Below are 57,671 nucleotides of genomic sequence, written 5' to 3'. Positions count from 1 at the left end.
CAACCAAAACGAGATTTCAAACGATCTTCAACACCGTCGATCTCTTTTGGATATTTATCAGAGGTTAAGATGATCTGATGATTACCTTCCAATAACGCATTGAAGGTATGAAAGAACTCTTCTTGGGATCTGTCTTTGTTTGCGAAAAATTGAATATCATCGATAAACAAGGCGTCAACACTACGATAGTAACGTTTAAACTCTTCTATCGCATTGTTTTGCAATGCTTTTACCATGTCCTGCACAAATCTCTCTGAGTGCATATACACGACTTTAGCATTGGGATTATTCTTGATAATGCCATTACCCACAGCATGCAACAGGTGAGTTTTACCCAAACCTGTACCGCCATATAAAAACAGTGGATTATAAGCACCACCTGGGTTTTCAGCCACTTGCATCGCAGCCGCTTTACCCAATTGGTTTGACTTACCTTCAACGAAGTTTTCAAATTGATAAGTCGGATTAATGTTACTTCTGTGATTCGCCGTCGAAGCAGGCTCAGGAGAGTTAACATTAAAAGAGGTCGGACGCTTTTGAGGGCTGACAGTCTGTTTAGGCTTTACGATGCCCGCAGTAGCCTGAACAGGTTTAGGTGCAGAAGGTCTGCTACCGATATCAAAGCGCAACTTAGGTGCGTCGCTGCCCATCTGTTCAGTAAAGAACTGGTTAATGATATTAATGTACTTATCTCTAACCCAATCGAGTACAAAGCGATTTGGCGCATAGAGAACTAGTGTGTCTCCATCCATTTCTGCTTGCAGGGGTCTGATCCACATACTGAACTGTTGAGCCGAAAGCTCATCTTGTAGTCGCCCGATGCATTGCTGCCAAAGTGAAACCGCCACGTACTTATCCCCAAAAGATCACTCAAAGAGAGGTATTCTATAGTGAGATCACTATGATCGCTATCCTTAAAATAGTTTTATCCCCAGATAGATCATCTTTTCTATTGATGAGCGATCTAAAGGATCGATCGCGATCCCACTATATTTTAAAAACCTGCAAATCCAGCTTTATTAAGCGATCCAGATCGATCTATAATTAGCATTCTTAGATCAGCGAAATGATCACTAGATCCACAAGATGTAGTGTCCATGCACAGAGTTATCCACATTCCGTGGTGGCTTTGAATAACTGGCTAATAAATTAATTGTCGATATTTTTAACACTTGATGCTTTTGCTTGTTGACGGGCAAACTTAAAGTGATTACAATTCGGCCTCTTTTTTGCCCTTACCTCAAATTATAATTTTGGGTGTAAGGATTGTTAACTTTCAAAGACGGATTGCCAAAATGAGTAAACGTACTTTTCAACCAAGCACCCTAAAGCGCAAGCGTTCTCACGGCTTCCGCGCACGTATGGCTACAGTAGGCGGCCGTAAGGTACTGGCTCGTCGCCGTGCCAAAGGTCGTGCTCGCCTTTCTGCTTAATTTTAAGTAGAAAATCAGGTGACTATTAGCTACACATTTACGCGGGAGTTACGTTTGTTAACTCCCGCGCAATTTAAATCTGTATTCTCTAAACCTATCAAAGCTTCTTCCGCAGAAATAACTTTACTTGCTATTCCAAACTCCGAACAACATCCACGTATTGGACTCACTGTTGCTAAGCGTTTTGTAAAGAAAGCCCATCAGCGAAACAGAATCAAACGTATCATCAGAGATAACTTTCGTCTGAATCAGCACGAACTTCCTCCAATCGATATTGTGGTACTGGTCAGAAATGGCGTCGTGGAGATGGAAAATGCAGAGCTCCATAAATTGGTAGAAAAGCTATGGCGAAAACTCAATCGCCGTTACAATGGCTAACAACCACGTTAATTCGTGGCTACCAAATCTTCATCAGCCCCTTTTTAGGGGCTAATAAGTGCCGTTTTCATCCAACTTGTTCCACATATGCAATTGAAGCAATTCGTTTGCATGGATCTGCAAAAGGTTGTTGGCTTGCAGCACGACGCATACTAAAATGTCACCCTTTGCATCCGGGCGGAATCGATCCCGTCCCCCAAAAAAAACACAGGTGTAATAAATAGGCTATGGAATCTCAACGCAATATATTGCTTATCGGTCTGCTTTTTGTCAGCTTTTTGCTTTGGCAACAGTGGCAGACAGATCAAGCCCCACAACCAGTAGCGACTCAGTCTTCATCGGTTGTCGCCGCTTCGTCAGCTTCAGATTCTCACAGCTCTGACGTTCCTGATGCAGACTCAGCACTTCCTGCTGCCGTCGTTGCATCGAAAGAACTCATCACAGTAAGCACTGATCAGTTAATCGTTAAGATTAACCCTATCGGTGGTGATATCGTTTATTCAGCTTTGGTTGAACATAAACTTGAACTTGATAATAACGAACCATTCGTTCTACTAGAGCAAACTAAAGATATTAACTATATTGCTCAAAGTGGTCTTATCGGTCGCAACGGTATCGACAGCAGCGTGAAAGGTCGTGCTCATTTCGACAGCACTTCACGTGAATACACTTTAGCAGCCGGTCAAGACACATTAGAAGTGCCTCTGACTTATGTTGCTGCAGATGGTGTTCAGTACACAAAACTGTTTATCTTCCATCGTGGCAAGTTCGACATCAATGTTGATTATGTCATCGACAACACCTCTGACAAGAAGTTACAAGTTCAGATGTACGGTCAGATTAAACACAGCATCAAAGCAAGTGAAAGCAGCATGATGATGCCGACTTATCGTGGCGCCGCTTTCTCTACTTCAGATATTCGCTACGAGAAGTACAGCTTCGATGACATGGCTGATAAGAATCTGGACGATAAAACATTAGGTGGTTGGGCAGCAATGCTACAACACTATTTTGTTTCTGCTTGGGTACCACCAGCAGACGATCAAAACACCATTTTCTCTAGCATCAGCGCAGGCGGCCAAGCAAACATCGGTTTCCGTGGCGCTATCTACGATATTGCGCCAGGTACAACACAAGAGATCACTTCTCAGTTTTACGTTGGCCCTAAAGATCAAGCCGCACTATCAGCTATCTCTCCAACGCTTAACCTAGTAGTAGACTATGGTTTCCTTTGGTGGTTAGCAGTGCCCATCTACAAGTTATTGATGTTCTTCCAATCAATCGTAGGTAACTGGGGTGCAGCGATTATTCTAATCACCCTAACAGTGCGTGGTTTGTTATATCCGCTAACTAAAGCTCAGTACACTTCTATGGCTAAGATGCGTAATCTACAGCCTAAGCTTGCTGAGATGAAAGAACGCTTTGGTGATGACCGTCAGAAGATGGGTCAGGCCATGATGGAACTGTACAAGAAAGAGAAAGTGAACCCAATGGGTGGCTGTCTTCCAATCTTGCTACAGATGCCAATCTTCATCGCCCTATACTGGGTACTGCTAGAAAGTGTTGAGTTACGTCATGCACCATTCATGCTTTGGATCACCGATCTGTCGGTACAAGATCCTTACTATGTAATGCCAATCTTGATGGGTATCTCAATGTTTGTTATGCAGAAGATGCAGCCAATGGCACCAACAATGGATCCAATGCAGCAGAAGATGATGCAGTGGATGCCAGTGGTATTTACCGTATTCTTCTTGTGGTTCCCAGCTGGCCTAGTACTTTACTGGTTAGTCGGTAACTTAGTTGCGATTACGCAGCAGAAGATTATCTACGCTGGTTTGGAAAAGAAAGGCTTAAAATAGCCCTTCACTCCAACTAAGAAAAAGCGGTTAATACTTAGTATTAGCCGCTTTTTTGTTTTATATAAGACTCAGTCTTTTTGAATTAGCTTTCCATTATACAAAGTAGGAATCACAGTAATGACAACAGATACTATCGTGGCACAAGCAACCGCTCCAGGGCGTGGCGGTGTAGGTATCATTCGTATCTCTGGTGACAAGGCCAGCGATGTCGCGATGGCGGTGCTTGGTCACCTTCCAAAGACACGTTATGCCGATTACTGTGATTTTAAAGACGCCAATGATGGAGTGATTGATCAAGGTATCGCACTCTATTTCCAAGGCCCTAACTCCTTTACAGGGGAAGATGTCCTAGAACTTCAGGGACACGGCGGCCAGATAGTTCTCGATATGCTTATTAAGCGAGTGATGGAAGTCGAAGGTCTGCGTATTGCTAAACCTGGTGAGTTCAGCGAACAAGCCTTTATGAACGACAAGATGGACCTCACCCAAGCAGAAGCGATTGCCGATCTTATTGATGCCACCAGCGAACAAGCGGCGAAAAGCGCCTTAAATTCGCTACAAGGTGAGTTCTCGGTACAGATACATGAACTCGTAGAGCAAGTCACTAATCTGCGTCTCTACGTAGAAGCCGCTATCGACTTTCCTGACGAAGAGGTCGACTTTTTATCCGATGGTAAAATTGCAGGCTCACTTAATCGCATTATCACCAAGCTCGACAGTGTCAACGCCAGCGCGAAACAAGGTGCCATCATTCGTGAAGGGATGAAAGTGGTGATTGCTGGTCGTCCTAATGCAGGTAAATCCAGTTTACTTAACGCATTAGCCGGTAAAGAATCAGCGATTGTGACAGAAATAGCCGGTACCACCCGTGATGTACTGCGTGAACATATCCACTTAGATGGGATGCCACTGCACATTATTGACACCGCAGGTCTACGTGACACTACAGATACCGTCGAGATGATCGGTATTGAACGTGCCTGGGCCGAGATAGAAACCGCCGACCAAGTACTCTTTATGGTTGATGGCACCACGACCAATGCCGTTGACCCCCGTGAAATTTGGCCAGACTTTATCGACCGCCTACCTAAAAGCCTAGGCGTGACAGTGGTGCGTAATAAAGCTGATATCACAGGTGAAGCATTAGCGCTCACTGAAGATCATGGTCATAGTGTATTTCGTATCTCAGCCAAAACAGGCTTAGGCGTCGAGGCGCTGCAACAGCACCTAAAATCGCTCATGGGTTACCAGAGTAATATGGAAGGTGGCTTTATCGCACGACGTCGCCATTTAGAGGCCTTAGAGCTTGCTAGCAGCCATCTTCTGATCGGTAAAGAGCAACTTGAAGTCTATTTAGCGGGTGAACTGCTCGCAGAAGAGCTCAGAATGGCCCAGATGGCATTATCGGAAATTACAGGTAAATTCACATCAGACGATCTATTGGGCAAGATCTTCAGCAGCTTCTGTATCGGAAAATAACAAATCCTGACTATTCCGGCTGTTTCAGCCGGAATGAGTTTAATCCTAACAATATCTTTATCAGCTCTAACCTAGCTTCCTTGCAACAAATTTCCCCACCTAAAAACAGATTTTAATTAATGATCAATAGATTACTCACCAGTGGTCTCAATCGAAAGCCATACAGATCGGAAACATCAATCCTCTCACCCTGTTATTTTGTAAATCGGAGATCAAAAAAAGATCTCTATGACACCGATAAGACACAAAATCCACAGATCCGGATCAAAATAATCAACAGAGATATCAACAAGCAAGACAAAGACAACTTAAGATCTTAACGCCTGTTTAGATCCTTTTATAAAGTGATGTTTTATAATGATTTTTATTGAGATCAGTTTTTGGTTTTTTCAGATAAAAATCAAAATAAATTTTAAGCTGTAGATAAGTTATACGCAAAAAAATAATTAAATTAGTTATCTGCACGGTAAAAGATCGTTTTATCCACAAGAGATCATTACAGACTTAACAGAAACCTCTACTTTTCCGTGTAAACAACATCAAATTACCAATGAATCAACACAGAAATAAAAGTTAAATTATATTTTTTTCCTGCTTTTTAAAATGGCAGTCTCTATTGGGGTTTATAAAAATTAAAAAACGGCTCATTTTACGTCTACAACACGACTCGCTTTACGATATTGAATTTTCCAGTCCAGCCAACGAGGCAACTCCCAGCGTTTCGGTCCGATTTTTCTCAATCCATCGGCATACACCAAGGTCACTAACTTGCGCTTCGGCTGATACTCCACAGTCAGATTTAATTGCGCCAACGCCAACTTAGTCGGATACATGGCGTCAAACTCCTCACGCTGCCAATCGGGGATCCCCTCAAATAACAGATCCTCAGCCTCAATAAGCGCAAGATCATCAAAACTTTCAACCCCAAGTTCCGATAACTTGTCACTCAAATACGAAATGAACTCTAAAGCAGGCCTATCGCACTCTGACAGACCCAAGGCTACCCAGATATTCCAGGCTGAAATATCATTATTAATCCGGACAGCAATCCCCATAAATGTCCGCCCAACAGAGATGCTGCGAACAATAGCTTCAATTGCTTGTTCACCCTCAACCTCTTTTAGATGAGTGCCTATCACCCTACCGGCATAAACGGTCTCCACCAGTACCCGATGATTTTTCCCCTGCTCACGCTTCTCAGTTAACCGCTCTTCACCTAAGCCCGCTTCCAGCAATGTATTCAGCGAAATAGGCGCCATACAACTCGCCAAATTCAATGTCTGTTTACTGCCCTTACCTGCTATCGAATGCTGATCGAACACCACAGCAACAACAGCACTCTCCTTGCCCTGACTATCTTTAAGTTCACAACAAAAACGGCTATCACGCCCAATCTGCACTTCACTGTAGCCATTGCCCAAAGCAGTGATACGTTTCTCACGACGGATAAATGCCAACTCAGGCAGCGCCTTTATCACCTCAAGTAACCAGGCCTGTCGTAAATGAGTCCCACCTAACAAATTAAGAGCTTTATTCAACGGAGGTAAATCAAGGGATGAACGTATCTGACTGGATAAAAGACGTGCCTCTTTTCGCGCCTCATGATTAATCTGTATACACTCAGGGGGTTTTTCACGAATTAATTTAATCAGGAGAAAAGCGTCACAGTCTAGCGGCTCCCATTCATTGAGAGCTTTAAGATCAGACTCAGAGCTAGGCATCACAAATAGACGCTGAGAAACACTTAACCCCGCCGCGAGATCCACCATCAATCCCCGACACTCATCATTGGGCATCGCGCTGATCAAGTGAGAAAATTGGGTATCGATTGGTAGAGGCAGTAACTTATAACCGTGGGGAGTTATTTTACCTTGGCCATCAATCGCCCCCATGGCGCTCAACTTAGTGTCAGCTATCTCTAAGGCTTTAGCGGGAATGATATCGACAAAGTTTAACGCTTTTAAACAGAAACCATTAGCAGCCGCGGCTAACATAGGTTCCACCAACTCTTCACGCTGTAATTCAGGTGGCGTAACCATCTCTAGTGGCGCCCCCATCCCCCATAAACGCACACATATTCCAGCCTGAGTACGACCAGCACGCCCCATACGTTGATCACTGCTGGCTTTAGAGATACGTGCTAGTGACAATACCGTGCGACCATTCCTTTGATGAGTTCGTCGCTCTAATCCCGAATCCACCACAGCCGTCACACCAGGGATTGTCAGTGAAGTCTCTGCAATATTGGTGGCAAAAATCACCCTTTGCCTCTTTGACAGACCAAGTATCGCTTTTTGTTCAGAGGCAGAAATACCGCCATGCAGCACCAGTAACTCAATTATCTCACCAGAAGCCGCTATTTGAGTCACCACCCCTTCGCATGCCTGTAAACAGGATTGAATTTCACGTTTTCCCGGGAGGAAAACCAAAACATCACCTTTCGTCTCAGCCAACAGCCCAAACACCGTCTTTTTTACTCTCTGTTCCACGCCACGAACATCGGGAAGATGATGACTTTCCGCCGCCTCATACCTAAGTTCCACGTGGAACCTTCTTCCTTGTGCTTGTAATCGTCGGGCACCAACACCAGAATCTTTGCCTAGATAAGCGGTTAATCTTTCCCCATCAATGGTCGCAGAGGTCAATATTAATCTGAAGTTATCCTGCTGTGCCGCTTTAGCCTTGAGCATGGCCAATAACAAATCAGTATCCCATCGGCGTTCGTGGAACTCATCGATGATCACAGTATCAAAACAGGCTAATCCCGCTTTCTCATCGGCTTGTGCATCTTGCCCTTTCCCCATAGAGAGCCAGCGCAGAGCAATACCAGGAGTCACAAACGCGATCTGGGTTTCATCGGTGACCGTCGAATCAAAACGTATAGCATAACCGACGTCAAGGTCTGTTTGGGCACCAACGAACCCCGCCAAAGCCAAACACGCCACTCGTCGGGGTTCAACAACCAGCACTCGCTTACCCTTGCCACTTTCACCCGCCTCAGCACACCAAAGCGGCAAGCGGGTAGATTTACCCGATCCAGTATCAGACTCAACCACTAAGTGATTGTCTTTTATCGCTAATACAAACTCATCATAGAGCGCATCAATGGGCAATGAAGTCATAACAGAAGCTGAACTGAGGTTTTTAGGTGACATAATACCAATTAGAATAAGGTGTGATCGCTCAGGCAAGTCTAACGGGCAAAGAGAACAGAAGAAACAAAGAGCTTAGTTGTAACTATAATTAATTAAAGTTGAATCTAAGTATAACTAGAGTAAACCTAGACTAATTTATAATCGAAAAACTTACGCTTTTCCGGGCCAGCGACATTGGCATTGATCTTATTAGGGTGTTTATACTCATCCCAACTCGCAACATTTCTGCCCTTATTCAAGTGAGGAAAGTTTAGATGACAAAGGCCCTGATTTGAGTGACCAGAATCAGCCTCACTATCTACCTCTAAGAATCTAATTAACTTAGATAAACTTCCTGTTTCACTGATATCAATACTCATGAAATGATGTTGTGATATGCCCTCTGGACAGAAAAAATCAAACACTGCTTTTTTATGAGTCTGATAACAACTAATCAGGTGATCCGTACCCATAGGATCACTCACCTCACCCACCCCAAAGCAGTGGTTAAAGCTGCGTTTTAAGATAGGATGAAACCGCCCGGTTTTCATGTCCAAATGGGGCAACATTCGACTCAACAACATCTGCATCGACAACACCCATGACTCAATATCGCGATCAAGGTAGACAAATTTAGCCTCTGGATACAAGTTGGCTAACTGTTTGTAATCACTGAAACAAGGTGCATCAGACACCACATCTGCCAACTCAAACGCCTGTTTAGTGAATGCTTGATGTGCCACCTTAAAACCCAGCTCAAGCAGTGCCACGCTAACGCTTGTTGTACCAGATCGGGGGAGGCCTATGATGAAGGCCTTAGTCATCTTTTTGTGGTTAGATGTTGGGTCGACCGGTGGATTATCTAATGGGTTGGTATCTATTTTCTGAGTGGGCATAGGATTGGCGTTTAAATGTTGTTGTTTAGCAGTATATCGCTCCCTTGTGAGTTCACAAGGTTGAAAGAACTTTTCTGGTTAGGTTTTGGTTTGATTTCGATGTTTTGATTATTGGGAACCATAGCTTGTAATTGTCTTTTTATGCGTAGTCTTTAGAAAAACAAAAAGCATTCTCACCACGGAGACGCTTCGCTACACGGCGAATATGGCGTAGCCATAAGCTAGTGAGCGAGAGGCAGGAGCCGAACTGGCTCTTAAACAAGGATGTTGTTGGTGCACGGAGGTAAAGATTGGGGATAAAGCCACTGGTATCTCTTCGATCTAGAGTCTGTTTTTGATGACCGGTTTAGGATTTACTATTGCGAGTTGTGGAGATGAGGCAATTAATGGTGCTATTCGCCTCACTTGGTGAGGCGAATAGATTGATGACTAGTGAAGTTCAATATCAAATACTGAGACAGGAGGAACTGGCTCTTCATTTTCATGATCGCCTAAGATATAGATTTGGCCATCTCTGATTGCTAAGTCACTAGGATCAGAGACGTCAGCATTATCTAGGTCGAACACGGCGATGATTTCACCGGTTAAATTGATCTTGATGACCTTGGTGTATTTTTCCGATAGAACATAGACGTAGCCTGCGTCATATTGCACACCTTGAGCATCGTATTCAAAAATACTGCCGTCGACTTCATCAGGAAAAGTAATGACATGCTTCTCTTTTAGAGTGAAGTCGCTGTTCAAGATGATTAATACATCTTTATCATCTTCACCACCTTGGTCAGGCACTAAAAAGTACTCACCAGAGGCTTCATTTTTTCCTAAACCAGAATAACGATAACTCTCACCCTCATCATTGCTGACAGTAATTTGATGTTCTTGGGTTAATTGATAACTGCCATTATCTTGATTAAATTGCCCCACTAAGCCGTTGTCGGTCAGTGCAAAAAACTCATCAACACCACCCACAATCGCTTCTGTGCAACCTTGGTTACAGTTGATGCTATCAAATTCGATTTTAACCCGTGCTTGTGTGTTGAATTCACTATCAAGGGTAAACATTTCAGCCTGATCAGTGATAATCATCCAACTATCGTCATGCATTGACCAAATGCCTGATGGTTGTACTATTTCAGCTGATAACGGGTACTGCTTGGCTAAGGCTAACTCACCCGTATCTTCAATGGGTCCAGCACCAATTAACTCACTTTTATCCATCACTAAGAAGATATTCTCTTTCGCATCAGTGGTTGAAACCGCAATACGACCATCAGGCATTAACCCTATGTCGTTAAACTCACTTGCTCCAAAACCTTCTAGATACCAAGAGTTGGTGTGAGTTAACGTATTTCCATCAACGAGATAATGCATCACCATGGCCTGACCATCGGCTTCAGCTAACAGTAAAAAATTATCTTCGCTGATAGCAATACCATTGACCGCAATGTCGTTGGTAAGCGAGTAACTTGTTGATTGCCCCGTCACTGAATTGAAATGAGTTAACTGATGCGCTGCTAGGTTATAGAGCCAAATATGTTCATTGCCCTCTTCATCAATAGCCAGTTCGGTAAATACCGCATCATCACCTAACGTCCATGCGGTAGATTGATCGGCAGCTCGGTCATATTGATTAAGAGTATTGTCACTTGCTACAAACCAAAGCTTGTCTTGCTGACGCTCAAGATCTGTCGCATTCATAGCATCATTAGAATCTTGTACTCTTGAATGGTAAAAAAGCTCTGCTGAATCACCATCAATAAAACCATACTCGGTACTGGCTTGGTGGATATCAACCTTAGGCCAGTTCACATCAATACTGGTTATGGCCTCTACCGGCTTTTCGCCCTCTGGATAGGAAACATAAATGGCCAAAGGAAAGTCTTCCACCATTGAAGCCCCAGTTTCAGGCATCACAAGTTCAAGCAAAGGCTGAGTTGGAACCGGCGAAATAGGATCAGTAGAATCATCGTCACTGTTACAAGCTGATAAAAGTGGGATAAGTGATAGGGCTATGAGTGATTTTTTGAACAACATCTTGACTCCATTGTGGTTAATAGCGCCACCCTAGCAATGTTAATGTCGATTAATTGTCGAAACGGCATCTACACCTGTTTATCAGTCTCTTCGATCTAGAGTCTATTTTTGATGACCGATTCAGGATTTACTATTGCGTGTTTTGGGGATGAGGCAATTAACAGCGCTATTCGCCTCACTAAGTGAGGCGAATAAGCTTTTTGCCTATAGGCGTCGGATAAATGAATCTATGTAGGCCGGAGTTCGGGCATTTAAGATGGGATCAGCTGAAGGAGTGATGCCTTTGGGCAATAACACGGGGTTAAAAATGCCCTTATCACACTGCATTGTTGCGGTTTCATTATCTCGGCTCCCGTCAATTAGCACTTGCCCGACCAATAAACGTTGGCGAGTATCAGGCCACAACACGGTTGGGTCGTTAACCTCATCACCAGGGAGTGCCAGTTGAATATAGAGATCCCACGCGGCAGGTTGTTGTTTAATGCGAGTTAATAACTCGGCTTTTAAAAAGTCAGTGGGTAATTTCTCAAGCTGGGTTTGGCTGAGATTAATCACCCCATCAACAGGCTCAAAACTCCAACGCCCAGGCATTATGTCGCCATTATTAGCTGTGAACAGGAAGCTATTAACCCCAAAGTAGCGACTATTGGCAAAACTAACACTCGGTGGCAAGGTTTTGATGTAATCGAAAAAAGCCCTAGCATTGGGTTGATTATCCATAAGCCATTGCTTGCCTTCAGCCCCTTGTTTCACCTTAGTTTGAAAGGTAAAAAATTCCTCCAAATTACTGGCAAAAAAGACAGGGGAGTTAGTCGTAACAAAATTAAGGCTCTCTTTATCACCATCAATCTTAAGAGACATAAAGCGGCCAGCACCTCTGTCCGATGAGTGTGGATTAGTACCACCAAGGGAGAAACGCGCTGTAACAGGAATTTCCGCTTGCTCAAAAAAGGGAATAGCCAAAGATTGCTGCAATTTAGGATTAGGGATAAATGATCCTGAGGTACAAAACCCTTTAGCATGATTACGTAATTTTACTTTTTTACCCGCCTCACGACTGGCAGTATCAGGAGTGCCATTAACGGCATCAACCAGTTCAGAAATTGATATGTCGGCGGCAAAAACCGGAGAAGTCAGCACAGATAACCCCGTTAATAAACAGGTTTTAATAAGCAAAGAGAGTCTATTTGTACGCATGATAATTCCTTACAGATAAGCCTAGATAAATGGAGGGCTATCGCTTTAGTGCGCCACGGCTCGTTTCAACCACCATGATTGCCACTGCAAGAAACACCCAGTCTTTAAGTAAGAAGAAGCTAGTGATAAGTACACCATCTGAGACTTTCCACGTATCTGGTGTTGTCAGTATAAAACTGAGCGTCACCACAAAAATACCCACTGCAGCTAACCCTGATATCAAACCGACTTTCGCGTTTTTAAACCCCAGCAGTAAACCTAGGCCAACAATAATTTCAACCGAGCCAATAAGGTTAGAAACAGTTTGCACAGAGAACAGCTGATAGACCCAACTTAACAAAGGATGGTTTACAATTAAGGGCTCAATCAATTTCGCCTCAGTAGGGGTGAACTTATAAACGCCTAACCACAGCAACAGCAAGGAGACACCGAGTACGCCAAACACATAACCAAAATTTGTTGTTTTCATCTTATTTAATACCAAAGACACTACTTCGATTAAGTAGCAATGAATAAGACAGCTGTTATCAAAAAAATCTTTCAACTTGTCGAACAACAAGTTGATCAAATATTTTCTTAGTTAGCTTTTGGTTTCATTTGGCTTATTTGGTACCTGGTGGGTTTAAGGTAATCAAACCTTGTTAGCTTCACCGATGAAGCGATTTTATCGCTTTAACTATATAATTCTCTTCATTTTTGGTACTTGGTTGGTAATTTAAAGTCATAACCTTATTGGTGTTAATCGCCTCCAACGAGGCGTGTGAGCTTCAACGATGAAGCTAATCATCGTTTTACCATCTCATTCCCATCTGGGTTTTGGTACTTGGTCGATAGTTGGGAACCATGGATTCATTGATATTTATTGCTTGCAGCAGGCTCATGTGTAGGTAAGCTCTCGGGACGCTGTGAAGCCATCCATGGCCGCTTCGCGAAAACATCCGTGTTTTCGAGACCCTCTTGCCTACCTACACCTTGTTTATAAAAGCAATAAACCTCTTCGATTTGGCTTCTCTCCGCGTTCTCTGTGTTCTCCGTGGTAGATAGCTTTTATCTTTATATTAGAAAGGAGCAGCGTTGCCTGCGAGAACGTTCACAGGCTCACTTCTAGGGTGCTACGCTGCAAGTTTCGAGTGGAAAAATAAGATAAGAGTCAACATAGAGGTAAAGATTGGAGGGAAAACCAAAACTGCCTCTTCGATTTCGCTGCTCTCCAAGTCCTCCGGCCCTCTGTGGTAAATAGCTTTTATCTTGATCCACAAATAGGAGCATTCTCACCACGGTGAATGTAGCAAAGCTACGTGCAAATGAACGAGAGCTAGGGATAGCGAACTGGCAGTTAAACAAGGACGTTGTTGACCTTCGCTACAGCGAATATGGTGAAGCCATTATCTTATGAGCGAAAGCCAAGGATTGGCGAACTAGCCATTAAACAAGGATGTTGTTGAGTTCACAGAGGAAAAGATTAGAGGAGCTTAACTGGTTTCCTGAATAGAGATAGTCGAGAGTGCTGAGAGATATTGGGTTAAGGCTTTGGAGCTTTCTGATTCAAACAAAGTAAAACTATGTTCATCATGATAGATCTCTGGTTCATGCAATGAACCTAGATTAGTGGCAGTAACGATTGAGTAGCGGCTGGAAGTAGTGTTCTCACGATCATTTTCATTGGGATAGTCAGCCCAGAACTTTGATCACTTGTCGGTTAACAAGTCTGATAAATAACATTTTGTGTCTTGATTCCGTTTAGTATTTCTATATTTGGAGGTTTGTTGTAATTCACTGCCTTATAGGTGTTTATAACCTGCGGTTCGCTGAATATGCAGGTACTTCTGCGAGACGCTGTGAAGCCATCCCTGGCCGCTTTACGGTTTCATCCCTGAAACCGAAACTCGCAGCCGCATCTACACTTATGGGGAAAGCAAAAGGGTGTCTCTTCGATATTACTTGTTACTTGCAAAAAATGACTTACCTGGCATAGTTCCACTCAATCTAAACGTATTTGAGTTTTATAATGCAAACAGGTATTTATGAGCAACTTATAACGAAAGTTATCAATAATAAGTTGGATAAAGATAAGTTCTTTATTTCAGAAAGAAATATGGATACAACCGAGCAAACGCTTTGGCTAACTCGTGCATTAGTTCATGTTTTTCATCTAGCTATATCTGAATCAAAAAGTACCAAAGACTCTCCATTAGCCCAAATAGAATTAGCAAATGAGCTAATTTATTGGCTTCAGGAAAGAGTCGACAACCTTGATTTATCCGATTTCGCAGTAGCACAGCCAGCAAAGCTACTTACCGCAATTTTTGATAAACATGATCCGATTGCAGCTAAATTATCCGCACATATAGACAAAATAACTCCTCTTACAGGTCTCACACAAAGCGAGTTATTCTGCGGTAGCAATCAAGGGATCTCACTAGAAAGTGAAATTAAGCGTGAAATTCTATCTTCTAATAGAATCTGTTGGATCGTTTCATTCATCAAATGGACTGGTCTTAGAATTTTTATGGATGAGCTTCGAACTTTTACTAGTAATAACAAACATAAACTTCAAATTATTACGACATCTTATATGGGAGCTACGGATCTAAAAGCCGTTCAATGGCTAGCCCAGCTACCTAACACCGAAGTAAAATTAAGCTATAACCATAATCAAGAACGTCTTCATGCTAAATCTTACCTATTCATGCGAGATTCAGGGTTTCATACCGGTTATATAGGTTCATCAAACCTATCTCGTTCGGCTCTAACCAATGGCTTAGAGTGGAACTTGAAGATAACTAATCAAGAAATCCCACATATCATTGAGAAAACATTCAGTACATTCGGGACATACTGGCAGCAACCTGAATTTGAAATGTTTGATGGTTCAGAAAAAGCGAGTAGTAAACTAAAGCATTCGCTTAGTGCTGGTCGTGGTGATAAAGAACACTCGAATACGTTATTTTTCGATTTAACTCCTCATCAACATCAAATTGAAATTTTAGATAGATTAGATGCAGAGCGGAATATACATGATAGAAATAGAAACCTGATAGTAGCCGCTACAGGTACTGGTAAAACCCTGATATCAGCTTTTGACTTTAAACGTTTCTATCTAAAAAACCCTACAGCAAAAATTCTGTTTATTGCACACAGAGAAGAGATATTAGTACAAGCAATAGAAAGCTTTAGAGCGGTACTGAAACAATCAAATTTTGGTGAGTTATGGGTAGGACAACATAAACCAGATTCATATAATCAACTTTTTGCATCAATTCAAAGTTTTAATAATCAACTAGACAATATAAACCTCAGTTCAGATTACTATGATTTCATTGTTATCGATGAAGTCCATCATGTATCAGCAGATAGTTACCGAAAATTCATCAATCACTTTTCACCAAGGATATTATTGGGGCTTACCGCCACACCTGAGCGTCATGATGGTAAAAATATATTAGATGATTTTGGGGGAGTAATAGCAGCTGAGCTCAGATTACCTGAGGCTATAAATCTAAGACATTTATGTCCTTTTCAATATTTCGGTATTGATGATAATACCGATCTAAGACAGGTAAAATGGGAAAACGGTCGTTATAACCCAAGCGAATTAACTAAACTCTATACCCAAAATGATCAACGACTACAAAAAATACTGAAAAATATTGAAGAACTTATAGCAAAGCCATTAGAAATGCGGGCTTTAGCCTTTTGTGTCAACCAAGAACATGCTCGATATATGGCCGAAAAGTTTTCTCTTAAAAATATTCCAAGTGCTGTACTTACAAGTAAAAATGCTTCTGAAAGATATTCGGTAAGACAAGCTTTACAGCAAGGAGATATAAATATCCTCTGTGTTGTTGATATATTTAACGAAGGCGTCGATATCCCAGAAATAGATACCCTTCTATTTTTACGTCCAACAGAGAGCCTAACAATATTCTTGCAGCAGTTAGGACGTGGCTTACGCCATAACGATGGTAAAGAATGTGTCACTGTGTTGGATTTTGTCGGTAATGCTAGATCTGAATATGATTTCTCTCAAAAATTCAGAGCATTAATAGGAAAAACTCATACTTCCATAAGCAAAGAAATTGAACATGGCTTTCCCCATCTTCCGCTTGGTTGTCATATTGAACTACAGAAAAAAACCAAAGAGATCATCTTAAACAATATTAAAAAAGCAATATTGAATCAGCAGAAACTAAAATCTTATATTCAAAACTTTCAGTACCATACAACTCAAAAACTGACGTTGAGTAATTTTTTAACGTTCAATTCTAATATTCAGCTACTTGATATTTATAAGAATAAACTTAACAAAGGAGGAGGTTGGACTCGTCTGTTAAGCGATCTAAAACTAATTGGAAAAGTAAACCAAACCCCAATAGCTGAAAATTACCACAAAGCTATTAGCAACAGTTTAATGAAATGTGATGCCCGAACTTATCTAAAGTTTATTCGCTCACTAGCCATAAATAACTTCATGTGGGTTGATAATGGCGATCCAATAGAGCAAAAAATGGCATTAATGTGCCACTATGACTTTTGGAACTGTGCAGGCAGCAAACTAAATTTTAACTCTTTATCAGAAAGCTTAGCTGCACTTGCTCATCCAGAATATCAAAGCGAGTTAATACAAGTTATCAACTACTTACTTGATACTAACGACACTCAGGTTCAGAAGATTGAAACAGACTTCCCTTGCCCATTACAGCTCAATGCTCGTTATACTCGAGAGCAAATTATTACAGGATTAGGTGGCTCAACCTTCGAGAAACAAGCTGTTAGCCGTGAAGGAGTATTCAACTTAAAAGATATCAACGTAGAGCTCTTATTTGTCACATTACAAAAGTCAGATCAGCATTTTTCACCGACTACGCGCTATCATGATTATGCAATGAGCCCTACGCACTTCCATTGGCAAACTCAAAACTCATCAAAGCCAGAGAGTGGTAAAGGATTAACCTATATTCAGCATAAAGAGATAGGTAAAAGACTCATGTTATGGGTACGAGAATCCAATAAAGACGAAAATGGAAATACGATGGGATTTGTGAACTTAGGTTGGGTTAGTTTAGTCGAAACTAGTGGATCTCAACCTATGAATATAACCTGGGAATTACATGAACCTATGCCCAGTTATTTATGGAAAGATGCAGCAAAATTAGCAAATAGCTAACAAGAAAGAGAGGACAGCCATAACTTTTGTCTTTTAATCTATCTCCTACTAGGCTTTAAGTTCTCTTGCTTTAGTTTTCTATGGGGTAACTTCTATGACTTCAGCTCGCCGGGTCTTAATCGATGCAGAAACAACACCCTTCTATCATGTGATAAATCGTTGCGTCAGAAGAGCTTATCTCTGCGGCGAAGATAAACTGACGGGTAAGAGTTTTGAACATAGACGAGGTTGGATTGTCGATAAAGTCAAAGCGCTTTCTGCCATATTCTGTATTGATATTTGTGCTTATGCAGTGATGAATAATCACTACCATTTAGTCCTTAAAATTGACTTAAATAAAGCCCAGTCTTTAAGTCATCGAGATGTGATTAGCCGCTGGCAACAGTTGTTTCACGGTAATGAAGTCGCCACTAAATACATGAAAGGTGAAGGACTCATTGAAGGGGAACTGATACTGCTTGATGGGCTTATTGCTAAATGGCAGGAACGCTTATCAAGCATTTCTTGGTTTATGCGATGCCTAAATGAAGAAATTGCACGTAAGGCCAATCTCGAAGATGAATGCAAAGGTGCTTTTTGGGAGGGACGCTTCAAGTCACAAGCCCTACTTGATGAACAAGCGCTACTAGCCTGTATGATGTATGTGGATTTAAACCCTATTAGAGCTGGTATTGCCGACTCACTACAAACCTCTGACTTTACTTCGGTTCAAGAGCGTATTGACGAGCTAAATGTAGAACGGAATATTCAAGAAAAAACGCTAAAAAAGGCAGATAATAAAGCAGAATCCATCACACCTACTCCATTATCCCCCCTTGCTGAATTTGATGGTTCAACTCATCAAACAACCCAATCAGGTATCCCATTCCATTTATCTGACTACCTACAACTTATTGACTGGACCGGCAGAGCAATTAGACATGACAAAAAAGGATTTATTGATTCAAACCGTCCTAAGTTGCTTTGCGAACTCGGGATTTCATCCGATTCATGGTTAATCTCAGCCAAAGAATTCCGCCGTCAATACAGTGGTGTTAGCGGTCGTTGGGATGCTATGTGTGAATTTAAAAGAAAACACCAAAACGGAAAATGGTGTAAAGGTAAAGCCTCTAGTAAAGCACTTCACCCATATCCTTAGACCAATAAATAATAGATATCAGAACTAATTATATTATTTACATAAGGCAACACTTCTTGTATTTCTTACCACTGCCACATGGGCAAGGATCATTGCGGCCAGCTTTAACCTCGGCAATGTAGGGCTCTTTAATTTCATAGCTATCTAAATATGAACCAAAGTCCATATCATCGAATTCCTCCGGAGTATTCATAAGGTCATTGAAAATATCCATTAACTCTTCATCACTTAAATCTGACTCAGAATAAAAACCAGCCCAATGACTAAGAGCATCTAAAATATCGTAATCGCCACTTATCAGGCCAGCATCCCATTCCGAATAGCCAATGCTGTTGTTATCCCAATCGATAATGCATTGGTTTTCAACAGGGCCTTCATCTATCACCTTGGTATTAACAAGCTCAATAAATTGTTCATGATACTGATTAAATTGATTAGATATGAGTTGATTAATCAATTCAAATAGGGCTATTGAATGATTATAAGCGACAAGATTGTCGATAAAAGCTGGAATGCTTAGATTGAGTGTTTCCCTGTCTATTTGACCTGTGTGTAATTGAGAGAACAGTGCGCTTAGCGCTGCCATCTTAACTATTTCACCCGCTACATCTGAGTTAATCAAAAAGCAAAGCTGCTCTGGTTTGCCCTGAGCCAAAATATAATAAGCGGTGGCAAGATCAGAAGCGATAAAGTCGCCAAGTAGGATCTCTAACGGACTACTGCAATCTTCTTTGTTGGTGAGCTTTACCAGAGAATCAAAAGAACTCAACTCTTTGCGATCGACAATAAGACAAATGCCGAAGAACAGCAGATTGGACTCAGGATCGGTCAATGCTTCTTTTTCAATAAATGTCAGCATCAACCCTTCAATAACAGGCTGTAACTCAGACCAATGCAGTCTAGCGGCTTTTAAAGCTTCAACTGGCAGTTCCGTTAAGTCACCACGACTCAAAGTGGTAATAATCTCATCTAATTTCATATTTTACTCAAACCTAAAGAACTTTTAGACATCATAAATGAGTCAAACAACAAGCTAAAGCCCCTAATTAACCAATAAGTCACTAAACAGATTGGTTTCAACCAACTCCCACTCATCGCAGTTGTTAAACATGGCATACTCATCAACTGCATACCTGAATGCGGCGATAAACTCCTCAAGATCAGAGCTCTTTGACCTAGTGCCAAAAACCCCCTCTTCGATGGTCAATTTCTGCAGTAAAAGTATGCCTGCTTTACGATCTGCCTTAACATCTACCCGACCAATAAAGCGATCTTTCCAGAGTATTGGTAATGAGTAATAACCAAATTGGCGTTTTATAGCGGGAACGTAAACCTCTATTTGATAATTAAAGTCGAATAGCTGCTTTAATCGCTGTCGCTGGATCACCAGATTATCGAAGGGGTTTAAAAGCCAGACACGATCCTCTATAGAAGTTATCGGCTTTAGGTTAGGAAGATAGAAGTACGCTTGATCCGATTCTGTAAAATGGGCTATCTCACCCGCTAAGCACATCTCGTTGAGGGTCTTAACTAAAATAGATTTAATATTCTTACGCAGATAAATGATCTGTTTAACAGTGCCAAAACCGTGGGCTGTTAGGTAACGGTAAATAAGGTGGCGGGCAAACTCGGTATCATCTGGGATCTCACAATTCACATTAGCTGGCAGTACTCGTTCGGTTAAGTCGTAGACCTTTTGAAACTTGTCACGGTGCGCCACCATTAACTCACCTTGCATAAACAACTGCTCTAGTGCCTTTTTAGCCGGCTTCCAATCCCACCATCCTGTATTAGCTGCTGTCGATGTATTGGCAAAATGGCTGGCCTTCAACGGCCCTTCGGCGATAATTTTAGCTTTTACCTCTCGCATGACTTTATGTTCAGGTTCGAACCAATGTTTTCCTCCCTGCTTTAATGCATTTTTCTGCCACAGACTAAATCGATAATCTGCGATAGGTAAATAGGCAGCAGCGTGAGACCAATATTCAAATATCTCCTGGTTCGCCATTGCCGTGTCTAGCAAAGATGTTTGGTAATCAGCAATACGATTATAAAGCACATGATGATGAGCCCGCTCGACCACATTAATCGAGTCAATCTGCACATAGCTCAATTGCGCAACAGCTTCGCTGACTGAACTTGCCGTTTTCAAAAGGCCCTGCTGCTGTAAAGTAAGCAGCAACCACTCTTGGGAAGAGTATGGACTTGTCATAAATATTACTAACCAAGATTTGGATTGTTAAGTAACAAGCTATAGATAAAAAGCGCAATTAACAAACGAGGGTTTGTGAGGGTTTTCTTTGAAGTGACTAATCTGAACTTGGATTAAATAGTGGGACTCCCTTATTTAATCTTTTATGTCGTCCTGTTAGTGTTGAGTTGATTTGTCATCGCCAGATTTAACTTTTATCGCTCTCCTCTTGCTCCAGCTGGGCGATCTCTTCTGATGGCGCATTGATATAGGCAGACACATCTTGATAGGTTAGCCAAATGGCATAGCAGATAACGGCATAAAAAAGATTACGTAACATGTTAACGACTCACATTTTTGATACTGACACTCATAAATATAATCGAAAAAATGATCACAAAACACTGTCAATAATCAGTCTGTTTTATAAGCTACTTTTATTTTTTGACACATATAAATAGCGTCAAATTATCTTCAAAGCGTCATTTTATTGAACGTTATTAAAGCTAAATATTTATCTCTATTCCAAGCCTATTTCAACGCTTTCCTAGTCATAATCATTGTTTTATATTGGTTAATTGGTGGTTCATAAAATATAATGGTTAACATAAAAACATTATAAAACAGTTAACTAACTTACATCCCCATTTATAAGGAGAACATAACACTCCAATTGATATCTCTTCAGTTACTGATTGTCTGTTTTACGTAATACGTCAGAGAGCCATTTGACCCCAAAAGCAGCTAACTGAGGCGACCTTTAAAAAAGTTTTAAGAACTTATACTTCCATTCAAATTTAATCTAAATCGGTCATCATAATAATCGTCACTTCGTCAAAAAAGCCTGCTTTTTACACCAACAACTCACTTATTAACCACTCGCGCTAAAAGTCGCTGTAAAAATCTACAGAAAAGCAGCAAACCACTGTAGAATCCCGGCCTTCTCTCTAAACCTGTGCATTTTTGATGATCGATTTCGCGTTACTTCCCCTGTATCTCACCACTGTTGTCGCCCTTTTACTGATCCCTGGTCCAGATATGTTACTGATAGCCAGCTCAAGTCTAAGTTACGGCCGTAAAGTGGGGGTTTATGCCAGTTTAGGAAATGCCACTTCAGGTTTATTGCTCACCTTATTAGCAGCCATGGGTGTATCTGCACTAATCGCCATGAGCCCAATGGCATTACAACTGCTGCGTTTATTAGGCGGCGCTTACCTGTTAAAAATGGGTTGGGACTGCATGCGAGCAGGCCCTATGGATGCACCGGAAGTTGCTCAAGATAACAATCTAGCCAAGATCCTTTATCGACGAGCTGTCTTCAGTAATCTGTTAAACCCTAAAGCCTTGCTCTTTTTCGTGCTGTTTTTACCTCAATTTGTATCAACAAACTTAGCAGCCAGTTCTGGCGAGCAGATGCTGGCATTGGGGCTACTTCTCAATGTGATGGGTCTGCTGTTTAATCTATTGCTGGTGGGTATGGTAGGCAGTTTAGGTAAACCTTTACTCAAGAATGAAAAATTCAGAACTTATCAAAATAAGTTTATGGGCTTAATCTTCTTCACTTTAGCTATCTGGCTATTAGCGTCACAAGTGCAAACCATGAGCTAACCTGCCTTCGGTTCTGCTACACATATCTTAGCCATCACTATCTTGATTTAATCAACCCCAATAGTGACCCCAAAGATGGGGTTGCTACGTATGTATACCTATATAATGGGTAGATAATCAGCGTAGGCCTAAATATTATGTTAGATAAGAGCCAGTTAGCTCCTCAAACAGTGCAAAAAGGATTAAAAACTAGCGAAGAGATCGCTAAATTTGATGCCTTAGCCAATGAATGGCGAGATCCCCAAGGAAAATTTAAGCATGTATTAGCCTTCAATTTGACTCGTTTATCGGCGATCGAGGCGATGATAGCTGAGCATTTTAAGCGGGATCTAACGCTAGATAGCCCACTAAATAACATCGATCTGTTAGATATAGGCTGTGGAGTAGGTTTACTTTGTGAGCCTTTAGCCAGTCTAGGCGCTCAGGTTACGGGTATTGATGCCAGCAGCTACAACATAGCACTCGCCAAACAACACGCTGAACAAAGTGCTGTTAGTCTTCATTATCAACACTGTTTAGCAGAAGACCTTATTAGTCAAAACCCCTCTAAAATCACAGACCAATACCAACAAGTATATATAAAACAATATGATGTAGTACTTAACACTGAAGTCATTGAACATGTTGAAGATCAAGAAGCCTTAATGAACACCTGCTGCAAACTGGTTAAGCCCGGCGGCCTGTTAATCATGGCGACGCTTAATCGCACGGTGAAATCTTACCTCATAGGCATTATCGGCGCTGAGTATCTGATGCGTTATCTCCCCATTGGCACCCATGATTGGCACTACTTTGTCACCCCTAATGAGATAGAAACCATGGTGATTGCCAATGGATTACAGCCATTGAAAAGCCAAGGAATGAGTTTTAATCTCTTTACTAAGCAGTGGAAAATCACCTCTAATACCGATGTAAACTACCTTTCTTACGCCTACAAACGTGAATAGCCCCCCTTTAACAGTACAAATCAGCCACTAATCTAAGCTTTTGCTACGAGATATGCGGTTTTTTGCTCTATTTTTCCTCTTTACTCCCATATTTACCTTTATGCCTCCTACTTTTGACACGTTTTACCTTATTATGGCCTCAAAATCGGCCTATTTAGGCCATTAAAACTGCTAAATGAGACTGATTATGGCCAAAATAGAGATATTAATAGGAACGACCTTAGGTAATGCAGAATATGTTGCTGATGAATTAGCGGCAAAATTGGTCGAATTAGGCCATGAAAATCAGCTTCACATGACGCCTAAATTGGCTGATTTAAACCCTAAATCGCTCTGGTTAATTGTATCTTCTACTCATGGAGCAGGCGATCTTCCCGACAATATAGCCCCATTTTTAAGCGAGATCTTTGCTAAAAATCCGGATCTAACCGAGACCAAATTTGCCATTTGTGCGATCGGAGACTCGAGCTACGATACTTTTTGTGAAGGGCCAGAAAAATTGGCTCAGGCATTACAAGATTGCGGTGCACAAGTCTATGTGGATAAGATCCAGATCGATGTTCAGTACGATCCTACTCCTGAAGACCCTGCTCTGACTTGGTTATCACAATGGCAAGATCAACTATAAGCTCGCTTTTACGTATAACTATGAGAACAACTCACAGTTTAGATCTACTTTATCCACATATTACGATCGAAAATGATAAATATGTGGATAACCTATTATTTAGATCTGATCAAACTCTGTATTGATCCACATGCGATCTGCTTAATGATCCACCCTGTGGATAAGTAGCCGATCTATCCCCAAGCTTAAGTGAGTTAGATCTAGAATAGATCACAGGTTTGGATCGTCATTAAGTACTGATTCTAATAAAAAAAATGGCTTACCCACAGAAAAGTGCTCCCTTAATAATAAACATAACAAAGGATCTATATAAAGATCTTAAGATCTATTAAGCAGATCTTCATTCGATCTGAAGAGTAAAATTGATCTTTCACCTAGGTCAGATCAAATGCTAAAATGCACGGCTGAAATCAAGGTTTGTCGTTATCTACTGAAGTTTAATTTTAAGGTTTACTCATGCAATTTCATGAACGGTTCGATGTAATTATTATCGGTGGTGGTCACGCCGGTACTGAAGCCGCGTTAGCTGCAGCAAGAATGGGATCGAAAACCCTTTTGCTGACACACAACATCGATACCTTAGGACAGATGTCTTGCAATCCTGCTATTGGCGGAATTGGTAAGGGACATTTGGTAAAAGAGATTGATGCCTTAGGCGGTGCAATGGCTGTTGCCACTGACTTTGCTGGTATTCAATTCAGAACGCTTAACTCAAGCAAGGGCCCAGCAGTTCGAGCCACTCGTGCTCAAGCTGACAGAGCCTTGTACCGAGCTAAGATCCAAGAGATTTTGCAAAACCAACCAAACCTTAGACTTTTCCAACAAGCTGTTGATGATCTTATTGTTGAAAATGGTCAGGTCAAAGGCGTTGTCACCCAGATGGGATTAGCGTTTGAAGCACCTGCGGTAGTCTTAACTGCGGGGACTTTCCTCAGTGGTAAAATACACATTGGCATGCAGAACTACAGCGGAGGACGAGCAGGTGATCCACCATCGATCGCTTTAGCAGATCGTCTTCGTGAACTGCCGATCCGTATTGGTCGCTTAAAAACTGGTACGCCACCTCGAATTGATGCCAATACCATCGATTTTAATCAAATGGCTGAACAGAAAGGTGATACGCCTTTGCCTGTAATGTCATTTATCGGCGATGTGAAAGACCATCCTCGTCAAGTCTCTTGTTATGTAACTCATACCAATGAGCGCACACACGATATTATTCGTGGTGGATTAGACCGTAGCCCTATGTATTCAGGCGTTATCGAAGGTATTGGTCCACGTTACTGCCCGTCTATTGAAGATAAGATTCATCGTTTTGCAGACAAATCTTCCCATCAGATCTTTATTGAACCTGAAGGGCTAAACACCAATGAGATCTACCCTAACGGTATCTCAACAAGCTTGCCTTTCGATGTGCAGTTAAACTTGGTGAGATCAATTAAGGGAATGGAAAATGCTGAAATTATCCGTCCTGGTTATGCGATCGAATATGATTATTTTGATCCAAGGGATCTGAAGAACTCCCTTGAAACTAAAGCGATCTCTGGTCTTTTCTTTGCAGGACAGATCAACGGTACGACTGGTTACGAAGAAGCCGGTGCTCAAGGTTTATTAGCGGGAATGAACGCATCACTGCAAGTTCAAGGAAAAGAAGCATGGGCACCACGTCGTGATCAAGCTTACTTAGGCGTGTTAGTTGATGATTTATCGACCTTAGGGACTAAAGAACCGTACCGCATGTTCACTAGCCGTGCGGAATATCGTTTATTGCTACGCGAAGATAACGCCGATCTACGTTTAACCGAGAAAGGACGTGAACTTGGCTTAGTTGACGATAATCGTTGGGAAAAATTCAATGTGAAGCGTGAAGCGATTGAACAAGAGCTTCAACGTCTGCGTAGTCAGTGGGTTCATCCCCATTCACCTTTAATCGATATATTGAACCCTGAGTTGAATACGCCTATTTCACGTGAAGCCTCTTTTGAAGATCTATTGCGTCGTCCTGAAATGGATTATCCAAAGCTCATGTCTTTAGAAGGATTTGGCCCAGGACTTGAAGATCCACGTGCTGCAGAGCAAGTTCAGATCCAAGTTAAGTATTCTGGTTACATTCAACGTCAACAGGATGAGATTGATAAAGCGGTTCGTCATGAGACCACCGGATTACCTTTGGATCTTGATTACCAAGAGGTACCGGGTCTGTCAAATGAAGTGATTGCTAAACTCAACGATCATAAACCTGACACCATCGGTCAGGCCTCTAGAATTTCAGGCATGACACCTGCTGCGATCTCTATTTTATTAGTGCATCTGAAGCGACGTGGTCTGTTACGTAAAAAAGCCTCATAAATATATCTGATTTACTTCTAAGGGAAGCCAATAGCGCTTCCCTTACTGTTTCTGGCACTTCATAATGTCAATAATACTGTTTTTAGTCATACGTAATTAAGGATCAACCCTGTGTTATCAGCCCAATTAGATGAGTATTTGTCTGAAATGAACCTGTCTGCGACTGCTGAGCAGAAAAAGCAGCTTATCGGTTTTGTTGAGATGCTCGACAAATGGAACAAGGCGTATAACCTGACTTCGATCCGTGATCCGCAGCAAATGCTGATCCGCCACATTATGGACAGTTTAGCGGTATCAGAACATCTTGTGGGTGAACGTTTTATCGATGTTGGCACAGGACCCGGTCTACCTGGTATTCCATTAGCTATAATGAATCCTGACCGTTCGTTTGTATTGCTAGACAGTTTAGGAAAGCGGATCCGTTTTCAAAAGCAAGTTCAGCATGAGTTAGGTATCAAAAACATCAGTTCAGTAGAGAGCCGAGTTGAAGCGTACCAACCTGAAGTTAAATTCGATGGCGTATTAAGTCGAGCATTTGCTTCAATTGAGGATATGCTGCATTGGTGTCACCATCTACCAGCAGACAACGGTTGTTACTATGCATTGAAAGGTCAGCTGGCTGAAGATGAAATGGCAAACATGCCTGAAGGGTTTGAAGTTACGGATATTTTCGAACTGAAAGTTCCTCGTCTTGATGAGCAGAGACACTTATTAAGAGTCGTCAAAAAAGCGCAATAAAGTTGCATTTTTTCAGTGGTTCAAGCAACTTGGTTATTGTTATAACCTAGATTGAGTCGTTATCCGTGATTCAACTGCTTAATTTAGGTTCACTGTGTTGAATATAAGAAAGTGACATACAGGATGATATTGTGGGTAAAGTGATTGCCGTAGCCAACCAAAAAGGTGGCGTGGGAAAAACAACAACTTGTGTGAATTTAGCGGCATCTTTAGCAGCTACTAAGCGTAAAGTGTTGCTGATTGATCTCGATCCTCAGGGCAATGCGACCATGGGGAGCGGCATTGACAAATACAGCGTCGAAAATACGGCTTATGAACTGTTGGTTGATGAGAAGCCTTTCGATGAAGTTGTTTACCGAGAGACAAGCGGTAAATATGATCTGATCGCGGGCAACGGTGATGTCACTGCTGTTGAGATCAAGTTGATGGAGTTTTTTGCGCGTGAGATCCGCTTACGCAATGCGCTTGCTCCGATCAAAGATAATTACGATTATATTTTTATCGATTGTCCACCCTCTTTAAATATGTTGACCGTGAATGCGATGTCTGCGGCTGATTCTGTTCTAGTGCCGATGCAGTGTGAGTATTATGCGCTAGAAGGCTTAACCGCATTAATGGATACCATCAGTAAGATTGGTGCCATGGTTAATCCGGGTCTGCATATCGAAGGCATTTTACGCACTATGTACGATCCGCGTAATCGTTTGGCCAATGATGTGTCCGATCAGCTTAAACAGCATTTTGGTGAGAAAGTGTATCGCACCGTTATTCCTCGAAACGTCCGACTGGCTGAAGCCCCAAGTTTTGGTGCTCCGGCTATGTATTATGATAAATCCAGTGCGGGTGCAAAGGCATATCTGTCACTGGCTGGTGAGATTATTCGTCGTGCTGAACAGCATGACCTTGAAGGCGAGCAAGCTTAAATTAAGGTTAAGGAAATGACAGTTAAAAAGCGTGGTTTGGGTAAAGGCCTGGAAGCATTACTCAGTACCAGCAGTGCAGCGAGCGCTAAGTTGAATCAAACAAGTAGTGACTCCGTAGAGCAAGATGTTAAAAGTGATGCGCTTCTCATGTTGGATATCGACATGATGCAATCAGGAAAATATCAACCTCGTAAGGATATGTCACCTGAAGCTCTGGATGAGCTTTCTGAATCGATTAAGGCACAAGGCATTATTCAGCCTATTTTGGTGCGTAAAATATCGTCGACTATGTATGAGATCATTGCTGGTGAACGTCGCTGGCGTGCTGCTCAGCTGGCTAAATTTGAGAAAGTCCCCTGTATTGTTAAGCAAGTGCCCGATGAGTCTGCTGTCGTCATTGCTTTGATTGAGAATATCCAGCGTGAAGATCTCAATGCAATGGAAGAAGCGATTGCCCTACACCGCTTAATGGAAGAGTTTAATCTGACTCATCAGCTGATTGCTAATGCGGTTGGAAAGTCACGTGCAACCGTGTCTAACTTGCTTCGTCTTATCGGCCTTAATGAACCTGTTAAACGTATGTTAGAGTATGGTGATATAGATATGGGCCATGCCCGTGCTTTGTTGGCAATTGAAGGCGAAGAACAAACAATTATCGCAAGAATGGTTGCCGCAAAAGAATTAACAGTCCGTGAAACTGAACGCTTAGTTAATAAAACCTTAAATCCACCTGAAATTACAGATAAACCCGCCAAAGATCACGATGTCTCGCGTCTTGAAAGTCAATTAGTTGAGAGGTTAGGTGCTAAGGTTTCGATTACCCATAATAAGAAGGGAAAGGGAAAATTAGTAATAAACTATCAAGATCTCGCTGAATTAGACGGCATTATCAGCAAAATCCATTAAAAAACTCATGTTACCGCTATATTATGTAACTTTGTGACATCTGTTAGTTTTAGTCTTTTGCATCTTTGGTCGTAGATCACGTTAAAAAGGTCGATTTTAATCAGCTTAAACTTGCTTTGAAGGCCCGAAAAGGTATACTTTCGCAAGCTTTTTTGTTGTTCGGTACGGTTTGAATATAGTAATCCGGTTATCGAGACATTAAAGCATTAATGCGGAGAAGGTAAATTGAGTAAGGTTTTAGCACGTCGTGGCCGATGGTCAGCCTATAAATTGGTGATGATGCAGGCGGCGGTGGCAGGAGTTACTTCTATTTTCTTTTTCGCCACGTGGGGAGCTCAGTATGGTTTATCTGCATTAGCAGGTGGCGCTATTGCTGTACTTCCTAATTTTGTATTCGCAACCCTCGCTTTTTCCCACACGGGAGCAAGTTCAGCTGGAAAGGTCATTAAGACTTTTTACTGGGGGGAAGCGGTAAAGTTGCTGCTTACAATAGCGATGTTTTCACTAGTGTTTATTAATTGGAAAGTCGGATTTATGCCACTTTTCGTTTGTTACACCCTAGCGTTAATAGTGCATTGGACAGCTCCTTTATATTTCAAGCAAAGTTAAGTGGGATGAATCATGGCTGCAACTGGTGAAGCGTTAACACCGCAGGGCTATATCCAGCACCACCTTACCAACTTAAGTGTAGGTGACGGTTTCTGGACATGGCATATTGATTCGTTGTTCTTTTCGGTTGGGCTTGGTGTTCTGTTCCTATGGCTATTCCGTAGCGTTGGTAAGAAGGCAACAACAGGTGTTCCTGGCAAACTTCAGTGTTTTGTCGAGATGATTGTTGAATTTGTTGACTCTAGCGTGAAAGAAACCTTCCATGGCCGCAATCCTGTTATTGCTCCGTTGGCATTAACGATTTTTGTTTGGGTATTCATGATGAACTTCATGGATATGGTTCCAGTTGACTGGATCCCATCACTGGCACTTGCTGCTGGTATCCCTTACATGAAAGTTGTTCCAACAACTGACGTTAACATTACCTTTAGCTTAGCTATTGGTGTGTTTGTGCTGATAGTTTACTACAGCATTAAAGTCAAAGGCGTTTCAGGTTTTGTTAAAGAACTGACCATGCAGCCTTTCAACCATTGGGCAATGATACCCGTCAACTTCCTATTAGAAACTGTAACTTTGATCGCTAAGCCAATTTCATTGGCACTGCGTCTGTTCGGTAACTTATATGCGGGTGAGTTGATATTCATCCTTATTGCGTTGATGTATGGTGCTAACTGGGCATTATCTACTCTAGGTGTAACTTTACAGCTAGGTTGGTTAATTTTCCATATTTTGGTTATTACTCTACAGGCGTTCATCTTCATGATGTTGACCATTGTTTATCTAAGCATGGCGCATGAAGATCATTAAGGATTGCTAAAAAATTATTTTTTAGCTAAAAAATAAACTAACTAGATTTAGATATTTGGAGATAGAGATGGAAACTGTATTAGGCATGACAGCTATTGCTGTTGCTCTACTAATTGGTATGGGTGCACTCGGTACCGCTATCGGTTTTGGCCTATTGGGTGGCAAGTTCTTGGAAGGCGCAGCGCGTCAACCAGAAATGGCTCCAATGCTGCAAGTTAAAATGTTCATCGTCGCCGGTCTTCTTGATGCGGTAACTATGATCGGTGTTGGTATTGCATTATTCATGCTTTTCACCAATCCATTAGGTGCAATGCTGTAATAAACGCTTCTGTCTTTAAACTCAATAGGAGGCTGTTGTGAATTTCAACGCTACCTTACTCGGACAGTCGGTCGCCTTTTTAATCTTCGTGTGGTTCTGCATGAAGTATGTATGGCCACCTTTGATGAATGCCATCGAAGAGCGTCAAAAAAGGATTGCTGACGGTTTAGCTCATGCTGACCGTGCCGTAAAAGACCTTGAGTTGGCACAAGCGAAAGCGACTGACCAACTAAAAGACGCCAAAGCTACTGCTAATGAAATTATTGAGCAAGCGAACAAACGCAAAGCTCAAATAGTTGACGAAGCAAAAGCCGAAGCTGATGCTGAGCGTAATAAAATTATTGCTCAGGGTTATGCAGAAATTGAAGCTGAACGTAATCGCGTTAAAGAAGACTTGCGTAAGCAAGTTGCTACTCTTGCCATTATTGGTGCAGAGAGAATTCTTGAACGTTCTATCGATAAAGCCGCCCACAGTGACATAGTTGATAAACTAGTTGCTGAACTTTAAATAAGGAGTTTGAGTTATGGCTGAAATAACCACCATCGCTCGTCCTTACGCAAAGGCAGCGTTTGATTTTGCTATTGAAAAAAATGCAGTTGATAGTTGGGCAGAAATGCTTAACTTCGCGGCCATGGTCAGTGAAAACGAAACCATTAAGCCACTGTTATCTGGCGCATTAGCCAGTAATAAACTCGCCGAACTTTTTATTAATGTTTGTGGTGAGCAAGTCAATGAGCAAGGTCAAAATCTGTTAAAGGTAATGGCTGAAAACGGTCGTTTAGAAGCACTACCTGCTGTATCTCAACTTTTTGTTGGGCTGCGCAATGAGTGGGCAAAAGAAGTTGAAGCGTCTGTCGTTTCAGCCACTGAGCTTACCGTTGAGCAACAACAGGAAATTAGTGTTTCTCTAGAGAAACGTCTCACACGCAAAATAAAGCTGAATTGCAGCACGGATGCCAGCCTAATAGCTGGTGTAATTATCACGGCAGGTGACCTCGTCATAGACGGTTCGGTCCGCGGAAAAATTTCGCGTCTGTCTGATACACTGCAATCGTAATTGGGAGTTTGAGCATGCAACTGAATTCCACTGAAATCAGCGATCTGATTAAACAGCGGATCGAGCAGTTCGAAGTCGTCAGTGAAGCTCGCAACGAAGGTACTATCGTTGCAGTAAGTGACGGCATCATCCGCATCCACGGCCTAGCCGATGTGATGCAAGGTGAGATGATCGAGCTGCCTGGTAACCGTTTCGCAATCGCGTTGAACTTAGAACGTGATTCTGTCGGTGCCGTAGTTATGGGTCCTTATGCCTCGTTGGCAGAAGGCGATAAAGTTAAAACAACTGGTCGTATTTTGGAAGTCCCAGTTGGCCGTGGTCTTTTAGGTCGCGTAGTCAACACATTGGGTGAGCCAATCGACGGAAAAGGACCTATCGACAACGATGGTTTCTCTCCTGTTGAAGTCATCGCACCAGGTGTTATTGAACGTCAGTCAGTAGATCAGCCAGTGCAAACTGGTTATAAAGCCGTTGACTCTATGATCCCAATCGGTCGTGGACAGCGTGAATTGATTATTGGTGACCGTCAGATCGGTAAAACCGCTCTAGCGATCGATTCAATTATCAATCAAAAAGATACTGGCATTAAGTGTGTATACGTAGCGGTAGGCCAAAAGGCTTCTACCATTGCTAACGTGGTACGCAAGCTAGAAGAACATGGCGCTTTGGCGAACACCATTGTTGTTGTTGCTACAGCTTCTGAAGCTGCTGCACTACAATATTTGGCTCCATACTCTGGTTGTTCAATGGGTGAGTATTTCCGCGACCGCGGTGAAGATTCACTGATTGTCTATGATGATCTTTCTAAGCAAGCAGTTGCTTACCGTCAGATCTCATTGCTACTTAAGCGTCCACCAGGACGTGAAGCATACCCAGGTGATGTATTCTATCTTCACTCTCGTCTGTTGGAACGTGCTTCACGTGTTAACGCCGAGTATGTTGAGAAGTTCACTAAAGGTGAAGTTAAAGGCCAAACTGGTTCTTTGACTGCTCTGCCGATTATTGAAACTCAAGCGGGTGACGTATCTGCATTCGTACCGACCAACGTAATTTCGATTACTGATGGTCAGATCTTCCTTGAAACTGACCTATTTAACTCTGGACTACGTCCTGCTGTTAACCCTGGTATTTCGGTTTCTCGTGTTGGTGGTGCGGCTCAGACTAAGATCATCAAGAAACTGTCTGGCGGTATTCGTAGCGCACTTGCACAGTATCGAGAGCTTGCAGCGTTCTCACAGTTTGCATCTGACTTAGATGATGCAACACGTGCTCAGCTTGAGCATGGTGAGCGTGTTACCGAACTTATGAAGCAAAAGCAATACGCCCCTATGAGCGTAGCTGATCAGTCTGTGTCTATTTTCTCAGCTGAAAAAGGTTACCTAAAGAGCGTTGAGCTTAATAAGATTGGTGATTTCGAAGCATCTTTGCTCTCTTTCATGAACAGCGAGCATGCTGAGCTTATGAAGACCATTAACGATACTGGCAATTATAATGCCGATATTGAAGGTGAGTTGAAGGCCGGCCTCGATAAGTTCGTCGAAACCCAAACCTGGTAATCGAACGAGGTGCCTTTGGCACCTCAGGTCCAGAATTGGAGAGTTAAGATGGCCAACGCTAAAGAGATTAAAACCAAGATCGCGAGTGTTCAAAACACTCAGAAGATCACATCCGCTATGGAAATGGTTGCAGCCAGCAAAATGCGCAGAGCGCAGGAACGCATGGCAGCAAGCCGCCCATATGCAGAAAATATGCGTAAGGTGATCGGTCACGTGGCGCAAGGTTCTCTCGAGTATAAGCACCCCTATTTAGAGGTGAGAGAGGCTAAGCGTGTTGGTTACATTGTTGTGTCAACCGACCGTGGTCTTTGTGGTGGTCTGAACGTTAACCTTTTCAAAAAGGTTATCGCAGACGTGAAGCAGCAACGTGCAGCTGGTGTAGAAGTTGAATTCTGCCCAATCGGCGCACGAAGCGTACAGTTCTTCACTAATTTTGGCGGAATAGTACCTGCTCAAGCATCTGGTTTAGGCGACGCTCCAAAGCTCGCTGACCTGATCGGAACAGTACGTGTGATGCTAGAAGCATACAACGAAGGCAAGCTGGATCGTTTGTACGTAGTATTTAACAAATTCGTTAATACTATGGCTCAAACGCCAGTGATCGAACAGCTGCTACCTTTGCCAAAGTCTGAAGAGGATGAGATTTCTCATCATTGGGACTACATATACGAGCCGGATCCAAAAGAACTTTTGGATACCTTATTGGTACGTTATGTGGAGTCGCAAGTTTACCAAGGTGTTGTCGAGAATATTGCATCTGAACAAGCGGCCCGTATGGTTGCTATGAAGTCTGCAACTGACAACGCTGGTGATCTTATTAGTGACTTGCAGTTAGTTTACAACAAGGCTCGTCAGGCTGCGATTACGCAAGAACTGTCGGAAATTGTTGCTGGAGCTGCAGCCGTTTAGGCTAGGTAACGAATACAAGTTTTAGAGGATTTATCATGAGCACAGGTACTGTTGTCCAAGTCATTGGCGCGGTTGTGGACGTTGAGTTTCCACAAGATTCCGTACCTCAGATATATGACGCTCTAAAGATCGAAAGTGAAGGCTTGGTGCTGGAAGTTCAGCAACAACTTGGTGGTGGTGTAGTTCGTACCATCGCTATGGGTACTTCAGACGGTCTGCGTCGTGGTCTTGAGGTTGTAAACTCAGGTTCACCTATTTCTGTTCCGGTTGGGGAAAAAACCCTTGGCCGTATCATGAACGTATTAGGTCAACCTATTGATGAATGTGGCGATATCGGTGAACAAGAGCGTTATGTTATTCACCGTGAAGCCCCTTCATATGAAGACCAATCAAGCTCAACTGAACTTTTAGAGACGGGTATCAAGGTTATCGACCTTGTTTGTCCGTTCGCTAAAGGTGGTAAAGTTGGTTTGTTTGGTGGTGCTGGTGTTGGTAAGACCGTCAACATGATGGAACTTATTAACAACATCGCTAAAGCACACTCAGGTTTATCTGTATTTGCTGGTGTAGGTGAGCGTACTCGTGAGGGTAACGATTTCTACTACGAGATGAAAGATTCTGGTGTTCTCGATAAAGTGGCCATGGTTTATGGTCAGATGAACGAGCCTCCAGGAAACCGTCTACGTGTGGCACTTACTGGTCTAACTATGGCTGAGAAGTTCCGTGACGAAGGTAAAGATGTTCTTTTCTTCGTTGATAACATCTATCGTTACACCTTGGCAGGTACTGAAGTATCTGCACTGCTAGGCCGTATGCCATCAGCAGTAGGTTACCAGCCAACATTGGCTGAAGAGATGGGGGTACTTCAGGAACGTATTACATCGACTAAGTCAGGGTCTATTACCTCTGTCCAAGCCGTTTACGTACCTGCGGATGATTTGACCGATCCGTCACCAGCAACAACCTTCGCTCACTTAGATGCGACTGTTGTATTGTCACGTAACATCGCTTCTATGGGTATTTACCCAGCGGTTGACCCATTGGATTCGACTTCACGTCAATTAGATCCATTGGTTGTTGGTCAAGAGCATTATGATGTTGCTAACGGTGTGCAGACTGTACTTCAGCGCTATAAAGAGCTGAAAGATATTATTGCGATTCTTGGTATGGACGAATTATCTGATGAAGATAAGACGACTGTTGCCCGTGCTCGTAAGATTGAAAAGTATCTTTCTCAGCCATTCTTCGTAGCAGAAGTATTCACCGGTTCTCCAGGTAAGTACGTTTCTCTTAAAGACACTATTCGTGGATTTAAGGGTATTCTTGAAGGTGAGTTTGATAGCCTTCCTGAGCAAGCGTTCTACATGGTTGGTTCAATCGACGAAGCCGTTGAGAAAGCTAACAAAAAATAACTAGGTCTCTGACTTAGTTTAAGGAGAACGGATGGCAGCCATGACAGTACAACTTGATATTGTAAGTGCAGAACACAGCATCTTTACTGGCCTTGTAGCAAACCTACAAGTGACTGGTTCAGAAGGTGAGCTAGGTATTATGCCTGGTCACGCGCCGCTGCTGACATATATCAAACCTGGCATGGCACGCATCGTCAAGCAAGATGGGAAAGAAGAAGTGTTTTATCTTTCAGGTGGTATTCTGGAAGTTCAACCTTTTTCTGTTTCAGTATTGGCTGACGTAGTATTGCGTGCTGATGAGATTGACGAAAAGGCCGCTGGAGAAGCTAAGCGTCGTGCAGAATCTGCTATGGCAGATGCTGGCGCTGACTTCAACTATGCTGCCGCTGCGATTGAACTAGCTCAGGCTGTTGCTCAATTGCGCGTTGTTGAAACCATCAAGAAGAACATTTCCCGATAAGGGCTATTGTTTGATAAAAAAAGGCGTTTATCTTCGGATGAACGCCTTTTTTGTGCCTAAAAGAAGGTTAAAAGCAGGCCCTAGGAAAAGCGAAGAAAGGTCCTAGGTGCGAGGAAAAAAGAGGAACGGCTTGAAGTCGAGGGAACGTGACGGTGTCACTTACGGAAAAGGTGGGAAAAAAAGGTTCTAGAAAAGTCGTGGCGAACGCTTTGCTGACGGATAACAGAATGCTCGTAAGCTCACTCACGGAAAAGACTAAATAATTTGATTTTTGTAGGTCGGGCTTTAGTCTGTCAATTAAAGGGGGATCAAAATTTGTTGGAAAAGAAGGAAAGCCAAAATAGAAAGTTAGCGTTGTCGGTATCGCTCTTATAGGATCTAGCAGGAGCGTAGCGACGCTCTAGCCGTGACAGGGTCACGTCCTAGTACCTTTTAGTAGAATCTAATAGCTTGAATTAATTATCGTGATCCGTGTAAGTCTTTAAACCTGATTTGAGTGTTACCCTCACGAAATAACTTAATATCTGAGAGTTTTACTCATGCAACACATTCTTATCATCGTTAATGACGCTCCTTACGGCTCAGAAAGGTTGTTTAATGCCTTGCGTCTTGCAATACAACTCAATGAACATGAAAGTCCACCAGCTAAGGTCAGTCTGTTTTTACTCTCTGATGCGATTACTGCGGTCTTGCCTAAACAGCAACCCGGTGAAGGTTATAATATTGGGCAGATGTTGGAGATAATTCTGGCTCAGCAAGGGGAAGTGAAATTTTGTCGTTCATGCGTCCATACCAGAGGGTTACAAGATCTCAAGGTGATTGAAGGGTGTGAAGAGGCCACTATGGAGGATTTAGCTCAATGGGTGCTGGTTGCTGATAAAGTGATCACCTTTTAACTATGCCCAAGCTTCTTGGGCATGTAACCGCTAAAGTCGCTTTTCATTGTTCAATGGCTTAAAATCAGTTCCATAAAAATAGACCTTAATCTCTTTATATTAATAAGCATTAGCTCAAGGATAACTCATGGCATTGAACGTAGTGATTTTGGCTGCAGGCAAGGGAACTCGCATGCGCTCAGATCTCCCTAAAGTTTTACACCCTATTGCCCATAAGAGCATGGTACAACATGTGATCGATACGGCTAATCAGGTGGGAAGCGATGCGATTCAGTTGGTTTATGGTTATGGTGCTGAGAAACTACAAAATGTGTTAGGTGAGCAGCAACTTAATTGGGTACTACAAGCTGAACAGCTTGGTACTGGTCATGCTGTGGCTCAGGCTAATTCAAATATTGATGATGACGATACTGTTCTTATCCTTTATGGCGATGTGCCGTTAATCCAAGCTTCTACGCTGGAAGCATTACTCGCAGCCCGTGAAGAGAATGGCTTGGCTATTCTTACCGTAAATCTGCCTAATCCTATGGGTTATGGCCGTATCGTTCGCGAGGCTGGAAATGTAGTCGGTATTATTGAGCAGAAAGATGCCAATGCGGAACAGTTAGCCATTAATGAAATTAACACCGGTATTATGGCGGCGCCAGGCAAGCAACTTAAAGCTTGGCTTAGTCAGCTATCATCAGATAATGCCCAGGGTGAATATTACCTGACAGATATCGTTGCGATGGCCCATAAAGATGGTGTGGCTATCACTACAGCCCAGCCTGAATCTGCAATTGAAGTAGAAGGCGCGAATAACCGAGTTCAACTGGCTCAATTAGAGCGTGCTTATCAAGCTCGTGCTGCTGAAAAGTTGATGCTTGAAGGTGCTAATTTGCGTGATCCTGCTCGTATTGATATCCGCGGTGACGTGACTGTGGGAATGGATGTGATGATTGATATCAACGTCATTATTCAAGGTAAGGTCACTATTGGTAATAACGTCACAATCGGCGCTGGTGCCATTCTTATTGATTGTGATATTAGCGACAATGCTGAGATTAAGCCTTACTCTATTGTTGAAAGTGCCAAAATGGGCGTGGCTTCAAGTGCTGGACCTTTTGCTCGTCTTCGTCCGGGCGCAGAGCTTAAGACTGACGCTCATGTCGGTAACTTCGTTGAGATGAAGAAAGCTGTGTTGGGTGAAGGTTCAAAAGCAGGTCATTTGGCGTACATTGGTGATGCAAAAATTGGCAGTGGCGTGAATATTGGTGCTGGCACAATTACCTGTAACTATGATGGTGTTAATAAGCATCTGACCGTTATTGAAGATAATGTCTTTGTCGGGAGTGATACTCAATTGGTTGCTCCAGTAACCATAGGTAAGGGGGCAACTTTAGGGGCTGGCTCCACTATTACTCGCGATGTCGCTGCTGATGAGTTGGTGATCACTCGGGTTAAACAGCGTCACTTAACCGGTTGGGCACGCCCAGTTAAGAAGAAAAAGTAATCTTATTTCTAATAAAATGAAGCAGCTTCTTAGCTGCTTTTTTTATGTCTATAAGTCTTATCTATAACGCTATTTTTGCGTTTTTTAGAACTGGATCACTCCTCTTTGTAAACTTATGTAAAGAAACTTAAATAAAAACAATTCTCATTTATATTACGCCCAACTTAAGCTTGATATCCATTTTGAGGTTGGCAATGTCTTCAATGACGCGTGTATTCAAAAATCGAATCTTTAATTACTCATCCATCAGTGTTGCAATACTTTCTGCATTATCAGCGACGTCTGTTACTGCCGAAGAACTAGATAGTATCGCGATCCCTACCGCTAATATTGAGCGTATTACCGTTACTGGTCGTAGCTTCAATGACTACAAAGCTGGGACTGCATCAGGTGCTATGCGTGGTGATATCGATTTAATGGATACACCTCAATCAGTCAATGTCATTCCTAGTTTTGTTACCGATGAGCAGTTAGCAACCAACCTTTCAGAAGTGCTTGTGAATGATTCAAGTGTGACTGGTGGAAGTGAGAAGTGGAACCGTCAGGTATTCAGCATTCGTGGTTTTGAGCTTTCATCGGGTTCTGGTTATTTAATCAATGGTCAGCAGCAGTGGTCTCATTATGTGCAACCAATTGAGACACTACAGCAAGTTGAGGTGCTAAAAGGTCCTTCAAGTATGTTGTATGGTCAGTCAGGCCCTGGTGGCTTGATCAACATGGTGACAAAAAAACCGACCTACGACACGCAATTTGAACTTGGTTTTGATACCGATGAGCATGGTTCTACTCGCTACCTGTTAGATGGAAGCGGCAGTCTGAATGAAGACCAAACTATTCGTTACCGTACCGTTTTAGTTAAGCAAGATACTCAGTACTGGAGAGAGTACCAAGATGGTTCGAATCAGGAACGTGATCGCTGGTTAGGTTATATAAATCTTGAGTTTGATATTACAGATGATCTTATGTTGTCGCTTAAGTATGACCATACCCAAGATAAAACAGGTATCGACACAGGTGGTTGGTTAGATAGCAGCGGTGACTTGATTGGGGGTAAAGATATTATCTGGGATCAGCCATGGGCATTTACCGATAATACGATTACTAACATGGGAGCTGATATTGTCTACCATATTAGCGATGACTGGCAGGTAAAAGCGGGTTATAACGACCAGCAGTTTAATCGTCAACGTTTAGATTCATCACCACAATATAGTGAAAATGCGCTTACAGACGGTTATACCGTGAAGCCGTTCGATCGTTATGATGATTGGCAGCATAAGACGAGTTATGTGGATTTTGTTGGTAACTTCTCGACTGGTGACTTTGATCATCAGTTCCTGATAGGCGCTAACATGTTGGATTACTACTATGGACAGCTGCGTGTAAAGGGGGCTGCTGTGCCTGTAGCACCTGGTGAGACTATTGCTAACCCAAATCTTGATTACAACAATGATCCTGACGGAAAGTATGAAAGTTCTTACAAGCATTATGGCTTCTACATTCAGGATTTGATGACGATTAACGAGCAGTGGAAAGTGTTGGCTGGTGTGCGTTATGACGAGCAGAAAAAAGAGGGTGATGGCAATAATAGCTACGCGGTATCACCTAAGTTTGGTGTGATCTATTCACCCACTGATAATGGTAGTATTTACGTTAACTACTCAAAGAGTTTCACACCTCAAGGTATCGTCAATGATCCTGATGATGTGAATTTCAGGACTAACCTTGACCCTGAGTACGGCGATCAATACGAGATAGGCACAAAGTGGGAGTTGTTTAACGATAGCTTGTTACTTACCGCAGCTGTATTCGATATCACGGTATCAAATGTCACTGTGACTGAAGATCTTGTTAATCCGATCCCTGATGGTAATCAAACCATCACGACGCAAAGTGGCGAGCAGCGTCATCAAGGTTTCGAAATGGGCGCTCAAGGACAGGTGAGTGATAAGTGGTTTGTTACTAGTTCTATGATGTACCTCGATGCGGAATATATTACTCCTGCAGGGGATCAAGATCATTTAGATGGTAAGACTCCCATCGATGCTCCTGAGTGGTCGGCTAACATATGGACTCGTTATGAGATGACGGATGACTTAGCGCTTAACTTTGGTGCTATCTATGTCGGTGAGCGTTTTGCTAATACAGATAATACTATCTCTAAAGATGGCTATGTTCGTTATGACATGGGTGCAGCTTATACCATGGATGTGATGGGCAGCGATGTTAGCGTACGTTTAAACGTGAAGAATCTGTTCGATACCGATTACCTTGCTGGTGGTGGTCATAAAGACGTGACCGTAGGTGAAGGACGTCATTTCAGCTTAGCCTTACAAGCTAACTTCTAAGCTTAACATTCCGCTTTAAAGCAAATTTAAAGGCCTCTATCTTAGATAGGGGCTTTTTTTTGCCTGAATTTTACTCTTTTTGATATTTCAAACTGGTAAAAAAGTTTCGTTTCACTATAATGCATCTTTCGAAACGAAACTTAATTGAAAGATTTTATGAACAAACGTAATACTCAGCAGCGCAGACATAGCATTATTAGCATCTTGAATGAACAAGGTGAAGTGAGTGTTGATGAGTTGTCTAATCGTTTTGAAACATCAGAAGTCACCATACGTAAAGATCTGGCTGTACTGGAAAAAACAGGTCTTTTACTGCGTCGTTATGGTGGTGCAGTGGCGATCCCCGATGAGGTCACTCAGCAGTTCTCAGCCAAAATAGCCCCAAATAAATTATCGATTGCTCAGGCAGCTGCAGCGCTGATCAATGATCATAATCGCATCATGATAGACAGTGGTAGTACGACATTCGGGCTTATTCAGCAATTGAACAGTAAGCGTGGCCTCGTGGTGATGACCAATTCATTGCAGTTAGCTAATGCGATTCACGAACTGGAAAACGAACCGACACTTTTGATGACCGGTGGTACATGGGATCCTCATTCTGAATCATTTCAAGGTCAGGTTGCTGAGCAAGTACTGCGTTCATATAACTTTGATCAACTCTTTATTGGTGCTGACGGTATCGATTTGGATCGTGGTACCACGACCTTTAACGAGCTAACTGGCCTAAGTAAAGTGATGGCCGAAGTTTCCCGTGAAGTGGTTGTGATGCTTGAGTCTGACAAAGTGGGACGACGTATCCCTAATCTGGAACTGCCATGGAGCCAAGTGAGTGTATTGGTTACCGATGACAGGCTAGCGGCAGAAGCCATTGAAAGTATTTCTAACCATGGTGTGCGAGTCATTCTCGCACCCTATGTGGGATAACTAATTTACGTTATTCAGTATCAAATTCATTTTAATTTTTAACTCTTATTTTACTCTCGCTTTAGAGAGATTAGGTAATCAATATGTGCGGAATCGTAGGCGCTGTGGCGCAAAGGGATGTTGCTGAAATTCTGGTAGAAGGTCTTAAGCGACTTGAATACCGTGGTTATGACTCGGCTGGCGTCGCGGTTATTCAAAATGGTGAGTTAAAGACGACTCGCCGTGTTGGTAAAGTACAGGAATTATCGGCCGCACTTGATGTATCACCGCTAACTGGCGGTACAGGTATCGCGCACACTCGCTGGGCAACTCACGGTGAGCCGAGTGAGCGTAATGCGCATCCACATCAATCTGAAGGTGATATCGCCGTTGTGCATAACGGGATCATTGAAAACCACAACAAGCTGCGTGAGATGCTTAAAGGCTTAGGTTATAGCTTTGCATCAGATACAGATACTGAAGTTATCTGTCATTTGGTTCATCACGAGCTCAAGTCACACTCTAGCTTATTGTCTGCTGTTCAAGCGACAGTAAAGCAACTCGAAGGCGCTTATGGCACAGTGGTTATCGACCGTCGTGACAGTGATCGCATGATTGTTGCTCGCAGCGGTAGCCCGCTCGTTATTGGTTACGGTCTTGGTGAGAACTTTGTTGCATCAGATCAGTTAGCGCTGCTTCCTGTGACACGCTCTTTTGCCTTCTTAGAAGAGGGTGATGTTGCCGAAGTGACGCGTCGCACTGTGAATATTTTCGATGTTGACGGTAATGCCGTTGAACGTGAAGTTAAAGAGTCGGAAGTGACACATGATGCTGGTGATAAAGGTGAATACCGCCACTACATGCTAAAAGAGATCTATGAGCAGCCACGCGCGATAGCTCATACCCTCGAAGGGCGTATTGCCAGTGGTGTCGTATTAGATTCAGCCTTTGGTGAAAACGCGGCTGATTTCCTAAAAGATATTAAACACGTACAGATCATTGCCTGTGGTACCAGTTACCACGCGGGTATGGCTGCACGTTACTGGCTAGAAGATTGGGCTGGCGTTTCTTGTAATGTCGAGATCGCATCTGAGTTCCGTTACCGCAAGTCTCACATGTTCCCTAATAGTCTGCTTGTGACTATCTCTCAATCTGGTGAAACCGCCGATACACTAGCTGCGCTACGTTTGGCTAAAGAGATGGGTTATAAAGCAACGATGACCATCTGTAACTCTCCAGGTTCATCTTTGGTGCGTGAGTCTGATATGGCTTACATGATGAAGGCTGGTGCAGAAATTGGTGTGGCTTCAACAAAAGCATTTACCGTTCAGCTTGCTGGTCTGTTGATGTTAACTGCTGTTATTGGTCGCCATAATGGCATGTCTACTGAGATGCAGGCTAAGATCACTCAGAGCCTACAATCTATGCCTGCCAAAGTTGAGCAAGCATTAGGATTAGATGAAGCGATTGCCGAACTAGCTGAAGATTTTGCTGATAAACACCATGCACTATTCCTAGGCCGTGGCGATCAATACCCTATCGCGATGGAAGGGGCGCTTAAGCTTAAAGAGATCTCTTACATTCACGCTGAAGCTTATGCATCGGGTGAGCTTAAGCATGGTCCGTTAGCCTTGATTGATGCCGATATGCCTGTGATTGTGGTGGCGCCTAACAATGAGTTGTTAGAGAAGCTTAAGTCAAACGTCGAGGAAGTCCGTGCCCGTGGTGGTTTGATGTATGTGTTTGCCGATGTAGATGCTGAGTTTGAATCTGATGACACCATGAAAGTGATTCAGGTGCCCCATTGCGATGAATTTATGGCAGCGCTTATCTACACCATTCCTTTGCAGTTACTTTCATATCACGTTGCCTTAATCAAAGGGACCGATGTGGATCAACCACGTAACTTGGCAAAATCGGTTACGGTAGAATAACCGATTTAATTCTTACCTTAGTTGGTTAGATTAAAATGGCGGTTTCCTGATGGGGAATCGCCATTTTTGTTAGTTTTGTCATAATTCTAAGCTTACTCGTCTTTGAATAAAGGCAACGCCCGAAGCTGTATCTATAGCTGATTATTTCCTCTTCGATTTAAGTTCTAATGTTTTCGACTGCGAAGCAAACGATTTACAGGGTTCGGTAAGAGGTGGTAATGTTTTTAACCTAGTCGAGCAATCGAGAGTATTCTTATACTGATTGGTATGAGTAAGCAGTTAGCTTGTTATTAAATGATGAGGTGTAAAATGGAATTAGGCGCATTTTCAGTTAGTTTATCGGTTCAAAATATCGAAGATTCAAAAGTTTTTTATCAAAATTTAGGCTTTAAAGTCGTGGGAGGAGACCAATCTCAAAATTGGTTAATCATTAGAAATGGTGATCATACTTTAGGTTTGTTTCAAGGGATGTTTGAAGGCAACATCATGACTTTTAATCCCGGCTGGGATAAAGACTATAAAACTTTAGAGTCTTACACTGATGTCCGAGAGCTTTTGAAAACATTTGCAGCTCAAGGCGTCGAAATAATACAGCAGTCTATTGAGACTGAAAGCGGGCCAGCGAGTTTCGCGGTTAAAGATCCCGATGGAAATTCAATTTTAATTGATCAGCATGTGTAGATAGGTACTCATACCATAAGCATAAAGGCCTCTTCCAATGTGAAAAGGCCTTTATGTTGGACTTACTCTTTACCGTAAACGTTATTTTCTTGCTCTTGAACTCGGATAAACGTAGTACGTTTAGTCAGTTCTTTTAACGATGCAGCGCCGACATAAGTACAGGTTGAACGTATGCCACCCATAATGTCAGAAATAGTGGTATCTACACTGCCTCTAAATGGCAGCAATACAGTTTTACCTTCAGCTGCGCGATATGTTGCTACACCGCCTGAGTGCTTATCCATAGCTGACTGTGATGACATACCGTAAAACTTCACCATCGTCTTGCCATCTTGTTCAACGACTTCGCCGCCACTCTCTTCGTGACCGGCTAGCATACCGCCAAGCATGACGAAGTCTGCACCGCCACCAAAGGCCTTTGCGACATCGCCAGAACAGCTACAACCGCCGTCTCCAATAATTTGACCACCTAAACCATGGGCAGCATCGGCACATTCAATAATGGCTGATAGTTGTGGGTAACCCACACCGGTTTTGACTCGAGTCGTGCATACCGAGCCTGGGCCAATACCCACTTTGACTATGTCGGCACCAGCAATAATCAACTCTTCGACCATATCACCCGTTACAACATTACCCGCACTAATCACTTTTTGCGGGTGTGCTTGTCTCACCTTGCGAACGTAATCGACTAAATGTTCAGAGTAGCCATTCGCAATATCAATACAGATAAAGGTAATGTCTTCAGATAGGGACAATACTTGGGTTAACTTAATAAAATCAGCGTCTGATGTGCCGCTAGACACCATGATATGTTGTAAAACATCTTGGTTGCTGTTGCTAACAAACTCGCTCCACTGTTCAAGGCTATAGTGCTTATGTACTGCAGTCATTACATTGTGCTTTGCTAGGCTAGCAGCCATTTCAAAGCTGGCTACTGAGTCCATGTTAGCTGCAATGATGGGAACACCTGACCAGGTTTTACCACTGTGCTTGAAAGTAAACTGACGGTTCAAGTCAACTTGAGAACGGCTTTTTAACGTTGAACGTTTTGGTCTAATGAGAACATCTTTAAAACCTAATTTTATATCTTGTTCAATACGCATTGTTTATTCCTCGCATCGGTTTGCACGCAGCAAAACCGCCAATAAATATCTTCTATTCATCGGATATTAAGTCAATTCCTGAGTTTATTTCAGGCACAAAAAAACCGGAACGTTTGTAGACGCCCCGGTTTTAGGCATTATAGGAACAGATTTTTAGTTAGCAAGTTCTTAAATTGGGATAATAATTCCTAAAAATAGGAAGGTTAATTTGGCGCTGTAGTTGTTTTGTTTTGGCCTGTATTTTGGTTTTATCTTGTTAGTATAAAGCGCTCTTAAGAGCGCTTTACTTACAAATGAACTTGTTGGGGGGCTATGACTTAACTAAATGCCATAAAAGGTGAGATACACAGTAGGACACCAGTGACGATGATGAAGTTGGTTGCCATGCCTTTGTACTTGTTTAACTGTGGCACTTTGTAGACTAGGTAAGCAGGGATTAAACAACCCACTAAGCCAAAGATAGGACTACAGATAGAGGTGAACGACAGGATTGGTGCGTTCAGTGCGATGGCTGACCAGGCCAGTATGATGATAAACACGGTAACAAAGCGGTTTACGATAACTTTGTTTATTTGAGATTCTTCATACTTACGCAGCAGTACGTTCATGGCAAGACCTTTACAGGCTTCTTTAAACGCTAGAAACACACCGAAGAATGAAGTCACAATCGCGAAGATGTTGATGACAACACCAGTAACAGTTGCCCAGCTACCAGGGAAATAATGCGCAATAATCGCCAGTGCAGAGATGTTTTTGTTCATTGCTTCTGTGGCTTGTTCTTGGCTAATCGCAAATGTGAATGAGATAGCAAAGAAGAATACAACAACGAATAAGATAGAGAAGGCGATGGTCATTGCACGTGTTGCTTTGTAGCGTGCCACTTCAATTGATTTCTCATGTGAGCGGTATGAAATAACCATCGGGCTCAATGATTGAATAAATAGGATTGAAGTCAGTGTGAATGGCAGAGTGATAATCGCATCTTTTAGCATTGAACCAAATTGGCCAATTTCTGGAATATTGTTCATGTCCCAACGAGAGATAAGCAGTACTGCCATCACTGCGACAAGGACTAAAACCGTTACCGCCATAAAACCTGATAGTTTGAATAACAGTTTTTCACCTTTAGAACCGATAAAAACCAGTGCGCAGATAAGTCCCAATCCATAGAAGACATTGTCATTAAGGTGTCCTTCAGTGACACCGAATGAGTGTAGGTAAGATGAACTGTCGTTCGTCACTGCTAATGAGTAGACCAGTACCCAAATCACTAGCATTAGAAAGTAAAGTACGCCTAAAGCCACTCCCCAGTTTTTACCTAAGTAGCCTGAAATCACACCTGGGTAATCGGTACATTTTTTAGATTCAGCTAGGGTATTAATAAACAGCTTTTGGAATAAGTACATGGCTGGGTAGCCGATGATGGACGAAAGTAAGAATACCCACAGCCCCATTACGCCGACTTGTATTGGTAGAAATACGATACCAGCACCAATTGCCATTCCGATACTCATGACTATCCAGCCCCAGTCGGTGCTATCAAATCGTGTTGCTTCTTTCCATTCAGCTTCTGAGACACTTGCTCGGGATATTCCCGCAGTCGCAATACTTGCAGTCATACATCACCCTAAATTTTTATCTAATAGTTATTTTGTGCAAATATATTTGAACTTTTTAAAGTGCACAATCAAAATCACTTAACTTTTTTTGAATGCGAGATGAAGCTCTAAAACTCTACCTTTATGGGCGTTACGTCATTTGTTTAGCTCTTTTTAATATTAAAAATGAAAATATAGTTGCAATTAAAGTTGAAAATGAAAATAATGTTGCAATGTTAGCTGGCGCTAAAATGAAAATTAATTTGAGGTTTTATGAAAAACGTAATCAATGCGGAAAATGCACCATCGGCTATTGGCCCTTATTCTCATGGTACGACTTATGGTGATCTGATTTTTACTTCGGGCCAATTGCCAGTCTGTAAGGTAAAGGGAGGCGTTGTAGAAGGCGGAGTTGCTGAGCAATCTAAGCAATCATTAGAAAACCTTAACCATGTGTTACTTGCTGGTGGTGGCAGTTTAGATACCGTGTTGAAAACGACGTGTTACCTTGCCGATATCAACGATTTTGCAGCTTTTAATGAAGTTTATAAAGCGTACTTTAAAACAGATTGCCCAGCACGAAGCTGTTTTGCGGTTAAAGATCTGCCTTTAGGTGTAAAGGTTGAGATTGAAGCGATTGCACACATAAAGTCTAAGTAACCATTATAAGCACGATATAAGGCAGTACCCCATGAAACAAGAATGGCAAAAGTATATTCAAATCATCAACCAAGTGGTTAAACCTGCACTTGGTTGTACCGAGCCAATTGCGGCGGCATATGGTGCAGCTGTTGCTGTGCAAGCGTTAGGCTGTCGCGTCCCCGACTCAATAGACGTTCTTGTTTCTGATAATCTCTATAAAAACTCAATGGGTGTCTTTGTTCCTGGAACAGGCAAAATAGGGTTAGCGATTGCAGCCGCCGCTGGCGCCATCGGTGGTAATGCTGATGCAGGGCTTGAAGTGTTAGCTGCTATTTCACCTGAACAAGTTTTACTGGCTCAGGAGATGATTGATGCTGGTAAGGTGTCAGTCAAACGTACGATCACAGAAGAGTTTATCTATTGCTGTGTGATCGCTAAATTTGAAGGTAAAGAATCACTGGTTAAAATCAGTGGTGGCCATACCTTAATTGTTGAAAAACAGCTTAACGGCAAAGTTAGCTTTAGTGCAGATGAGTCCAGTAAAGCGTCGACAGGGTCGATTTGTGAAGGGGTCGATATTAATATTGCCTCTATCTATGAGTTTGCGACTCAGGTCGAGCTAGAAAAAATCGAATTTATTCTTAAGGCTGCAGATCTAAACACTAAACTGTCCGATGAAGGCATGACTAATTCTTATGGCCTTGAAGTGGGCCGTATGATGAAGAAAAGCATCGACGACGGTATCTTATCGGATGATCTACTCAATAAGATTGTCATGGAAACCGCAGCGGCTTCTGATGCTCGTATGGGTGGAGCGACGTTGCCTGCGATGAGTAATTTAGGCAGTGGTAACCAAGGTATTGCGGCGACGATTCCCGTAGTCATTACCGCTAAGCACTATAAAAGCACTAATGAACAACTTGCTCGTGCGTTGATTTTAAGTCACCTAGGCGCCATCTATATTAAGTCTCACTACCCGCCTTTATCGGCATTTTGTGGTAACACAGTGACGAGCGCTGCGGCATCAATGGCCATGGTATACTTGGCTGGTGGAACGTTTGAGCAATCCTGTTTTGCGATTCAAAATGTGATCAGCGACAGTTCGGGTATGGTTTGTGACGGGGCAAAAGCCTCTTGTGCTATGAAGGTAAGTACCTCATCTTGTGCTGCTGTAAGGGCTTTTTTGATGGCGATGAACTCTCGTTCGGTTTCAGGACAAGGTATTATCGCTAAAGATGTTGAGCAAACCATTATCAATATTGGCAAGATGGTCAGCCATGGTATGTCCTCAACCGATACGACCATTATCGATATTATGTCGGCATAATTAAAGGGGTTGATGTGAAACTGCAAGAGCTAACAAAAAGTGATTTTGATGTTTTGAAATCGATGGAGAATGTGGTTGACGGTATCGCAGCCATGTATGGCGAGCACACTGAAGTGGTGCTGCATAGCTTGGACTCTCGTGATCCTTCAGTTATCAAGATCGCTAATGGTCATGTGACAGGCAGAAAGCTTGGAGCCCCTGTCACCAATTTAGCTCTGCTTAAGTTAAAAACGGGTCAGGATATTTCGAATTCCTATTTAACTAAATGTGCGACAGGTAAAACGTTACGCTCGATCACCACGATTATCCGTAATAGTCAGAATCGAGCTATCGGACTACTGTGCATTAACACAGATATGGATGCCCCTTTACAGTCGGTGCTACGAAGCATGATGCCAGACAGTATGGTGAACTCAGATCTTGGCGCTACGACACCAGAGGTGTTTGCTCGAAATATTGATGAAGCGCTTCATGGCACTATCGACAGTGTAAACAGTGAAGTGCGAAGCAATACGAATATTGCTCCCTCTAAAAAGAGTCGTGAGATAGTGACGCAGCTTCATGAATTAGGCGTGTTTGAACTGAAAGACAGTGCTCAGGTTGCCGCAACAAGATTGGATATTTCTGTGCACTCCATTTATCGCTATCTCAGAGAGATAAAAGCCAACCAAACCGCTGCTATTTAGCTGGATCCTTGTTGTGGAGAGTAAATTAACTCTCCACACTTCAAGTTGGTTAACCAAATTCCCCGCTCACGTAACCTTGTGTTCGCTTATCTTTAGGTTGATTGAATACTTGGCTTGTTTCACCGTATTCGACTAATTCACCCATCCAAAAGAAGGCGGTTTTATCTGAAATACGCTTTGCCTGATTCATCGAGTGAGTCACAATGACGATAGTGAACTTCTTCCTCAGTTCATCCATCAACTCTTCGATTTTATGAGTGGCAATAGGATCCAAAGCACTTGTGGGTTCATCCATTAAGATCACTTCAGGCTGCATCGCGATAGCACGAGCAATACACAATCTTTGCTGCTGTCCGCCAGACAAACCGAAAGCTGGAGTGTCGAGACGCTCTTTTACTTCATCCCAAAGGGCTGCACCGCGCAGAGACTCTTCGACGACGGAATCGAGATGCTTCTTATTTTTAATGCCCTGGGCTTTAAGTCCAAAAGCGACATTTTCATAGATACTCATTGGGAACGGATTTGGCTTTTGGAACACCATGCCCACTCGCATTCTCAACTGCTTCACATCGACATCAGAATAGATGTTCTCACCTTCAAATGTCACATCTCCAGAAATTTTCACACCAGAGATCAAATCGTTCATTCTGTTTAGCGTTCTAAGCAGGGTGGATTTACCACATCCTGATGGACCGATAAGCGCCGTTACCTGACGAGCTGGTATCTCCAATGAGATATCTCTAAGCGCGTGTGTTTCACCGTAAAATAGATTTAAGTTACTGACTTCAAGTTTGTTCATGCTATCCGGCCTTTATTTAAAACGAGTGGCAATTAACTTGGTTGCCAAATTCAAAATGAGTACGAGTACGATAAGTACCGTTGCAGTTGCGTAGGCTTGATCCCATTCGTGTTGGGTAAATAGCTCTTGGGTTAATTTGTACAGATGAACTGTTAACGTACGGCCAGATTCCAGTACTGACTCCGGTATTTGAGTCACCATGCCTGCGGTGAGAAATACAGGGGCTGATTCGCCAATCACACGGCCAATACTTAAGATCACCGAAGTGACAATACCCGGAAGTGCGCTTGGGAGTATCAGACGCCATATGGTGTATACCTTACTGCTTCCTAAAGCATAACCACCTTCACGGTAAGCCATAGGTACAGCAAGCAAAGCCTCTTCTGTGGTACGGATTAGCACTGGCAGGATCAGCATCGACAGTGTCAGGGAACCCGCTAAAATAGAAAAGCCTAGGCCCAAGGTTGTGACAAAGAAAGTCATACCAAACAGACCATAAACAATAGAGGGAATACCGGCTAAAGATTCGATACAAAAGCGGATCACTTGCACTACTTTACTGCCAGGCTTAGCGTATTCGGTTAAGTAAATCGCTGTCATAATGCCGATAGGTGCTGCAATACCCAGTGACAGCCCGACCATATAAACCGTCGAGACTATCATGGACCAGATCCCCGAGGCTTCGCCAATACGGGTATAAGCGCCAGTAATGAACTCCCAACTCACGTGGGATAAGCCATTACTGAGAATATGCCAAACAACCCACAGTAGAAAAACGATAGTGATGGCTGCTGAGCTCCATATCGCCCCTAAGAGTAGTTTGTCTTGTGTGTCTCTTTTAAGTTGAAGCATTAGCAGCTCCTCTTACGGTTTACATACAGTAGGGTTGTATTGAGTAACACGATAAAAACGAGTAAAACAATACCGGTTGAATAGAGTGCACTTGCATGAATACCTGTTGCGTATGACATCTCCATGGCGATGTTTGCTGTTAGGGTTCGAGCTGGCTCTAAAATTGAACCAGGCATTGCTGGTGCATTACCCATCACCATGATTATCGCCATGGTTTCTCCTATGGCGCGAGCCACACCCAAAGCAACACCAGTCAAAATACCGCTACGTGCGGCGGGAACTAATACCTTAAAGATGCTGTAAATATGGGATGCGCCTAAAGCGAGTGCGCCCTCTTTATAAACAGAAGGTAATGCTCTGAGTGAGGTTTCTGAAATAGTAATAACTGTAGGCAATATCATGATTGCCAATACAATAATACCCGCCAAAATCGTGTTTCCAGCGGGGATGTTAAATAGGGTTTCGATGGCGGGTACGATGATGACTAGCCCGAAGAAGCCATAAACAACAGATGGGATACCAGCGAGCAGCTCTACTGCTGGTCTAACAATATCCGCAAGCCATTTAGGAGCAAGTTCAGCCAGAAAAATGGCCGTTAAAATAGCGACTGGTACACCGATAATCACAGCGCCGGCTGTAGAGATAAGTGATGCCACTATCATGGGGAATATGCCAAACAGTGCTGGTGGAAGCCACTCACTACCCAAGATTAACTCAGATACGCCAGCTTCTTGAAAAGCGGGTAGACCTTCATAAAACAGAAACCCACCAATCGTCGCAACTGAAACTACACCAACCATGGCACTGCATAAAAATAGTAGGTGGAATCCTTTTCCAACCCAATCGTAAGTTTGTTTTTGAGCTAGTTGCAGCTCAGATGTGCGGATTTTATTTACTGTATCCATCACTTGGCCTCAAGGTCGTGCATAAAAACTAAAGAGGAGCCTTGGCTCCTCTGTTATCAAATGTTGCAATTAGTTGATGCGAATATAACCTTGCTCTGCAATGATGTTTTGACCATCGTTGGAGAGGATGTAGTCAATAAAGTCGCGAGCTTCTTGGGCCACGTTGTTCTTAATGAGTACAACAAACGGGCGAGCGATAGTGTATTGGCCAGCTGCAATGTTTTCATCGGTTGCTGCGATACCGTCGACTTTTAACGCTTGTAGCGAGCTATCAACTGAACCTAGAGAGATGTAACCGATAGCAAATGTATTATTTGCAACGATGGTTTTAACCATACCGTTACCGTTACCCACTTGAGCTGTTGGTGTGATGGCGGAAACCTTCATACCGTTCACTTTTCGTTTGAGCTTCATCATGTCTTCAAATGCACCGCGAGTACCTGATGCAGCATCTCGAGTGACGACTACAATAGGTTTATTCTCGCCACCGACTTGGTTCCAGTTTTTAATCTCACCACGATAAATCTTTGCGATTTGATCTTTACTTAGATTTTGGATTGGGTTGGCATTGTTGACTGTGACTGCAATACCGTCACGAGCGATAACCACTTTTTCGGTATCAGCGGTCATTTCACTGCTTTTTACATCCCTTGATGACATGCCAATCATACTGGTGCCATCTTTAGCTGCACGGATACCTGCTGAAGAACCAGTACCTTGCACCTCTACATTCTTACCTTCTGTTTTTTGATAAGTTTCAGCCAGAACTTCCATGACATTCGTGACAGAGGTTGAACCTGAAACCGTAATTGTTGTGCTTGCTTGAACAAATGGTGCTGTTATTAAGCTAACAGCGGCTAATAAACCAATAACTTTTTTCATCACAAGTTCCACTCTATTTAGTCAAAATACAGATTTAGTTTGAACTTCCTCTCTGGAAGTCACAGGCATTAAGACAGAGAAATATGACAGCCAAGTTACAGTTGGTACTTTGGGATTAGATGAGCGCGTTGTTGCGGCTTAGTTTGTTTTCACTATGTTGGTTTGTTGTGTGTTTATTAGGCGGTGCAGAGGAGTTGAAATTGCAGCTGATTGTATTAGGGGAAGTTAACTTCTAATGAGATAAAACCTTGGTGGAATAAGCGATCTACGTCAAACAGTACACTAACTTTAGGTGGATGAGCTTATGATAATTAGCTCAGAGAACTCAATAAATATGTTAATAAGACAGTATTAAACTGTCGAAGTAAAATATTTATGAAGCTTTTATGACAATGCACTTTTATAGGAGTTTAATCCTAGAGTCGATACACCTTAGCCTACTTATTTCCATTTGAGACTATTAATAGTGCTTGTTTTTTATGCCGAAACAGCGTTGTTTGAGCGTTGCTCAAACTTACTCCACACTTTTTCGTGGAAGTAGAATACAACGGTATTAACAGCTGGCTCTACAAGGGCTACAGCTCCACCAATAATGACACTACCTGTGAGTAAATAGGTAACAGTAAAGGCTACGCTGAAGTGTAATATTGCAAAGGTAAGTGTCTTAGTCATGATAGTTCTCCTCAATTCGATAATTAAATGATAATAGTTATCATTTGCAATTGAAAGGGGTTTGCATAGATTGGTTTTATCGGATTTGACGATTAGATGATTATTTAAGTTATAAAGCCGTCGGTATCAACGGCTTTAGTCGTGTTAAAGAGTGCGAATTAATAGTGCCAAGGGAATTTAGAGAAGTCTTGATCGCGTTTCTCTAAGAATGCATCTCGTCCCTCTTGGGCTTCGGCTGTTCCGTAAGCGAGTCGTGTCGCTTCACCGGCAAACAGTTGTTGGCCAACTAAACCATCATCAGCCATGTTGAAACCGTATTTAAGCATACGCATAGCGGTTGGAGATTTAGAGTTAATCTCTTTTGCCCAATTCAATGCTTCAGTTTCCAATTCCGCATGTGGAATCGAACGGTTGACCATGCCCATATCGAAAGCTTCATCGGCGCTGTAGTTAAAGCCTAGGAAGAAGATTTCACGAGCACGTTTTTGACCAATCATCTTAGCAAGATAAGCACTGCCGTAGCCTGAGTCGAAACTGGCTACATCAGGATCGGTTTGTTTGAAAATGGCATGTTCTTTTGAAGCCAAGGTCAGATCGCAGACAACATGCAGACTATGTCCACCGCCTACAGCCCAACCAGGCACGACAGCAATAACGATTTTAGGCATAAAGCGAATAAGGCGTTGAACCTCTAAAATGTGCAAGCGTCCCATACGGGCAATATCAGCACTGTTAGCTTCAGCACCTTCATACTTATATCCATCTTTACCACGAATACGTTGATCACCACCTGCGCAGAATGCCCAGCCGCCATCTTTGGCTGAAGGACCATTACCAGTTAGGAGCACGCAACCAACATCAGACCACTGTCTGGCATGATCTAATGCGGTGAAAAGCTCATCAACCGTCTTCGGTCTGAATGAGTTTCGACATTCGGGGCGGTTTATTGCGATACGAACAGTGCCTTGATCTTTGGCTCTGTGGTAAGTGATGTCTTCGAAATCAAATCCGGAAACTTGATCCCATAAATTAGGATCGAAAATGTCTGAGACTTGTTGTGACATGATATTTAGCCTTAATACCCAATTTTAGATTGAGCAAAGGCTAGGCTGAAACAGAACTCAGGTCAATCATGGGGGGAGATAAATGCCGCATGAGGCTTATTGCCTGCTAGAAAAGTGATCAGATTTTATCGCAGATAAAATAGATGTTTTCCTGGCTTAGGCTTTTATGTTCAGGTGTCGAGCTTGAACAATAAGAGGCTTTAAACTCTTCAAGTGAATCTGGTGAGTCGAGTATATCGTTTAGCGCACTTAATTCGCTGGGAGAAAGTCGTTCAGCTATCTCTTGTGTAAGTATAGGCAGCCTGTCGTTAGTTTTTATGGCTGTAGTGCCTGTCATATCTTGTATCTTACTTTGAACTTTATGCAGCATAGACTCAGATTGAGCTATAGTTTCATCAAGTTTGTTTGTTTCAGTAGCAGTATAATAGAGTAAACCAACACCCAATCCTAATACGATCCAACCTCTCATTTTAAACCCAACTTTGGTGAATAATTTCTAATATAACAGGTATAATAAGCTAATTAATGAGCAATATTAAAGTAGTAAGGCTACAAAGATGAGCACAGAGTCTAACAAAAAGGATTATTCGAAGGCTAACCGGATAAAAATCCACCAACCTGATGCTAGCAAAGCCGATAGATTTAACCCGCGTAACCGTATCTATGTTCGAGCTGTTGAAGGGTTATGGAGTCGTCTGCGTACTCGACTAGGTTGGGCAGCGATGCTGTTCTTTCTTATCTTGCCTTGGATCCCCTGGGGAAACCGTCAAGCAGTATGGTTTAACCTCGCGGAGCAAAAATTTCATATCTTCGGCTTAACTATCTGGCCACAAGACCTTACCTTGCTAGCGGCTCTATTGATGATCGCCGCTTTTGGTCTCTTCTTTGTTACGACTTATCTGGGGCGAGTTTGGTGTGGTTACACCTGTCCGCAGACAGTATGGACCTTTATCTTTATCTGGTTTGAAGAGAAACTTGAAGGCGCGCGCAATAAGCGGATGAAGTTAGATCAGCTGCCTTGGAGCTTTAATAAGTTATGGCGTAAAGCCGCGAAGCACGCCTCTTGGATACTGATCTCCTTAATCACGGCAATGACGTTCGTGTCTTACTTTGTGCCAACTCGCGAAGTTTATGTCGATGTGTTTACTCTGAGTGCCAGTGGCGGCATTTATTTCTGGGTAGTGCTATTTACCATAGCAACATACGGTAACGCTGGCTGGATGAGGGAGATCATGTGTATTCATATGTGCCCTTATGCGCGTTTTCAGGCAGCCATGTTTGATAAGAATACCTATATAGTCGGTTACGATACTAAAAGAGGGGAAGATAGAGGCCCAAGATCGCGTAAGTCTGATCCAAAAGAGTTAGGACTTGGGGATTGTATCGACTGTGACTTGTGTGTGCAGGTGTGCCCAACAGGTATCGATATTCGTAATGGCTTACAATATGAGTGCATTAACTGTGGTGCCTGTATTGATGCTTGCGATAATACAATGGAGCGAATGGGATATGACAAAGGCTTAATCGCGTATACAACTGAGAATAAGTTGGACAATGTTGAAGAAAAGGTCTTACGCCCTAAGTTGGTTGGCTATGGTGTCGTGCTTACTGCGATGATCTTAATCTTTGTCTATGCCAGTGCGACAATTGCGCCTATTCGTATCGATGTTATTCGTGACCGTAATGAGCTGTTTAGAGAAAACAATGAAGGTTTAATAGAAAACACCTTTACCTTGAAGTTACTGAACAAGACAGAACAAGATCATAACTACACGCTATCAGTTGAAGGATTGCCTGACTATACATGGTACGGAGCACAAGAGGTCAAGATAGCTGGAGGGGAAGTTCTCACACTACCGATTAGTGTGGCAGTCGATCCAGTGGACCTTTCTAGAACCATGACTAAGATAAACTTTAAAGTGGTATCTGAGAGTGTTGACGAGCCGATTGAAGCCACACAGGAATCTCGCTTCTTTAGTCAATAAGCTGCCTAGCAGTTAACATCGCAATGATAAGTGACAGTATTAAGGGGGCGTTAGCCCCCTTTTTTGTATCCAAAGTTCACATTACGTAGCTATATTAGCCATATCGAATGATAAAAAGGCATTCAGTTCCCTAAAGCCGATATAAACGATAAAAGCCCTTGCGCTCATTCTAAAACTCCCTATAATTCGCTCCCACTGACACGGCACAGCAGGCCAACTACTTAGGTAGTACGGGACTTACAGCAGTGTTAGAGAGTTAAGACTCTTCGGAGATTTGATTCAGGTGACAACCGCTTTGCAAGCTTTGAGTTTGACTTCTGTATAAGAAATCACCACTCGAAAAACTTGATAAAATAAGCGCTTGACGCCGACACTGGAGAGTGTAGAATACGCCTCCCTAGCCAAGACGATATGTCTTGGGAAGTTAGTAAGAAACCAGCGACCTAGCGTCAACGGTCACACGATAGTGTGAAGCTCTTTAACAATTCAAAACAAGAAATCTGTGTGGACACTCACAGGTGTTGAGTTATTCGAAATTGCCTCTTTTGAGGCAATCAAAAATTATCTCAACGAATCTCTTTTAGAAGAGAAGCTGAGTGACCATAGAAATATGTAAACTATAAATCGTAAGATTTATAAAACAGTATAATTCGTTGAGCCGTTTTACTTCTAACGGAGTAGAACAAAAAAACTTTAATTGAAGAGTTTGATCATGGCTCAGATTGAACGCTGGCGGCAGGCCTAACACATGCAAGTCG

Annotated in this window: 51 protein-coding genes and 1 rRNA gene (1 of these 52 running past the window's edge); 34 read left to right on the top strand and 18 right to left on the bottom strand. The window is 42.6% G+C overall.

All coding sequences use genetic code 11. The annotated features are described in order from the left end of the window. On the bottom strand, positions 1-848 hold the 5' portion of the coding sequence (gene dnaA / locus FN961_RS17005) for a chromosomal replication initiator protein DnaA (RefSeq protein ID WP_144041376.1). The gene continues 541 nt to the left of window position 1, outside the view; only the first 848 of its 1,389 coding nucleotides appear in the window; it begins with the start codon at positions 846-848; the stop codon falls past the left edge of the window. A 447-nt stretch (positions 849-1,295) separates the two neighbouring features. Between dnaA and rpmH the strand changes: the two genes are divergently transcribed. The 5 genes from rpmH to mnmE all read left to right on the top strand — a co-directional run bounded on the left by rpmH (position 1,296) and on the right by mnmE (position 5,152). After that, the gene (gene rpmH, locus FN961_RS17000) at positions 1,296-1,433 is read left to right on the top strand and encodes a 50S ribosomal protein L34 (RefSeq protein ID WP_126507838.1); all 138 of its coding nucleotides are present in this window, start codon (positions 1,296-1,298) and stop codon (positions 1,431-1,433) included. A gap of 24 nt (positions 1,434-1,457) precedes the next feature. Next, entirely contained in the window at positions 1,458-1,811 is a 354-nt protein-coding gene (rnpA, locus tag FN961_RS16995) for a ribonuclease P protein component (protein ID WP_144041419.1), read from the top strand. Further along, positions 1,778-2,035, top strand: coding sequence for a membrane protein insertion efficiency factor YidD (gene yidD, locus FN961_RS16990; protein ID WP_144041375.1), 258 nt, complete (start codon positions 1,778-1,780; stop codon positions 2,033-2,035). The genes rnpA and yidD overlap by 34 nt, the downstream gene beginning before the upstream one ends. A 3-nt stretch (positions 2,036-2,038) precedes the next feature. Then, positions 2,039-3,673: a membrane protein insertase YidC gene (yidC, locus tag FN961_RS16985; RefSeq protein ID WP_144041374.1), complete on the top strand. Its 1,635-nt coding sequence runs from the start codon at positions 2,039-2,041 to the stop codon at positions 3,671-3,673. A gap of 117 nt (positions 3,674-3,790) precedes the next feature. Then, the gene (gene mnmE, locus FN961_RS16980; protein WP_144041373.1) at positions 3,791-5,152 is read left to right on the top strand and encodes a tRNA uridine-5-carboxymethylaminomethyl(34) synthesis GTPase MnmE; all 1,362 of its coding nucleotides are present in this window, start codon (positions 3,791-3,793) and stop codon (positions 5,150-5,152) included. A gap of 644 nt (positions 5,153-5,796) precedes the next feature. Here the strand turns inward: mnmE and FN961_RS16975 are convergent. The 5 genes from FN961_RS16975 to FN961_RS16955 all read right to left on the bottom strand — a co-directional run bounded on the left by FN961_RS16975 (position 5,797) and on the right by FN961_RS16955 (position 12,882). Further along, positions 5,797-8,307 carry a helicase-related protein gene (locus FN961_RS16975; protein WP_144041372.1) on the bottom strand — a complete coding sequence of 837 codons (2,511 nt, stop codon included), beginning with the start codon at positions 8,305-8,307 and terminating at the stop codon, positions 5,797-5,799. Between the two features lie 125 nt (positions 8,308-8,432). After that, the gene (locus FN961_RS16970; protein WP_144041371.1) at positions 8,433-9,182 is read right to left on the bottom strand and encodes a sulfotransferase family protein; all 750 of its coding nucleotides are present in this window, start codon (positions 9,180-9,182) and stop codon (positions 8,433-8,435) included. 429 nt (positions 9,183-9,611) lie between these two features. Beyond that, positions 9,612-11,216, bottom strand: coding sequence for an NHL repeat-containing protein (locus FN961_RS16965; protein WP_144041370.1), 1,605 nt, complete (start codon positions 11,214-11,216; stop codon positions 9,612-9,614). Positions 11,217-11,420: 204 nt separating this feature from the next. Then, positions 11,421-12,413 carry a catalase family peroxidase gene (locus tag FN961_RS16960; protein ID WP_144041369.1) on the bottom strand — a complete coding sequence of 331 codons (993 nt, stop codon included), beginning with the start codon at positions 12,411-12,413 and terminating at the stop codon, positions 11,421-11,423. 37 nt (positions 12,414-12,450) lie between these two features. Continuing rightward, positions 12,451-12,882 carry a DUF417 family protein gene (locus FN961_RS16955; protein WP_144041368.1) on the bottom strand — a complete coding sequence of 144 codons (432 nt, stop codon included), beginning with the start codon at positions 12,880-12,882 and terminating at the stop codon, positions 12,451-12,453. Positions 12,883-14,421: 1,539 nt separating this feature from the next. Between FN961_RS16955 and FN961_RS16945 the strand changes: the two genes are divergently transcribed. Together FN961_RS16945 and FN961_RS16940 are read left to right on the top strand one after the other, a co-directional pair. After that, entirely contained in the window at positions 14,422-17,580 is a 3,159-nt protein-coding gene (locus tag FN961_RS16945; protein ID WP_373293428.1) for a DUF3427 domain-containing protein, read from the top strand. A 94-nt stretch (positions 17,581-17,674) separates the two neighbouring features. Next, on the top strand, positions 17,675-18,718 hold the full coding sequence (locus FN961_RS16940) for a transposase (protein WP_144041367.1): 1,044 nt from the start codon (positions 17,675-17,677) through the stop codon (positions 18,716-18,718). Positions 18,719-18,755: 37 nt separating this feature from the next. On the opposite strand, the gene FN961_RS16935 is transcribed toward FN961_RS16940, so the two are convergent. The 3 genes from FN961_RS16935 to FN961_RS26210 form a co-directional block, all read right to left on the bottom strand. Beyond that, the gene (locus FN961_RS16935) at positions 18,756-19,697 is read right to left on the bottom strand and encodes a DUF1186 domain-containing protein (RefSeq protein WP_144041366.1); all 942 of its coding nucleotides are present in this window, start codon (positions 19,695-19,697) and stop codon (positions 18,756-18,758) included. Positions 19,698-19,760: 63 nt separating this feature from the next. Beyond that, on the bottom strand, positions 19,761-20,930 hold the full coding sequence (locus FN961_RS16930; protein WP_144041365.1) for a winged helix-turn-helix domain-containing protein: 1,170 nt from the start codon (positions 20,928-20,930) through the stop codon (positions 19,761-19,763). A gap of 187 nt (positions 20,931-21,117) precedes the next feature. After that, the gene (locus FN961_RS26210; protein WP_268241156.1) at positions 21,118-21,249 is read right to left on the bottom strand and encodes a hypothetical protein; all 132 of its coding nucleotides are present in this window, start codon (positions 21,247-21,249) and stop codon (positions 21,118-21,120) included. A 626-nt stretch (positions 21,250-21,875) separates the two neighbouring features. On the opposite strand from FN961_RS26210, the gene FN961_RS16925 reads away from it, so the two are divergent. The 22 genes from FN961_RS16925 (at position 21,876) to FN961_RS16820 (ending at position 44,395) form a co-directional block, all read left to right on the top strand. After that, a complete protein-coding gene (locus FN961_RS16925; protein WP_185972821.1) occupies positions 21,876-22,517 on the top strand; it encodes a LysE family translocator in 642 nt (213 codons plus the stop codon). Between the two features lie 137 nt (positions 22,518-22,654). Continuing rightward, entirely contained in the window at positions 22,655-23,464 is an 810-nt protein-coding gene (gene ubiG, locus FN961_RS16920) for a bifunctional 2-polyprenyl-6-hydroxyphenol methylase/3-demethylubiquinol 3-O-methyltransferase UbiG (RefSeq protein WP_144041363.1), read from the top strand. Positions 23,465-23,651: 187 nt separating this feature from the next. Continuing rightward, the gene (gene mioC / locus FN961_RS16915; RefSeq protein ID WP_144041362.1) at positions 23,652-24,092 is read left to right on the top strand and encodes an FMN-binding protein MioC; all 441 of its coding nucleotides are present in this window, start codon (positions 23,652-23,654) and stop codon (positions 24,090-24,092) included. 456 nt (positions 24,093-24,548) lie between these two features. Beyond that, entirely contained in the window at positions 24,549-26,441 is a 1,893-nt protein-coding gene (mnmG, locus tag FN961_RS16910) for a tRNA uridine-5-carboxymethylaminomethyl(34) synthesis enzyme MnmG (protein ID WP_144041361.1), read from the top strand. Between the two features lie 111 nt (positions 26,442-26,552). After that, positions 26,553-27,179, top strand: coding sequence for a 16S rRNA (guanine(527)-N(7))-methyltransferase RsmG (gene rsmG / locus FN961_RS16905; protein WP_144041360.1), 627 nt, complete (start codon positions 26,553-26,555; stop codon positions 27,177-27,179). 131 nt (positions 27,180-27,310) lie between these two features. After that, positions 27,311-28,102: a ParA family protein gene (locus FN961_RS16900; RefSeq protein ID WP_144041359.1), complete on the top strand. Its 792-nt coding sequence runs from the start codon at positions 27,311-27,313 to the stop codon at positions 28,100-28,102. Positions 28,103-28,117: 15 nt separating this feature from the next. Continuing rightward, entirely contained in the window at positions 28,118-29,008 is an 891-nt protein-coding gene (locus FN961_RS16895; RefSeq protein WP_144041358.1) for a ParB/RepB/Spo0J family partition protein, read from the top strand. Between the two features lie 225 nt (positions 29,009-29,233). Next, positions 29,234-29,617, top strand: coding sequence for an ATP synthase subunit I (locus tag FN961_RS16890; RefSeq protein ID WP_144041357.1), 384 nt, complete (start codon positions 29,234-29,236; stop codon positions 29,615-29,617). Between the two features lie 12 nt (positions 29,618-29,629). Further along, on the top strand, positions 29,630-30,424 hold the full coding sequence (gene atpB, locus FN961_RS16885; protein ID WP_144041356.1) for a F0F1 ATP synthase subunit A: 795 nt from the start codon (positions 29,630-29,632) through the stop codon (positions 30,422-30,424). A 67-nt stretch (positions 30,425-30,491) separates the two neighbouring features. Then, on the top strand, positions 30,492-30,743 hold the full coding sequence (gene atpE, locus FN961_RS16880) for a F0F1 ATP synthase subunit C (RefSeq protein WP_011639455.1): 252 nt from the start codon (positions 30,492-30,494) through the stop codon (positions 30,741-30,743). A gap of 37 nt (positions 30,744-30,780) precedes the next feature. Then, positions 30,781-31,251 (top strand): F0F1 ATP synthase subunit B, encoded by a 471-nt coding sequence (gene atpF / locus FN961_RS16875; protein ID WP_144041355.1) that lies wholly within the window; start codon positions 30,781-30,783, stop codon positions 31,249-31,251. Positions 31,252-31,267: 16 nt separating this feature from the next. Beyond that, complete coding sequence (gene atpH, locus FN961_RS16870; RefSeq protein WP_144041354.1) at positions 31,268-31,801, top strand: F0F1 ATP synthase subunit delta; 534 nt, start codon at positions 31,268-31,270, stop codon at positions 31,799-31,801. 14 nt (positions 31,802-31,815) lie between these two features. Continuing rightward, entirely contained in the window at positions 31,816-33,357 is a 1,542-nt protein-coding gene (atpA, locus tag FN961_RS16865; RefSeq protein ID WP_144041353.1) for a F0F1 ATP synthase subunit alpha, read from the top strand. 48 nt (positions 33,358-33,405) lie between these two features. After that, positions 33,406-34,266 (top strand): F0F1 ATP synthase subunit gamma, encoded by an 861-nt coding sequence (gene atpG / locus FN961_RS16860; protein ID WP_144041352.1) that lies wholly within the window; start codon positions 33,406-33,408, stop codon positions 34,264-34,266. A gap of 35 nt (positions 34,267-34,301) precedes the next feature. Then, positions 34,302-35,678 carry a F0F1 ATP synthase subunit beta gene (gene atpD / locus FN961_RS16855; protein WP_144041351.1) on the top strand — a complete coding sequence of 459 codons (1,377 nt, stop codon included), beginning with the start codon at positions 34,302-34,304 and terminating at the stop codon, positions 35,676-35,678. 31 nt (positions 35,679-35,709) lie between these two features. Next, positions 35,710-36,138, top strand: coding sequence for a F0F1 ATP synthase subunit epsilon (locus FN961_RS16850; RefSeq protein ID WP_144041350.1), 429 nt, complete (start codon positions 35,710-35,712; stop codon positions 36,136-36,138). A gap of 539 nt (positions 36,139-36,677) precedes the next feature. After that, positions 36,678-37,034: a DsrE/DsrF/TusD sulfur relay family protein gene (locus FN961_RS16845; protein WP_144041349.1), complete on the top strand. Its 357-nt coding sequence runs from the start codon at positions 36,678-36,680 to the stop codon at positions 37,032-37,034. A 127-nt stretch (positions 37,035-37,161) separates the two neighbouring features. Next, positions 37,162-38,526 (top strand): bifunctional UDP-N-acetylglucosamine diphosphorylase/glucosamine-1-phosphate N-acetyltransferase GlmU, encoded by a 1,365-nt coding sequence (gene glmU / locus FN961_RS16840; RefSeq protein WP_144041348.1) that lies wholly within the window; start codon positions 37,162-37,164, stop codon positions 38,524-38,526. Between the two features lie 194 nt (positions 38,527-38,720). After that, on the top strand, positions 38,721-40,874 hold the full coding sequence (locus FN961_RS16835; RefSeq protein ID WP_144041347.1) for a TonB-dependent siderophore receptor: 2,154 nt from the start codon (positions 38,721-38,723) through the stop codon (positions 40,872-40,874). 156 nt (positions 40,875-41,030) lie between these two features. Continuing rightward, positions 41,031-41,801 (top strand): DeoR/GlpR family DNA-binding transcription regulator, encoded by a 771-nt coding sequence (locus FN961_RS16830; protein WP_144041346.1) that lies wholly within the window; start codon positions 41,031-41,033, stop codon positions 41,799-41,801. 83 nt (positions 41,802-41,884) lie between these two features. After that, positions 41,885-43,714 carry a glutamine--fructose-6-phosphate transaminase (isomerizing) gene (gene glmS, locus FN961_RS16825; RefSeq protein ID WP_144041345.1) on the top strand — a complete coding sequence of 610 codons (1,830 nt, stop codon included), beginning with the start codon at positions 41,885-41,887 and terminating at the stop codon, positions 43,712-43,714. 309 nt (positions 43,715-44,023) lie between these two features. Further along, the gene (locus FN961_RS16820) at positions 44,024-44,395 is read left to right on the top strand and encodes a VOC family protein (protein ID WP_144041344.1); all 372 of its coding nucleotides are present in this window, start codon (positions 44,024-44,026) and stop codon (positions 44,393-44,395) included. A 62-nt stretch (positions 44,396-44,457) separates the two neighbouring features. Here the strand turns inward: FN961_RS16820 and FN961_RS16815 are convergent, their stop codons facing one another. Continuing rightward, positions 44,458-45,501 carry a GMP reductase gene (locus FN961_RS16815; protein WP_144041343.1) on the bottom strand — a complete coding sequence of 348 codons (1,044 nt, stop codon included), beginning with the start codon at positions 45,499-45,501 and terminating at the stop codon, positions 44,458-44,460. Positions 45,502-45,818: 317 nt separating this feature from the next. Then, on the bottom strand, positions 45,819-47,120 hold the full coding sequence (locus FN961_RS16810; RefSeq protein ID WP_144041342.1) for an SLC5/6 family protein: 1,302 nt from the start codon (positions 47,118-47,120) through the stop codon (positions 45,819-45,821). A gap of 252 nt (positions 47,121-47,372) precedes the next feature. Here FN961_RS16810 and FN961_RS16805 point away from each other — a divergent pair, with 252 nt between their 5' ends. Genes FN961_RS16805 through FN961_RS16795 form a run of 3 tightly spaced genes read left to right on the top strand, consistent with a single transcriptional unit; the run spans position 47,373 to position 49,754 of the window. Then, positions 47,373-47,759 carry a Rid family detoxifying hydrolase gene (locus FN961_RS16805; RefSeq protein ID WP_144041341.1) on the top strand — a complete coding sequence of 129 codons (387 nt, stop codon included), beginning with the start codon at positions 47,373-47,375 and terminating at the stop codon, positions 47,757-47,759. A 31-nt stretch (positions 47,760-47,790) separates the two neighbouring features. Beyond that, positions 47,791-49,068 carry an L-cysteine desulfidase family protein gene (locus FN961_RS16800; protein WP_144041340.1) on the top strand — a complete coding sequence of 426 codons (1,278 nt, stop codon included), beginning with the start codon at positions 47,791-47,793 and terminating at the stop codon, positions 49,066-49,068. A 14-nt stretch (positions 49,069-49,082) separates the two neighbouring features. Further along, complete coding sequence (locus FN961_RS16795; RefSeq protein ID WP_144041339.1) at positions 49,083-49,754, top strand: helix-turn-helix transcriptional regulator; 672 nt, start codon at positions 49,083-49,085, stop codon at positions 49,752-49,754. Between the two features lie 49 nt (positions 49,755-49,803). On the opposite strand, the gene pstB is transcribed toward FN961_RS16795, so the two are convergent. The 7 genes from pstB to FN961_RS16760 form a co-directional block, all read right to left on the bottom strand. Continuing rightward, the gene (gene pstB / locus FN961_RS16790) at positions 49,804-50,553 is read right to left on the bottom strand and encodes a phosphate ABC transporter ATP-binding protein PstB (protein WP_144041338.1); all 750 of its coding nucleotides are present in this window, start codon (positions 50,551-50,553) and stop codon (positions 49,804-49,806) included. Positions 50,554-50,565: 12 nt separating this feature from the next. After that, a complete protein-coding gene (pstA, locus tag FN961_RS16785) occupies positions 50,566-51,405 on the bottom strand; it encodes a phosphate ABC transporter permease PstA (RefSeq protein ID WP_144041337.1) in 840 nt (279 codons plus the stop codon). Further along, positions 51,405-52,310 (bottom strand): phosphate ABC transporter permease subunit PstC, encoded by a 906-nt coding sequence (pstC, locus tag FN961_RS16780; RefSeq protein WP_144041336.1) that lies wholly within the window; start codon positions 52,308-52,310, stop codon positions 51,405-51,407. Before pstC ends, pstA begins: the two co-directional genes overlap by 1 nt. A gap of 69 nt (positions 52,311-52,379) precedes the next feature. Continuing rightward, entirely contained in the window at positions 52,380-53,192 is an 813-nt protein-coding gene (locus FN961_RS16775; protein ID WP_144041335.1) for a phosphate ABC transporter substrate-binding protein, read from the bottom strand. Positions 53,193-53,669: 477 nt separating this feature from the next. Further along, complete coding sequence (locus FN961_RS16770; RefSeq protein WP_144041334.1) at positions 53,670-53,864, bottom strand: DUF2061 domain-containing protein; 195 nt, start codon at positions 53,862-53,864, stop codon at positions 53,670-53,672. 158 nt (positions 53,865-54,022) lie between these two features. Next, complete coding sequence (locus tag FN961_RS16765) at positions 54,023-54,928, bottom strand: 1,4-dihydroxy-2-naphthoyl-CoA synthase (protein ID WP_144041333.1); 906 nt, start codon at positions 54,926-54,928, stop codon at positions 54,023-54,025. A 118-nt stretch (positions 54,929-55,046) separates the two neighbouring features. Beyond that, complete coding sequence (locus FN961_RS16760) at positions 55,047-55,397, bottom strand: hypothetical protein (protein WP_144041332.1); 351 nt, start codon at positions 55,395-55,397, stop codon at positions 55,047-55,049. 88 nt (positions 55,398-55,485) lie between these two features. On the opposite strand from FN961_RS16760, the gene ccoG reads away from it, so the two are divergent. Beyond that, the gene (ccoG, locus tag FN961_RS16755) at positions 55,486-56,913 is read left to right on the top strand and encodes a cytochrome c oxidase accessory protein CcoG (RefSeq protein WP_144041331.1); all 1,428 of its coding nucleotides are present in this window, start codon (positions 55,486-55,488) and stop codon (positions 56,911-56,913) included. 694 nt (positions 56,914-57,607) lie between these two features. Further along, a 16S ribosomal RNA gene (locus FN961_RS16750) occupies positions 57,608-57,671 on the top strand; the annotation flags it as partial.

The sequence above is a fragment of the Shewanella hanedai genome, assembly GCF_007197645.1.
GTDB lineage: Bacteria > Pseudomonadota > Gammaproteobacteria > Enterobacterales > Shewanellaceae > Shewanella > Shewanella hanedai.
This window is presented reverse-complemented; position numbering and strand designations above follow the sequence as displayed.

Coding starts and splice junctions, on each gene's coding strand:
- rpmH (WP_126507838.1), top strand. CDS start 1,296: ATGAGTAAACGTACTTTTCAACCAAGCACCCTAAAGCGCAAGCGTTCT.
- yidD (WP_144041375.1), top strand. CDS start 1,778: ATGGCGAAAACTCAATCGCCGTTACAATGGCTAACAACCACGTTAATT.
- yidC (WP_144041374.1), top strand. CDS start 2,039: ATGGAATCTCAACGCAATATATTGCTTATCGGTCTGCTTTTTGTCAGC.
- mnmE (WP_144041373.1), top strand. CDS start 3,791: ATGACAACAGATACTATCGTGGCACAAGCAACCGCTCCAGGGCGTGGC.
- FN961_RS16975 (WP_144041372.1), bottom strand. CDS start 8,307: ATGTCACCTAAAAACCTCAGTTCAGCTTCTGTTATGACTTCATTGCCC.
- FN961_RS16970 (WP_144041371.1), bottom strand. CDS start 9,182: ATGCCCACTCAGAAAATAGATACCAACCCATTAGATAATCCACCGGTC.
- FN961_RS16965 (WP_144041370.1), bottom strand. CDS start 11,216: ATGTTGTTCAAAAAATCACTCATAGCCCTATCACTTATCCCACTTTTA.
- FN961_RS16960 (WP_144041369.1), bottom strand. CDS start 12,413: ATGCGTACAAATAGACTCTCTTTGCTTATTAAAACCTGTTTATTAACG.
- FN961_RS16955 (WP_144041368.1), bottom strand. CDS start 12,882: ATGAAAACAACAAATTTTGGTTATGTGTTTGGCGTACTCGGTGTCTCC.
- FN961_RS16945 (WP_373293428.1), top strand. CDS start 14,422: ATGCAAACAGGTATTTATGAGCAACTTATAACGAAAGTTATCAATAAT.
- FN961_RS16940 (WP_144041367.1), top strand. CDS start 17,675: ATGACTTCAGCTCGCCGGGTCTTAATCGATGCAGAAACAACACCCTTC.
- FN961_RS16935 (WP_144041366.1), bottom strand. CDS start 19,697: ATGAAATTAGATGAGATTATTACCACTTTGAGTCGTGGTGACTTAACG.
- FN961_RS16930 (WP_144041365.1), bottom strand. CDS start 20,930: ATGACAAGTCCATACTCTTCCCAAGAGTGGTTGCTGCTTACTTTACAG.
- FN961_RS26210 (WP_268241156.1), bottom strand. CDS start 21,249: ATGTTACGTAATCTTTTTTATGCCGTTATCTGCTATGCCATTTGGCTA.
- FN961_RS16925 (WP_185972821.1), top strand. CDS start 21,876: ATGATCGATTTCGCGTTACTTCCCCTGTATCTCACCACTGTTGTCGCC.
- ubiG (WP_144041363.1), top strand. CDS start 22,655: ATGTTAGATAAGAGCCAGTTAGCTCCTCAAACAGTGCAAAAAGGATTA.
- mioC (WP_144041362.1), top strand. CDS start 23,652: ATGGCCAAAATAGAGATATTAATAGGAACGACCTTAGGTAATGCAGAA.
- mnmG (WP_144041361.1), top strand. CDS start 24,549: ATGCAATTTCATGAACGGTTCGATGTAATTATTATCGGTGGTGGTCAC.
- FN961_RS16895 (WP_144041358.1), top strand. CDS start 28,118: ATGACAGTTAAAAAGCGTGGTTTGGGTAAAGGCCTGGAAGCATTACTC.
- atpB (WP_144041356.1), top strand. CDS start 29,630: ATGGCTGCAACTGGTGAAGCGTTAACACCGCAGGGCTATATCCAGCAC.
- atpE (WP_011639455.1), top strand. CDS start 30,492: ATGGAAACTGTATTAGGCATGACAGCTATTGCTGTTGCTCTACTAATT.
- atpH (WP_144041354.1), top strand. CDS start 31,268: ATGGCTGAAATAACCACCATCGCTCGTCCTTACGCAAAGGCAGCGTTT.
- atpA (WP_144041353.1), top strand. CDS start 31,816: ATGCAACTGAATTCCACTGAAATCAGCGATCTGATTAAACAGCGGATC.
- atpG (WP_144041352.1), top strand. CDS start 33,406: ATGGCCAACGCTAAAGAGATTAAAACCAAGATCGCGAGTGTTCAAAAC.
- atpD (WP_144041351.1), top strand. CDS start 34,302: ATGAGCACAGGTACTGTTGTCCAAGTCATTGGCGCGGTTGTGGACGTT.
- FN961_RS16850 (WP_144041350.1), top strand. CDS start 35,710: ATGGCAGCCATGACAGTACAACTTGATATTGTAAGTGCAGAACACAGC.
- FN961_RS16845 (WP_144041349.1), top strand. CDS start 36,678: ATGCAACACATTCTTATCATCGTTAATGACGCTCCTTACGGCTCAGAA.
- glmU (WP_144041348.1), top strand. CDS start 37,162: ATGGCATTGAACGTAGTGATTTTGGCTGCAGGCAAGGGAACTCGCATG.
- FN961_RS16835 (WP_144041347.1), top strand. CDS start 38,721: ATGTCTTCAATGACGCGTGTATTCAAAAATCGAATCTTTAATTACTCA.
- FN961_RS16830 (WP_144041346.1), top strand. CDS start 41,031: ATGAACAAACGTAATACTCAGCAGCGCAGACATAGCATTATTAGCATC.
- glmS (WP_144041345.1), top strand. CDS start 41,885: ATGTGCGGAATCGTAGGCGCTGTGGCGCAAAGGGATGTTGCTGAAATT.
- FN961_RS16820 (WP_144041344.1), top strand. CDS start 44,024: ATGGAATTAGGCGCATTTTCAGTTAGTTTATCGGTTCAAAATATCGAA.
- FN961_RS16815 (WP_144041343.1), bottom strand. CDS start 45,501: ATGCGTATTGAACAAGATATAAAATTAGGTTTTAAAGATGTTCTCATT.
- FN961_RS16810 (WP_144041342.1), bottom strand. CDS start 47,120: ATGACTGCAAGTATTGCGACTGCGGGAATATCCCGAGCAAGTGTCTCA.
- FN961_RS16805 (WP_144041341.1), top strand. CDS start 47,373: ATGAAAAACGTAATCAATGCGGAAAATGCACCATCGGCTATTGGCCCT.
- FN961_RS16800 (WP_144041340.1), top strand. CDS start 47,791: ATGAAACAAGAATGGCAAAAGTATATTCAAATCATCAACCAAGTGGTT.
- pstB (WP_144041338.1), bottom strand. CDS start 50,553: ATGAACAAACTTGAAGTCAGTAACTTAAATCTATTTTACGGTGAAACA.
- pstA (WP_144041337.1), bottom strand. CDS start 51,405: ATGCTTCAACTTAAAAGAGACACACAAGACAAACTACTCTTAGGGGCG.
- pstC (WP_144041336.1), bottom strand. CDS start 52,310: ATGGATACAGTAAATAAAATCCGCACATCTGAGCTGCAACTAGCTCAA.
- FN961_RS16775 (WP_144041335.1), bottom strand. CDS start 53,192: ATGAAAAAAGTTATTGGTTTATTAGCCGCTGTTAGCTTAATAACAGCA.
- FN961_RS16770 (WP_144041334.1), bottom strand. CDS start 53,864: ATGACTAAGACACTTACCTTTGCAATATTACACTTCAGCGTAGCCTTT.
- FN961_RS16765 (WP_144041333.1), bottom strand. CDS start 54,928: ATGTCACAACAAGTCTCAGACATTTTCGATCCTAATTTATGGGATCAA.
- FN961_RS16760 (WP_144041332.1), bottom strand. CDS start 55,397: ATGAGAGGTTGGATCGTATTAGGATTGGGTGTTGGTTTACTCTATTAT.
- ccoG (WP_144041331.1), top strand. CDS start 55,486: ATGAGCACAGAGTCTAACAAAAAGGATTATTCGAAGGCTAACCGGATA.